This window comes from Bacillus sp. JAS24-2 (assembly GCF_008274905.1).
Lineage (GTDB): Bacteria > Bacillota > Bacilli > Bacillales > Bacillaceae_G > Bacillus_A > Bacillus_A cereus.
Genome location: NZ_CP031068.1, coordinates 90,001 through 146,438 on the forward strand (window position 1 = coordinate 90,001; position 56,438 = coordinate 146,438).

Genomic DNA, 56,438 nt, shown 5'->3' on the forward strand with positions numbered 1-56,438 from the left:
GAGGCGGAGCCGCAGCGAAAGCGAGTCTGAATAGGGCGTTTAGTACGTGGTCGTAGACCCGAAACCAGGTGATCTACCCATGTCCAGGGTGAAGTTCAGGTAACACTGAATGGAGGCCCGAACCCACGCACGTTGAAAAGTGCGGGGATGAGGTGTGGGTAGCGGAGAAATTCCAATCGAACCTGGAGATAGCTGGTTCTCCCCGAAATAGCTTTAGGGCTAGCCTTAAGTGTAAGAGTCTTGGAGGTAGAGCACTGATTGGACTAGGGGTCCTCATCGGATTACCGAATTCAGTCAAACTCCGAATGCCAATGACTTATCCTTAGGAGTCAGACTGCGAGTGATAAGATCCGTAGTCAAAAGGGAAACAGCCCAGACCGCCAGCTAAGGTCCCAAAGTGTGTATTAAGTGGAAAAGGATGTGGAGTTGCTTAGACAACTAGGATGTTGGCTTAGAAGCAGCCACCATTTAAAGAGTGCGTAATAGCTCACTAGTCGAGTGACTCTGCGCCGAAAATGTACCGGGGCTAAATACACCACCGAAGCTGCGGATTGATACCAATGGTATCAGTGGTAGGGGAGCGTTCTAAGGACAGTGAAGTCAGACCGTAAGGACTGGTGGAGTGCTTAGAAGTGAGAATGCCGGTATGAGTAGCGAAAGACGGGTGAGAATCCCGTCCACCGAATGCCTAAGGTTTCCTGAGGAAGGCTCGTCCGCTCAGGGTTAGTCAGGACCTAAGCCGAGGCCGACAGGCGTAGGCGATGGACAACAGGTTGATATTCCTGTACCACCTCTTTATCGTTTGAGCAATGGAGGGACGCAGAAGGATAGAAGAAGCGTGCGATTGGTTGTGCACGTCCAAGCAGTTAGGCTGATAAGTAGGCAAATCCGCTTATCATAAAGGCTGAGCTGTGATGGGGAAGCTCCTTATGGAGCGAAGTCTTTGATTCCCCGCTGCCAAGAAAAGCTTCTAGCGAGATAAAAGGTGCCTGTACCGCAAACCGACACAGGTAGGCGAGGAGAGAATCCTAAGGTGTGCGAGAGAACTCTGGTTAAGGAACTCGGCAAAATGACCCCGTAACTTCGGGAGAAGGGGTGCTTTCTTAACGGAAAGCCGCAGTGAATAGGCCCAAGCGACTGTTTAGCAAAAACACAGCTCTCTGCGAAGCCGTAAGGCGAAGTATAGGGGGTGACACCTGCCCGGTGCTGGAAGGTTAAGGAGAGGGGTTAGCGTAAGCGAAGCTCTGAACTGAAGCCCCAGTAAACGGCGGCCGTAACTATAACGGTCCTAAGGTAGCGAAATTCCTTGTCGGGTAAGTTCCGACCCGCACGAAAGGTGTAACGATTTGGGCACTGTCTCAACCAGAGACTCGGTGAAATTATAGTACCTGTGAAGATGCAGGTTACCCGCGACAGGACGGAAAGACCCCGTGGAGCTTTACTGTAGCCTGATATTGAATTTTGGTACAGTTTGTACAGGATAGGCGGGAGCCATTGAAACCGGAGCGCTAGCTTCGGTGGAGGCGCTGGTGGGATACCGCCCTGACTGTATTGAAATTCTAACCTACGGGTCTTATCGACCCGGGAGACAGTGTCAGGTGGGCAGTTTGACTGGGGCGGTCGCCTCCTAAAGTGTAACGGAGGCGCCCAAAGGTTCCCTCAGAATGGTTGGAAATCATTCGTAGAGTGCAAAGGCATAAGGGAGCTTGACTGCGAGACCTACAAGTCGAGCAGGGACGAAAGTCGGGCTTAGTGATCCGGTGGTTCCGCATGGAAGGGCCATCGCTCAACGGATAAAAGCTACCCCGGGGATAACAGGCTTATCTCCCCCAAGAGTCCACATCGACGGGGAGGTTTGGCACCTCGATGTCGGCTCATCGCATCCTGGGGCTGTAGTCGGTCCCAAGGGTTGGGCTGTTCGCCCATTAAAGCGGTACGCGAGCTGGGTTCAGAACGTCGTGAGACAGTTCGGTCCCTATCCGTCGTGGGCGTAGGAAATTTGAGAGGAGCTGTCCTTAGTACGAGAGGACCGGGATGGACGCACCGCTGGTGTACCAGTTGTTCTGCCAAGGGCATAGCTGGGTAGCTATGTGCGGAAGGGATAAGTGCTGAAAGCATCTAAGCATGAAGCCCCCCTCAAGATGAGATTTCCCATAGCGTAAGCTAGTAAGATCCCTGAAAGATGATCAGGTTGATAGGTTCGAGGTGGAAGCATGGTGACATGTGGAGCTGACGAATACTAATAGATCGAGGACTTAACCATATAATATGTAGCAAATGTTATCTAGTTTTGAAGGAATATGCCTTCATAGTTTGGTGATGATGGCAGAGAGGTCACACCCGTTCCCATACCGAACACGGAAGTTAAGCTCTCTAGCGCCGATGGTAGTTGGGACCTTGTCCCTGTGAGAGTAGGACGTCGCCAAGCAACTAAACACGAGTCAAATGACTCGTGTTTTTTCGTGTTTTCTTTTATAATCCATAGTAATTAAAAAATGTCCTTAAATAATTACTATTTTGATTAAATGCAGGGGAATGTGGCTAGGATAGTGAATAAGCAAAAGAGTTGCAAATTTTATTAATACGTATATAATTAAAGTCAAAGATAGTCAAAGTCAATAAAGGTGGCGGATAAATGAGAAATATATCTGATATCATTGAGCAATATCTAAAGCAAGTTATTGACTTAAGTAATAATAATGTGATTGAAATCAAAAGAAATGAGATTGCGGATCGATTCGAGTGCGTACCATCTCAAATCAATTATGTAATCAATACCCGTTTTACATTAGAAAGAGGATTTGTAGTAGAAAGTAAACGTGGTGGAGGAGGTTACATTCGCATTATAAAAGTCAAACTGCATGATGATATAGACATTATTGATCAAATGCTTCATATGATTGATCATAGCGTTGCACAAGGGAATGCAGAGAGTATGATTATACGTTTATTAGAAGAGGGAATCATAACAGGCCGTGAAGCAAAACTAATGTTAAGTGTACTAGATCGTTCTGTATTATCAATGGATATTCCTTCTCGAGATGAACTTAGGGCTCGAATATTATGCGCAATGTTAAGAACACTGAAATATAAATAAATACAGCTTTTGTAAAAGAATGATAATTAAGATAGGGCAGTTAAATATTGTAGAAGTTTTGAAAAAGAGCATGTACTTTTATCTAAATGGATTAAGGAAAGAGGACAATCTAGTAATGTATGAAAAGTATCATGAGGTAGATCGTTCCTGTTGTAAAGGTGGGGATATTGATGACTTGTCAAAACTGTAATATAAGACCAGCAACTTTACATTATACAAAAGTAATCAACGAGAAGAAGGCGGAAGTTCATCTTTGTGAGCAATGTGCAGAGCAAAGTGGCTATACGTCTTTCTTTCAATCATCACAGTCTAACTTTTCATTTCATGATGTATTTGCTGGTTTATTACACGGTGAATCAACAATGTTTGGAGAAGGAAAAAACGGGTTTTCAAATACAAATACAATAAGATGTCCAGGTTGTAAGATGACATACGAACATTTTACAAAGGTGGGACGCCTTGGTTGTGCTTCTTGTTACGATACATTTAAAGGACACTTAAACCCATTGTTAAAACGACTTCATGGTGGACATACAGAACATTGTGGAAAAATTCCGGAACGAATGGAAGGAAATATCCACTTAAAGAAAGAATTAGATGAACTAAAACTTATTCTGAAACAATATGTACAGAATGAGGAGTTTGAGAAAGCTGCTGAGGTAAGAGATGAAATTCGAGGGCTTGAAACTCAGCTTAGTGAGCATAGAGAGGGGGAGTAGTTCTATGTCACTGGACAAAATTATGAATGAAGCGATTAGTCCATGGATGAAGGGGGATGGCCCTGATTCTGATATTGTTTTAAGTAGTCGAATTCGTTTGGCTCGTAATTTTAAGCAATATCAATTTTCTACTATGCAAAACGAAGAGGAAGCTCAAAAGGTTCAAGAATTATTTAAAAAGAAATTTATAAATAAAGCGGTAGAGCCCTTTGGGAAGTTTGGACTATTAAAAATGAATGAATTAACGCCTCTTCAAAGGAGAGTTTTAGTCGAAAAGCATTTAATTAGTCCAAATCTAGCAGGGACTGAATATGGAGCATGTCTGTTATCAGAAAGCGAACACATTAGTGTGATGCTTAATGAGGAAGACCACATTAGGATTCAGTGCCTATTTCCAGGACTACAGTTATCAAAGGCGCTTCAAAGCGCCAATCAAATAGATAATTGGATTGAGAAAGAGGTTGAATATGCTTTTGATGAATCACTTGGATATATTACGAGTTGTCCTACTAACGTTGGTACAGGATTAAGAGCTTCTGTAATGATTCATTTACCAGGGCTGGTTTTAACAAAAAGAATTAGCCGTATTATACAAGTAATTCAAAAATTAGGTTTAGTAGTAAGAGGAATATACGGTGAAGGTAGCGAAGCGTTAGGTAATATATTTCAAGTATCAAATCAAATGACGCTAGGGAAATCCGAAGAAGATATTATTGCAGATTTAAAGAGTGTCATGCAGCAAATTATACAACAAGAAAAATTGGCCAGAGAATTAATTGTACAAAATTCGAGTATTGAGCTTGAAGATAAGGTTTATCGTTCTTACGGTATACTAGCAAATAGTCGTTTAATTCAATCTGCAGAAGCGGCAACTTGCTTATCGGATGTACGACTTGGTATTGATCTAGGATATATAAAAGGTATATCGAGAAATATTTTGACTGAGCTAATGGTTCTTACGCAACCAGGTATTTTACAACAATACGCAGGAGGACCTTTAGGACCAGAAGAAAGAGATTATCGAAGAGCAACCTTAATCCGTGAGCGATTACGTATTGAAAAAAACTAAGCGCAAGTAGGAGGCGATTTCTATGATGTTTGGAAGATTTACAGAAAGAGCACAGAAAGTATTAGCTTTATCTCAAGAGGAAGCAATTCGCATTGGGCATAATAATATTGGAACAGAACATATTTTACTTGGGCTTGTACGCGAAGGTGAAGGAATTGCAGCAAAAGCGTTAATTGCTCTTGGATTGAGCCCGGAGAAAGTGCAAAAAGAGGTAGAAGCGTTAATTGGACGTGGAACAGAAGCTTCTCAAACTGTACATTATACACCTCGTGCTAAAAAAGTTATTGAATTGTCTATGGATGAAGCGCGTAAGCTAGGACATTCTTACGTTGGAACAGAACATATTTTACTTGGCTTAATCCGTGAAGGTGAAGGTGTAGCGGCACGTGTTTTAAATAATTTAGGCGTCAGCCTTAACAAAGCAAGACAACAAGTGTTACAACTTCTTGGAAGTAACGAAGCAAGTTCAGGTCACCAAGGTGGTTCATCGACAAATGCAAATACACCGACACTAGACAGTTTAGCGCGCGACTTAACAGTTGTTGCACGTGAGAATCGTTTGGATCCTGTTATTGGACGTAGTAAAGAAATTCAACGTGTAATTGAAGTGTTAAGCCGTAGAACAAAAAACAATCCAGTGTTAATTGGAGAGCCTGGTGTAGGTAAAACAGCAATTGCTGAAGGGTTAGCACAGCAAATCGTAAATAATGAAGTTCCTGAAACGTTAAGAGATAAGCGTGTTATGACACTAGATATGGGAACAGTGGTAGCTGGGACGAAATATCGTGGTGAGTTTGAAGATCGTTTAAAGAAAGTAATGGATGAAATACGTCAAGCAGGGAATATTATTCTATTTATTGATGAACTTCATACATTAATCGGTGCAGGTGGAGCAGAAGGTGCAATCGATGCATCAAATATTTTAAAACCATCTTTAGCACGCGGAGAATTACAATGTATTGGTGCGACAACTTTAGATGAGTATCGTAAATATATTGAAAAGGATGCAGCTTTAGAGAGACGTTTCCAGCCAATTCATGTTGATGAGCCGAGTCTAGAAGAATCAACTCAAATCTTGAAAGGTTTACGCGATCGTTATGAGGCCCATCACCGTGTGTCTATTACAGATGATGCAATTGATGCAGCTGTGAAACTTTCCGATCGTTATATTACGGATCGTTTCTTACCAGATAAAGCAATTGATTTAATTGATGAAGCTGCTTCAAAGGTTCGCTTACGTTCTTATACAACACCACCAAACTTAAAAGAGCTTGAAGTGAATCTTGAGGAAATTCGAAAAGAAAAAGATGCGGCTGTACAAAGTCAAGAGTTTGAAAAGGCTGCTTCCTTACGTGATATGGAACAACGCTTACGTGAGAAATTGGAAGATACAAAGCGTCAGTGGAAAGAACAACAAGGAAAAGAAAATTCAGAGGTTACGGTAGAAGATATTGCAAATGTCGTTTCTACATGGACACGTATCCCTGTTTCTAAACTTGCACAAACAGAGACTGATAAATTATTAAACTTAGAATCCATTCTTCATGATCGTGTCATCGGCCAGGATGAAGCGGTAGTGGCTGTAGCGAAAGCTGTTCGTCGTGCAAGAGCAGGACTGAAAGATCCGAAACGTCCAATTGGTTCATTTATTTTCTTAGGACCAACAGGTGTAGGTAAAACAGAATTAGCAAGAGCATTGGCAGAATCTATGTTCGGTGATGAGGATGCAATGATTCGCATTGATATGTCTGAGTATATGGAGAAACATTCAACTTCTCGCTTAGTTGGTTCTCCTCCAGGATATGTTGGGTATGAAGAAGGCGGACAATTAACAGAGAAGGTTCGTCGTAAGCCGTATTCAGTTGTCCTATTAGATGAAGTAGAGAAGGCGCATCCTGATGTATTTAATATTTTACTACAGGTATTGGAAGATGGTCGTTTAACTGATTCTAAAGGACGTACAGTTGACTTCCGTAATACGATTGTTATTATGACGTCTAACGTTGGTGCTGAGGCGTTAAAACGTAACAAACATCTTGGATTTAACGTACAAGATGAAAGCCGTGATTATTCGGATATGAAAGGTAAAGTAATGGATGAGCTGAAAAAGGCATTTCGTCCAGAATTCTTAAACCGTATTGATGAAATTATCGTATTCCATATGCTTGAGAAAAAACATATTCAAGAAATTGTGACTCTTATGGTAAATCAGTTAGTGAATCGCTTAAAAGAACAAGAAATTGAATTGCAATTAACAGAAGGGGCGATTGCAGCTATTGCTGATAAAGGGTTTGATCGTGAATATGGTGCTCGTCCACTACGTAGAGCAATTCAGAAGCATGTAGAAGATAGACTATCGGAAGAACTTTTAAAAGGTGCTATTGAGAAAGGACAAAAAGTTATCTTTGATGTAGAAGGGGAAACATTTGTCATTCATAGTGCTGAAAAGGTAAAATAAGTATAGACAAACTAAGAGGGCTACGAGATAGCCCTCTTTCTTGTACGAGAAGGTCAAATGTTTATAGATGAAAGCGAAGTGAAATATAAAAAGATATGGCTAAAAAGAAAACAAAATTCACATGTCAAGAGTGTGGTTATCAATCACCAAAATATATGGGTAAATGTCCAGGGTGTGGTCAATGGAATTCGCTTGTTGAAGAGATGGAACCCGTTGTATCATCCAGACGCCTAAATTATGCAAATGCAATTCAAACAGAAGTAACAAAACCAAGACGTCTTACAGAAGTAGAAACAAAGTCTGAGGCACGTATTGAAACAAAATTTCAGGAGTTTAACCGTGTACTAGGTGGCGGAATTGTAGATGGATCTTTAGTACTTATTGGTGGGGACCCTGGGATTGGAAAATCAACGTTATTATTACAGATTTCCTCGCAATTAGCAGATGCTTCATATGATGTATTGTATATATCAGGTGAGGAGTCAGCAAAGCAGATTAAACTTCGTGCAGATCGTTTACATGTAAATGGTAGTAATCTATTTGTTGTATCAGAGACAGATTTACAGCGTATTGCAGCACATATTGAAGAGATGAATCCTGCTTTTGTTGTTATTGATTCTATTCAAACGATACATTTACCTGAGGTGACATCAGCTCCTGGTAGCGTGGCGCAAGTACGTGAATGTACAGCAGAATTAATGAAACTTGCAAAAACAAAGGGAATCCCAATTTTCATCGTAGGACATGTGACAAAAGAAGGTGCAATTGCGGGGCCGCGTATGTTAGAACATATGGTCGATGCAGTTCTTTACTTTGAAGGAGATCGACACCATACATATCGTATTTTACGAGCTGTAAAGAATCGTTTTGGTTCTACGAATGAAATGGGTATCTTTGAAATGAAAGAACTTGGCCTTGCAGAAGTCTTAAATCCTTCTGAAATTTTCCTTGAGGAAAGACCAGTTGGAGTTGCAGGTTCAACAGTAGTTGCCTCAATGGAAGGAACAAGACCAGTTTTAGTAGAAATACAGGCATTAATTTCCCCTACTAGTTTTGGAAATCCTCGAAGAATGGCGACAGGAATTGATCATAATCGTGTCTCGCTTATTATGGCGGTACTAGAGAAAAGAACAGGTTTACTATTACAAAATCAAGATGCGTATTTAAAAGTAGCTGGTGGTTTGAAATTAGATGAACCGGCAATTGATTTAGCTGTTGCCTTAAGTATAGCTTCAAGTTTTAGAGATAAATCTACGGCACCAACTGATGCGGTAATAGGAGAAGTTGGATTAACTGGAGAAATAAGAAGAGTATCAAGAATCGAACAACGTGTACAAGAAGCAGCTAAATTAGGATTTCAACGTGCTATCATTCCTAGAAAAAATTTAGGGGGGTGGACAATTCCAGAGGGGATTGAGGTTGTAGGTGTTTCTAATTTAGGAGAAGCGCTTCGTTTGACATTAGGAGGCTAGGCTATGGAAGAAAATAAGCAACGTGTCAAAAGTATAATTAATATTTTACAGCTCGTAGCCCCGGGAACACCACTGCGCGAAGGGATAGATAATGTACTTCGTGCACAAACAGGGGGACTAATTGTTCTTGGGTATAATGAGCAGATTAAAAGCATTGTTGATGGTGGTTTTCATATTAATTGCGCATTCTCTCCTGCTAGTTTATATGAATTAGCAAAAATGGATGGAGCACTTATTTTAAATGAAACTGGAAGTAAAATTTTAATTGCAAACGCACAGTTAGTTCCGGATTCATCTATTGATTCTATTGAAACAGGTATGCGTCACCGAACAGCAGAGCGTGTAGCAAAGCAGACGGGCAGCCTTGTTGTGGCCATTTCACAAAGACGTAATGTAATTACGCTATATCAAGGGAACTTACGTTATACACTAAAAGATATAGGTGTCATTTTAACGAAGGCAAATCAAGCAATTCAAACGCTAGAAAAATATAAGGCTGTATGGAATGACGGCATTACGAATTTGGGTATTCTAGAATTTGAAGAGGTCGTTACAATGTCCGAGGTGGTTCACGTTTTACATAGTGTTGAAATGGTGCTGCGTATAAAAAATGAAATATTGAGCTATATTCATGAGCTAGGAACAGAAGGTAGGTTAATTCGTTTACAGCTTACAGAATTACTAGCTGATTTAGAGGCAGAGGCAGCATTGTTAATTAAAGATTATCACCAGGAGAAAACACAAGACCATCATCAAATCTTGAAAAAGTTACAAGATCTTGCAAATACACAACTTTTAGAGGATAGTGATTTAGTTAAATTACTTGGGTATCCAGGACAAACAAGTTTAGAAGAAAGTGTGACACCTAGAGGGTACCGAATCACAAGCAAGATTTCTCGTGTTCCGCCACTTATTATCGAGAATTTAATTAATCGATTTAAAACATTGCAAGGTGTTTGCCGAGCAACTATTAATGAATTGGATGATGTGGAAGGAATTGGAGAAGTGAGAGCGAAGAAAATACGAGAAGGTCTAAAAAGAATTCAAGAGCATCTCTATATGAGTAGACACAATTAAGAATATTACATTGATTCTATAATATAACGACACTAGAACATTTTTGGTATATGATATGATATATTGGTAAATAAAACTATTTACAAAAAAACACGTCCGCTTTTGCATTCGGCGTTTTGATTAGCGAAACAATGGTTAATAATGAGTAGGAGGTGGTTGGATGTTAAAACGGATTGTACAGCTCTTCTTTTTAGTGATCGGGGGAGCGTTAGGGATTTACTTAATCCCAAAAATTATTAATGTATTAGATATCGGTGCGGTTCCTTTGTTGGAAGGATCGTATGTTCGTGCAATTATTGGTGCAATTATTTTATTTTTAACAACATTTTGGCTTGTAGATTATATTGTTCAACTTATTAAGCATATTGAAGAGGCTCTTGTAAAGGCGCCTGTAGCAGATGTTTTATTTGGTACATTAGGATTAATCTCTGGTCTTATTGTTGCATATTTAATTTTGATACCAATTCGTGAATTTACAATTCCAGTTATTAGTACGGTGTTGCAAGTGTTCTTCACCCTTTTACTTGGATATTTAGGATTCCAAGTAGGGTTTAAAAAGAGGAATGAATTGCTAGGATTATTTACATTACCCCAACGCGGAGGTAAGAAGAAAAACAATAGTGAGAATGAAGAGGTAGAGGTCGAAGCAGAAAAATCTACGACTCATTGGAAAATTCTTGATACGAGTGTAATTATTGACGGACGTATTGCAGATATTTGCCAAACAAAGTTTTTAGAAGGAACAATTGTCATTCCGCAATTCGTATTAGAAGAGCTTCAGCATATTGCCGATTCTTCAGATGCTTTAAAGCGTAATCGTGGCCGCAGAGGGCTAGACATTTTAAATCGTATTCAAAAGGAGATGCCAATTCCGGTAGAAATTTATGAAGGCGATTTCGATGATATCCAAGAAGTAGATAGCAAGCTTGTAAAGTTGGCAAAAATCACTGGTGGAACTGTAGTAACAAACGATTTCAATTTAAACAAAGTTTCTGAATTACAAGGGGTTACGGTGTTAAACATTAATGATTTAGCTAATGCGATTAAACCAGTCGTACTCCCTGGTGAAGAATTAAGTGTTTATGTTGTGAAAGATGGTAAAGAACAGAATCAAGGTGTTGCATACTTAGATGATGGTACGATGATTGTAGTAGAAGATGGTAGAGAGTATGTGGGTTCACAACTTGATGTACTTGTTACTAGCGTATTACAAACATCGGCTGGTCGTATGATTTTCGCAAAACGTAAATTGCTAGAAAAAGCATTATAAGTAGAGGATTATTAATATGTATACATTAATTATTCCGGCAGCGGGCCAAGGGAAACGAATGGGTGCTGGTAAAAATAAGTTATTTTTACTTATAGATGAAGTACCAATTATTGTGCACACATTGCGTGCTTTTGAAAAAGATAAAGCGTGCAAAAGTATTATTATGGCAATTAACGAAGAAGAACGCCCGTATTTTGAAGAGTTGATGCAGAAGTACCAGATTGAAAAGCAGGTACAATTTATTCAGGGTGGAGCCGAAAGACAAGATAGCGTATATAACGCACTTCAGTATGCGAGTGGTGTCGAATATGTTCTTGTTCATGACGGGGCGCGCCCGTTCGTAACGAATAAAGTGATTCGCGATGTATTAACTGCAGCAGAAAAATATGGAGCTTCCATTTGTGCAGTGCCAGTAAAAGATACTGTTAAGAAAGTAGAGCAGGGTGTTGTTGTAGAAACGGTAGAGCGGTCTCAACTTAACGCTGTACAAACACCACAAGGATTCTCTGTTTCTCTTTTGCTAGAAGCTCATAGAAGCGCAAAGCAAAGTTGTTTTCTTGGCACAGATGATGCAAGTCTCGTAGAACGCGTTGGGAAGCAAGTTGGTGTAGTGGAGGGGAGTTACTATAATATTAAAGTGACGACTCCGGAAGATCTACTAATTGCTGAAAGTTTCCTTCGTGTTCAGAAGAAATAACGTTGATGATGTGTTAATAAAGAAAAGCTCGGCAACAGCCGGGCTTTTCTTTATAAGGATAGCGATATAATATAGAGTCATAAAGCTCAGTAGTTTAGCTTAAGGAGGAAGTAAGGATGTTTCGAATTGGACAAGGTTTTGATGTACATGAATTTGCGGAAGGGCGTCCGTTGATTATCGGTGGAATTACAATTCCACACGAGAAAGGATTAATTGGTCATTCAGATGCAGATGTATTGTTACATACGATTGCTGATGCATGTTTAGGTGCGATTGCAGCAGGAGATATCGGAAAGCATTTTCCTGATACAGACCCAGCTTTTAAAGATGCAGATTCAGCTGTATTGTTACAAAAAGTTTGGGAATTTGTGCGTGAACAAGGTTACGAGTTAGGAAATTTAGATTGTACAATTATTGCTCAAAAACCAAAAATGGCACCACATATTGAGAGCATGCGTAAGCGCATTAGTGAACTGTTAGAAACGTCTATCAATAACATTAATGTAAAGGCAACAACAACAGAAAAATTAGGATTTACAGGTAGAGAAGAAGGGATTGCTTCTCAAGCGGTTGTTTTATTACAGAAAAAATAATGGTTTTTAATTCGTAAGATGGATAATCACATTTTTTTGGTGTACAATTATAGAATGTGTTGACATTAAGAATGGAAGGTGTACCAATTATGGAAAAGCAAGTGAGAGTGCGCTACGCGCCAAGTCCAACAGGACACTTACATATCGGAAATGCGCGTACGGCATTATTTAATTATTTATTTGCTCGTCATTTAGATGGCAAATTTATTATTCGTATTGAAGATACTGATGTAAAACGTAACGTGGCTGGTGGAGAAGAAAGCCAATTAAAATACTTGAAATGGCTCGGTATGGACTGGGATGAAGGTGTTGATGTTGGTGGTGAATTTGGACCATATCGCCAAACAGAGCGTTTAGATATTTATAAAAAATTATATGAAGATTTATTAGAGCGTGGTCTAGCTTATAAATGTTATATGACAGAAGAAGAGCTAGAAGCAGAGCGTGAAGGACAAATCGCTCGCGGTGAAACACCTCGTTACGCAGGTAACCACCGTGAATTAACTGAAGAACAAGTGAAAGAATTTGAAGCTGAGGGACGTATTCCAAGTATTCGTTTCCGTGTACCAGCTGATCGTGACTACACATTCAAAGATATTGTAAAAGATGAAGTTGCGTTCCATTCAAATGATTTCGGTGATTTTGTTATTGTGAAAAAAGATGGAATTCCAACTTATAACTTTGCAGTAGCAGTAGATGATCATCTAATGGAAATTACACATGTACTTCGTGGTGATGATCATATTTCAAATACACCGAAACAAATGATGATTTATGAAGCTTTCGGCTGGGATATTCCACAATTCGGTCATATGACTCTAATTGTTAATGAAAGTCGTAAAAAGTTAAGTAAGCGTGATGAATCTATTATTCAATTTATTGAGCAATATAAAGAGCTTGGGTATCTTCCAGAAGCAATCTTTAACTTTATTGCACTACTAGGTTGGTCTCCGGTAGGAGAAGAAGAAATCTTCTCTAAAGATGAGTTTATCAAAATGTTCGATGCAGCTCGTTTATCAAAATCACCTGCATTATTTGATTCTCAAAAACTAAAATGGATGAACAACCAGTATATGAAAAAGCAAGATTTAGATACGGTTGTAGAGTTAAGCTTACCGCATTTAGTGAAAGCTGGACGTGTGGGAGAAACTTTAAGCGAACAAGACCAAGCTTGGATTCGTGATGTAATTGCTTTATACCATGAACAAATGAGTTTTGGAGCTGAAATTGTAGAGCTTTCTGAAATGTTCTTTAAAGATCATGTTGATTATGAAGAAGAAGGACAAGAAGTATTAAATGGTGAACAAGTACCTGAAGTACTTCGTGCATTTGCTGGTCAAATAGAAGCTCTAGAAGCAATGGAGCCAGCAGCAATTAAGGCAGCGATTAAAGCAGTTCAAAAGGAAACAGGACATAAAGGTAAAAATTTATTTATGCCAATCCGTGTTGCAACTACAGGACAAACGCATGGTCCAGAGCTTCCGAATGCTATTGCACTTCTTGGAAAAGAAAAAGTTTTAAATCGTCTTCAAAAAGTAATTGGTTAACATTTTCTAGGTTTAGAAATATAATAAGTATACCTAAAACCTAATAAGGAAAAGCGACGAGAAGGAGAAGTAGAAAATCAGGCTTTTTACAGAGAGAACCACCTTTAGGCTGGGAGTGGTTTATAAGCGGATTTTTGAAATGCCCCTTCGAGTCTTCTGCTGAACAGCGAATTGCTTCGTGGGATGTCTTAGGCCGCAAAGTAAGCAGAAGCGGTGTACACCGTTATCATGGATGAGTTTGAGGCTTTTTTAAGCCTAAACAGAGTGGAACCGCGCTTAAAAGGCGTCTCTGTCAATATGACAGAGACGCCTTTTTTTTTATACCGTGTAAATAGGTATGAATATAGAATTTATCTCCTTATATAAAGAATTAGGGGAGAAGTGATGAGTTAGGGGAGTTAGTTCGTTCGACAAAAAAGCAGCCCATAAAGGGGAGGGAACACCGATGTTTAAGAGGCTTCGGGAAGATATTGAAGTCGTTTTTGAACAGGATCCAGCGGCAAGAGGTTATTTCGAAGTCATTTTAACTTACTCTGGATTACATGCAGTTTGGGCCCATCGAATTGCACATGCTTTTTATAAAAGAAATTTTTTCTTTCTTGCACGTTTTGTTTCACAAGTGAGCCGCTTTTTTACTGGCATTGAGATCCATCCAGGAGCAACTATTGGTCGACGCTTTTTTATAGATCATGGAATGGGAGTTGTAATTGGAGAAACTTGTGAAATTGGTGATAATGTAACGATTTATCAAGGGGTTACATTAGGTGGTACAGGAAAAGAAAAAGGGAAGAGGCACCCAACAATTCAGGATAATGTATTAATTGCGACGGGTGCTAAAGTTCTTGGGTCTATTACTGTGGGAGAGAATTCTAAAATCGGAGCAGGGTCTGTCGTATTAAAAGAAGTTCCTGCACATTCTACAGTTGTAGGTATACCTGGCCGTGTCGTTATTCAAAATGGAGTAAAGATTGGTCAAGAATTAAATCACTCTGACCTTCCAGATCCGATTTTTGATAAATTAAAGGCTATGGAAGTAGAACTTGATAAATTGAAGAAACAATTGGAATTAAAGGTAGAAAGGAAGGATAAAAATGACTATTCACATTTATAATACGTTAACACGTCAAAAAGAAGAGTTTGTTCCATTAGAAGAAAATAAGGTAAAGATGTATGTATGCGGACCTACAGTTTATAACTACATTCATATTGGGAATGCAAGACCTCCTATGGTATTCGATACAGTGCGTCGTTATTTAGAATACAAAGGATACGATGTGCAATATGTATCTAACTTTACGGACGTAGATGATAAATTAATTAAAGCGGCAAATGAATTAGGTGAAGATGTACCAACGATTGCTGATCGTTTTGTTGAAGCGTACTTTGAAGATGTAACAGCACTAGGTTGCAAACACGCAACAGTTCATCCTCGTGTAACAGAAAATATGGATATCATTATTGAATTTATTCAAGAACTTGTGAATAAAGGGTATGCATATGAATCAGAGGGTGATGTGTACTTTAAGACGAAGGAATTCGAAGGTTACGGTAAATTATCACATCAACCAATCGCAGATTTACGTCACGGTGCTCGTATTGAGGTAGGGGAAAAGAAACAAGACCCTCTTGATTTTGCTTTATGGAAAGCTGCGAAAGAAGGAGAAATCTTCTGGGAAAGCCCTTGGGGGCAAGGACGTCCAGGATGGCATATTGAATGCTCAGCAATGGCGCGTAAGTACTTAGGGGATACAATTGACATTCATGCTGGTGGGCAAGACTTGGCGTTCCCGCATCATGAAAATGAAATTGCGCAGTCAGAGGCATTGACTGGAAAAACGTTTGCACGTTACTGGATGCATAATGGATATATTAATATTAACAATGAGAAGATGTCTAAATCGCTGGGTAACTTTATTTTAGTTCACGATATTATTAAGCAATACGACCCGCAGTTAATTAGATTCTTTATGTTATCAGTACACTATCGTCACCCGATTAACTTTAGTGAAGAGTTATTACAAAGTACGAATAATGGACTGGAAAGAATTAAAACAGCTTATGGAAACTTAAAGCATCGTATGGAGAGTAGTACGGATTTAACGGACCATAATGAGAAATGGTTAGCTGAAATAGAGAAATTCCAGACTGCATTTGAAGAGGCAATGAATGATGACTTTAACACTGCAAATGCAATTACCGAATTATACAACGTAGCAAATCATGCAAATCAATATTTACTTGAAGAGCATACATCTAAAGTTGTGATTGAAGCATACGTAAAACAACTGGAAACGTTATTTGATATTTTAGGATTAGAATTATCAAAAGAAGAATTACTGGATGAAGAAATTGAAGAGCTTATCCAAAAGCGCATTGAAGCTCGTAAAAATCGCGATTTCGCATTGTCTGATCAAATTCGTGACGATTTAAAAGAACGTAATATTATTTTAGAAGATACCGCTCAAGGTACAAGATGGAAAAGAGGATAAGGATGATTGATGCAAAGCAATTAAACAGCTTGGCGTTAGCGTATATGGGTGATGCGGTATATGAACAATATATCCGCTATCACCTCCTTCAAAAAGGAAAAGTTCGCCCTAATCAATTACATCGCTTAGGGACGAGCTTTGTTTCAGCAAAAGCACAGGCGAAAGTTGTTTATCATTTATTAGAGACGGCATTTTTGACAGAGGAAGAAGAGGCGGTATTAAGAAGAGGGCGTAATGCAAATTCAGGTACAGTTCCGAAAAATACGGATGTACAAACATATCGACATAGTACAGCCTTTGAAGCACTAATTGGTTATCATCATTTATTAAATAATCGTGAAAGATTAGACGAAATTGTATATAAGGCAATTGCAGTTTTAGAAGAAAAGGAAGGGGGCACATCATCATGACTAGTGAATATATTATCGGACGTAACCCTGTAATTGAAGCGTTAAGATCAGGGAGAGATATTAATAAAATTTGGATCGCAGAAGGTGCTGCCAAAGGACAAGTACAAATTGTACTAGCGTTAGCGAAAGAAAATAAGATTATTTTACAACATGCACCAAAGAAAAAGTTAGATCAATTAGTTGAGGGTAATCATCAAGGTGTAATTGCTCAAGTAGCTGCATATCAGTATGCAGAGTTAGAAGATTTATTCAAAGTGGCAGAAAAACGTAATGAAGATCCGTTCTTCTTGATTTTAGATGAGATTGAAGATCCGCATAACCTAGGTTCTATTATGCGTACTGCTGATGCAACAGGAGCTCATGGAATTATTATTCCGAAGAGAAGAGCTGTGGGACTTACCGCATCAGTTGCGAAAGCATCAACAGGAGCGATTGAATACATTCCTGTTGCGCGCGTAACAAACTTATCTCGTACAATTGATGAATTAAAAGAGCGTGGACTTTGGATTGCTGGTACAGATGCCAAAGGGAAAACGGATTACCGTAATTTAGATGGTACAATGCCGATTGGATTAGTAATTGGTAGTGAAGGAAAAGGTATGAGTCGTATTATTGGTGAAAAGTGTGATTTCTTAATCACTCTACCGATGGTTGGTAAAGTTACATCCTTAAATGCTTCAGTAGCCGCAAGTTTGTTAATGTATGAGGTATATCGTAAACGTCACGAAATTGGTAAATAAAAAATGAACGATATTTTAATCGTTGACGGCTACAACATTATCGGAGCTTGGGGAGATTTGAAGAAACTGCGGGATGTAGATTTACAATCATCAAGAGATGCGCTTATTGATAAGATGGCGGATTATCAAGGTTATACAGGCACAAAAGTGATGATAGTCTTTGATGCCTATACAGTCCATGGTATTGAAAAAAAGATGAAACAATCTCGTGTAGAAGTAATATTCACACGAAAGAATCAAACTGCAGACGAAAAGATAGAGCAACTTGCGATAGAGCTTAGAAATATAAATACACAAATATATGTTGCGACTTCTGATTATACAGAACAATGGGTTATATTTGCGCAAGGTGCCCTTCGAAAATCTGCGCGTGAATTAGAGTTGGAAGTACAAGCAATGGAACAACAAGTAAGAAGGCGTACAAAAGACGCGAAAGAACAGCAGCCCGCCATGCGAAAGATATTTAGTAAGGATATTACAGAAAAATTAGAAAAATTAAGAAGAGGAGAGCGTTGAAGCATTGACGCTCTTTATCTTTTTACTGTATAATATTGCTAAATAAATAGCGGTCGGAGGGATCAAGGTGGAAGCAGGCTTCGTAAGTATAGGCGACGTTACATTTCGTGATTTAGAGGATGAGGCAATCGTTGAGTTAGTTCGAAAAGGTAATACTGACGCTCTAGAATATTTAATTCACAAGTATAAGAACTTTGTTCGTGCGAAATCAAGATCTTACTTTTTAGTGGGTGCCGATCGAGAAGACATTGTTCAAGAAGGTATGATAGGGTTGTTTAAAGCAATTCGTGATTATAAAGAGGACAAGCTGTCTTCATTCAAAGCATTTGCTGAACTATGTATCACTCGACAAATTATTACCGCTATTAAAACGGCAACAAGACAAAAACATATTCCTTTAAATTCGTATGTGTCTTTAGATAAGCCGATTTACGATGAGGAATCTGATCGAACGTTATTGGATGTTATTTCTGAAGCGAAGGTGACTGATCCTGAAGAGATGATCATTAGCCAGGAAGAATATACAGACATAGAATCAAAAATATCTGAATTATTAAGCGATTTAGAAAGAAAAGTGCTTTCTTTATATTTAGATGGTCGTTCTTATCAAGAGATTTCAGAACAGTTAAACAGGCATGTGAAATCTATTGATAACGCTTTACAAAGAGTAAAGAGGAAATTGGAACGATATATGGAAATGAGAGAAAGTACAACTTTAAATTCATAAGAAGTAACAAGTGCTGCAGGTGTAAAATAAATCACCTGTTTTCTTTTGTAGAGAGTACAAAATGCATGTCATTGACATTGTCTTTTATTGTATGATACATTTTTAGGGACATAATGTTACAAGGTTGGTGTAACTAATGAGGAAAAAAGTTGTACTCTCATGTGAAGAGTGTAAAAATCGAAACTACTCTACTATGAAAGATACGAGCTCAATAGAGCGACTTGAAATAAAAAAGTTTTGTAAAACATGCAATCAGCATACAGTTCACAAGGAAACAAAATAAATAATTGAAATAATACACTGGAGGTCCCGCAGATGCGTTTAACGAACTTTTTCGGCGATGTAGGTCGCGAAATGAAAAAAGTAAGTTGGCCTAAAAAAGATGAATTACTCCGCTCAACAGCGACTGTTGTTGCTACAGTTGTGTTCTTTGCGATTTTCTTCGCAGTAGTTGATATGGGCATTTCTTCTTTAATTCGGTTAATTCTTGGTTAATTCTTGAATAAGAAGCACTTATCCATGATATAATGTTATTTATAAGAACTGTGTAAAAGCCCGGTGAACGGGTTTTTTCATTTGCGCAAAAAAATGTACGTCAGGGAGGGAAGGACGCTCGTCCTAAATGAATGGAAAAAAGTTGGTATGTTGTCCATACTTATTCTGGATATGAAAATAAAGTAAAAGCAAACCTAGAGAAACGTGTAGAATCAATGGGTATGCAAGATAAAATTTTCCGTGTTGTTGTCCCGGAAGAAGTAGAAGTAGAAATGAAAAACGGAAAAGAAAAATTAATGAAAAGAAAAGTGTTCCCAGGTTATGTATTAGTAGAATTAATCATGACTGATGACTCTTGGTATGTTGTACGTAACACGCCGGGTGTAACTGGGTTCGTTGGTTCTTCTGGTTCTGGATCTAAACCATCACCTCTATTAGAAGAGGAAGTTGTTACCATTATGAAACATATGGGAATGGACAACGAAGTGGTTGATTTCGACTTTGAACTTCATGAGACAGTACGTGTAAATGAGGGGCCATTCGCAGATTATACAGGTGCTATTGAAGAAATTGATGTGGAGAAGAAAAAGGTTAGCGTGCTTGTGGACATGTTTGGTCGCGAGACTCCAGTTGAACTTGACTTCCATCAAATTGAAAAATTATAAAATGAAACTTGAAATGAATTGTAAAAAGTGATAATATCTTTTAAGTCAGTACGTCTTCGTTATCGGAGACGTTTTTTGAAAGATTTTATCCTTACAGATAAAATATGACGTGGGAGGGCAAATCACTGTCCAATTGACCACATCACGGACTTAAGGAGGTGTGTCTCGTGGCTAAAAAGGTAATTAAAATGGTAAAGCTTCAAATTCCTGCAGGTAAAGCTAACCCAGCTCCACCAGTTGGTCCAGCATTAGGACAAGCAGGTGTTAACATCATGGGCTTCTGTAAAGAGTTTAACGCTCGTACAGCAGATCAAGCTGGTCTTATCATCCCTGTTGAAATTACGGTATTTGAGGACCGTTCATTCACTTTCATTACTAAAACTCCTCCTGCTGCTGTTCTTCTTAAGAAAGTAGCTGGTATTGAGTCTGGTTCTGGTGAACCAAACCGTAATAAAGTGGCAACTGTTAAGCGTGATAAAGTACGCGAAATCGCTGAAACTAAAATGCCTGACCTAAACGCTGCTAGCGTAGAAGCTGCAATGCGTATGGTTGAAGGTACTGCACGCAGTATGGGCATCGTTATCGAAGACTAATTCGATTTGTTTTTAAAAAAGGTTGCGGGTCTGGAATTCCAATTCGCAACCTTTATTATCGTAAATGATTATCGTTTTTAAATAAATGGATGGCGCTCATCCTCAGGTTATACCTGAAAACAGGCGTAAACGTGGGAGGTTATTCCGCTAAAACCACATTCGAGGAGGAAATAAAAATGGCTAAAAGAGGTAAAAAGTACGTAGAAGCTGCAAAGCTTGTTGATCGTGCAGCTGCTTACTCTGCAACAGAAGCAGTAGAATTAGTAAAGAAAACAAACACAGCTAAATTTGATGCAACTGTAGAAGCTGCATTCCGTTTAGGTGTTGACCCTAAGAAAGCTGACCAACAAATCCGTGGTGCAGTTGTTCTTCCACACGGTACTGGTAAAGTACAACGTGTATTAGTATTTGCTAAAGGTGAAAAAGCTAAAGAAGCTGAAGCTGCTGGAGCTGACTTCGTAGGCGATACTGATTACATCGGTAAAATCCAACAAGGTTGGTTCGATTTCGATGTAGTAGTAGCAACTCCTGACATGATGGGTGAAGTTGGTAAACTTGGTCGCGTATTAGGACCTAAAGGTTTAATGCCAAACCCTAAAACTGGAACAGTTACTTTCGATGTAACTAAAGCTGTTAACGAAATCAAAGCTGGTAAAGTTGAATACCGCGTTGATAAAGCTGGTAACATCCACGTTCCAATCGGTAAAGTATCTTTCGAAGATGCTAAATTAGTAGAAAACTTCAAAACAATTGCTGACACTTTACAAAAAGTTAAGCCAGCTGCTGCAAAAGGTACTTACATGAAGAACGTAACAGTTGCTTCTACAATGGGACCTGGCGTACGTGTAGACGTTTCTACATTAGCGTAAATTTTGGAAGTTGACTTCATAAAGAAGTTTTAATATAATCATTTATGTTGTGAATTTAATTAGTGTACCGTAGACAGTAGGTGTCAATAGACTTAATTTCCTACCTAGGTGTTAATATACGAAGCGGAATCTTTTTTCTGTGACTATATGCCTCCATGTCTACAAGTTGGGCATGGAGGTTTTTAGTGCACTTTCGGTACATCTTCTATATAATCTACAGGAGGTGTAATAACATGAGCAAAGTAATCGAAACTAAACAACAAGTTGTAACTGAAATCGCGGACAAACTTCGCGCTAGTAAATCTACAATCGTTGTTGACTACCGTGGTTTAACAGTTTCTGAAGCAACAGAATTACGTAAGCAATTACGTGAAGCTGGCGTTGAGTTCAAAGTTTACAAAAACTCTCTAACTCGTCGTGCTGCAGAATCTGCTGAAATGGCTGAGTTAAATGAATTCTTAACAGGACCAAACGCAATCGCGTTCAGTAACGAGGATGTAGTTGCTCCTGCGAAAGTATTAAACGACTTCGCTAAAGATCATGAAGCTTTAGAAATTAAAGCGGGCGTAATCGAAGGTAAACTTGTAACACTTGATGAGGTTAAAGCAATCGCTACTCTTCCATCACGTGAAGGCTTACTTTCTATGCTTCTTAGCGTTCTTCAAGCTCCAATCCGTAACCTTGCACTTGCTACTAAAGCAGTTGCAGACCAAAAGGAAGAGCAAGGCGCTTAATTTTTTAAAAGATAATTACGTATTATCGATAAAACAATACAAACCTATTTAAGGGAGGATATTTACAATGACTAAAGAACAAATCATTGAAGCAGTTAAATCTATGACTGTATTAGAACTTAACGACTTAGTAAAAGCTATCGAGGAAGAATTCGGCGTAACTGCTGCTGCTCCTGTAGCTGTTGCTGGTGGCGCTGGAGAAGCTGCTGCTGAGAAAACTGAATTTGATGTGGAACTAACTAGCGCTGGTGCACAAAAAATCAAAGTTATCAAAGTTGTTCGTGAAATCACTGGTCTTGGCTTAAAAGAAGCTAAAGAATTAGTTGACAACACTCCAAAAGTAATCAAAGAAGCTGCTGCTAAAGAAGAAGCTGAAGAAATCAAAGCTAAACTTGAAGAAGTTGGCGCTGCTGTAGAAGTTAAGTAATTAACTTTTGATGCTTTAAAAAAAGCTCGCTCTCATGCGAGCTTTTTTTTTAACTGTAAAGAAAAGAGGTGGCCATATGGCAGACCATTATTTTTCTAACGACCCTTCTAGTAAAAGTGATCGTAAGCGATGGGAGTTTGCCCTTCGTGGATCTCGATTCACTTTCTTATCTGACCATGGGGTGTTCTCGAAAAACGAAGTGGACTTTGGTTCCCGTCTTTTAATTGAAGCGTTTCAAATGCCAGATATTAAAGGTGATATATTAGACGTAGGTTGCGGATACGGTCCTATTGGTTTGTCGTTAGCGAAAGAGTTTCAAGGTCGTGAAGTTCACATGGTGGATGTGAACGAGAGGGCACTTGGGCTTGCGAAAGAAAACGCCGCTAATAACAAAATCGAGAATATACGTATTTTTCAAAGTAGCGTCTATGAAAATGTAGATGGTAAGTATGCTGCTATTCTATCTAACCCTCCAATTCGTGCGGGTAAAGATATCGTACATGAGATTTTAGAAAAAGCTGTGGAGTATTTAGTTCCAGATGGAGAGCTTTGGATTGTTATTCAAAAGAAACAAGGTGCACCGTCTGCGCTAAAAAAACTAGAAGAAGTATTTTCTGAAGTTGAGGTTGTAGAAAAGAAAAAAGGATATTATATCATAAAATCAAAAAAACGTTGACGGTTATTTTTGGCTATGTTAACATTATACAATGCCAATATATGATTTTCTGCGTTGAGAAAGATGTATATTTTTGTTTCTCTTGGAAAAGATAGTAAAATCAGCAGATTATGAAACAGAATGATGGTTTTCTTATAGAAGCCATTTTTCTTTTTTGAGCAGGTAGAAAGACTCAACGTATTTATCTTTAAGAGAAAGAGACTACGCTAATAGCAGTAGTTGTATTTATTTGTGATTTTGCACAAATTTTTTTGTGCATTTATAATACTCATGATTTGAGGGGTGAAGCAGTTGACAGGTCAACTAGTTCAATACGGACGCCACCGCCAACGAAGAAGTTATGCCCGTATTAGTGAAGTATTAGAGTTACCAAATCTTATCGAAATTCAAACCTCTTCTTATCAGTGGTTTCTTGATGAGGGTTTGCGAGAAATGTTCCAAGACATTTCTCCGATTGAAGACTTTACGGGAAATCTATCGCTTGAATTTATCGACTACAGCTTAGGTGAACCTAAATACTCTGTAGACGAATGCAAAGAGCGTGATGTGACGTATGCAGCACCACTTCGTGTAAAAGTGCGTCTAATCAACAAGGAAACTGGTGAAGTAAAAGAACAAGATGTGTTCATGGGAGATTTCCCACTCATGACAGAGACTGGAACATTCGTAATTAACGGTGCAGAACGTGTTATCGTTTCCCAGTTAGTTCGCTCTCCAAGCGTATACTATAGTGGCAAAGTGGATAAAAACGGAAAACGTGGTTTTACTGCTACTGTAATTCCAAACCGCGGAGCTTGGTTAGAGTATGAGACAGATGCTAAGGATGTTGTATATGTGCGTATTGACCGTACGCGTAAACTTCCTGTAACTGTTTTGTTACGCGCATTAGGGTTTGGCTCTGATCAAGAAATCACCGAGCTTTTAGGTGATAACGAATACTTAAGCAACACATTAGAAAAAGACAACACAGATAGCACAGAAAAAGCATTGCTTGAAATTTATGAGCGTCTACGTCCTGGTGAACCACCAACAGTAGAAAATGCTAAGAGCTTACTTGTGTCTCGTTTCTTCGATCCAAAGCGCTACGATTTAGCAAATGTAGGTCGCTATAAGATCAACAAGAAGTTACACATTAAAAACAGATTGTTTAATCAACGTTTAGCTGAAACATTAGTGGATCCAGAAACTGGTGAAATTTTAGCGGCAGAAGGAACAATCTTAGATCGTCGTACACTTGATCGCATTTTACCTTACTTAGAGAAAAACATTGGATTCAAAACAGCGAAACCAATGGGTGGAGTGGTAGAAGGCGATGTTGAGCTGCAATCTATTAAGATTTATGCTCCTGAGTCGGAAGGCGAACGCGTAATTAATGTAATTGGTAATGCAAACATTACTCGTGATGTGAAACACATCACACCAGGTGATATCCTTGCTTCTATCAGTTACTTCTTCAACCTACTATACAAAGTAGGGGATACAGATGATATTGACCATTTAGGAAACCGTCGTCTGCGTTCTGTTGGAGAACTATTACAAAATCAATTCCGTATCGGTCTTTCTCGTATGGAACGTGTTGTTCGTGAGAGAATGTCGATCCAAGATACAAATGCGATTACACCACAGGCACTAATTAATATTCGTCCTGTTATTGCATCTATTAAAGAGTTCTTCGGAAGTTCTCAGTTATCTCAGTTTATGGACCAAACAAACCCATTAGCAGAGTTAACTCACAAACGAAGACTATCTGCATTAGGACCTGGTGGTTTAACGCGTGAGCGCGCAGGCTTTGAAGTGCGTGACGTTCATTACTCTCACTACGGTCGTATGTGTCCGATTGAAACACCAGAGGGACCAAACATCGGTTTGATTAACTCATTATCTTCGTTCGCGAAAGTAAATGAGTTTGGTTTCATTGAAACACCATACCGTCGTGTTGACCCAGAAACTGGTCTTGTAACAGGGCATGTTGATTACTTAACAGCAGATGAAGAAGATAATTATGTTGTAGCCCAAGCGAATATGAAATTATCTGACGAAGGTGAATTCCTAAGTGAAGATATCGTAGCTCGTTTCCGTGGTGAAAACATTGTCACAAATAGAGAACGCATCGACTACATGGATGTATCTCCAAAACAAGTAGTGTCGGCAGCGACAGCTTGTATTCCGTTCTTAGAAAACGATGACTCTAACCGCGCACTTATGGGAGCGAACATGCAACGTCAGGCGGTTCCGTTAATGAATCCGGAATCTCCGATTGTAGGTACAGGTATGGAGTACGTATCAGCAAAAGACTCAGGTGCTGCAGTAATCTGTAAACATCCTGGTGTTGTTGAGCGCGTAGAAGCACGTGAAGTTTGGGTACGTCGCTATGTAGAAGTTGACGGTCAAACAGTAAAAGGCGACTTAGATCGCTACAAAATGCAAAAATTCATTCGTTCTAACCAAGGAACTTGTTACAACCAACGTCCAATCGTAAGTGTTGGAAATGAAGTTGTAAAAGGTGAAATCCTTGCGGATGGTCCTTCTATGGAATTAGGTGAACTAGCACTTGGACGTAACGTGCTTGTTGGCTTCATGACTTGGGACGGTTATAACTACGAGGATGCGATCATCATGAGTGAGCGCCTTGTAAAAGATGATGTGTACACTTCTATTCATATTGAAGAATATGAATCAGAAGCTCGTGATACGAAGCTTGGACCAGAAGAAATTACACGTGACATTCCAAACGTTGGGGAAGACGCATTACGTAACCTTGACGAGCGCGGTATCATTCGCGTTGGTGCTGAAGTAAAAGATGGAGATTTACTTGTTGGTAAAGTAACACCTAAAGGTGTAACAGAATTAACAGCTGAAGAACGTCTATTACATGCTATCTTTGGAGAAAAAGCGCGTGAAGTACGTGATACATCACTACGTGTACCACACGGTGGTGGCGGTATTATCTTAGACGTAAAAGTATTCAACCGTGAAGATGGCGATGAATTGCCACCAGGCGTGAATCAACTTGTACGTGCATATATCGTTCAAAAACGTAAAATTTCTGAAGGTGACAAGATGGCCGGACGTCACGGTAACAAAGGTGTTATTTCTCGTATTTTACCAGAAGAAGATATGCCTTACTTACCAGACGGTACGCCAATCGATATCATGTTAAACCCATTAGGGGTACCATCTCGTATGAATATCGGTCAGGTATTAGAGCTTCATCTTGGTATGGCAGCAAGATACCTTGGCATTCACATTGCAACACCAGTATTCGATGGTGCTCGTGAGGAAGATGTTTGGGGCACAATTGAAGAAGCTGGTATGGCAAATGACGCGAAAACAATCCTCTATGACGGACGTACTGGTGAACCATTCGATAACCGCGTATCTGTTGGTGTCATGTATATGATCAAACTTGCGCACATGGTTGACGATAAACTTCATGCTCGTTCTACTGGACCATACTCACTTGTAACGCAGCAACCTCTTGGAGGTAAAGCTCAGTTCGGTGGACAGCGTTTCGGTGAGATGGAGGTTTGGGCACTTGAAGCTTACGGTGCTGCTTATACTCTTCAAGAAATCTTAACAGTGAAGTCTGATGATGTTGTTGGACGTGTTAAGACTTATGAAGCAATTGTTAAAGGCGAAAATGTTCCAGAACCAGGCGTTCCTGAATCATTCAAAGTATTGATTAAAGAGCTGCAAAGTTTAGGTATGGACGTTAAAATGATGTCTAGCGACGATACAGAAATTGAAATGCGTGATACAGAAGATGACGATGATCATCAATCAGCAGATAAATTGAATGTCGAAGTTGAGACAACTAAGGAATAATTGGGATAACCTGTAGACTAAAAGGGAGGTAGGCCCCTTGATAGATGTAAATAACTTTGAATATATGAAGATTGGACTTGCTTCACCTGACAAGATTCGTTCTTGGTCATACGGTGAAGTTAAGAAACCAGAAACTATTAACTATCGTACGTTAAAGCCTGAAAAAGATGGCTTGTTCTGTGAGCGTATTTTCGGACCACAAAAGGACTGGGAATGTCATTGCGGAAAATACAAACGTGTACGTTATAAAGGTGTAGTTTGTGATCGATGTGGCGTTGAAGTAACGCGTGCAAAAGTACGTCGTGAACGTATGGGTCATATCGAATTAGCTGCTCCTGTATCTCATATTTGGTATTTCAAAGGTATCCCGAGCCGCATGGGACTTGTCTTAGACATGTCCCCTCGCGCGCTTGAAGAAGTAATTTATTTCGCTTCTTATGTTGTAACAGAAAGTGGAGATACACCACTTGATAAGAAGCAATTACTTTCTGAAAAAGAATACCGTGCATATCGTGATCGATATGGTAGCACATTCCAAGCTGCTATGGGTGCAGAAGCAATTAAAAAGCTACTACAAGACATCGATTTAGATAAAGAAGTAGACTTCTTAAAAGAAGAATTAAAAACAGCACAAGGACAACGCCGTACTCGTGCTATTAAACGTCTAGAAGTATTAGAAGCATTCCGTAACTCTGGAAATGAACCGTCTTGGATGATCTTAGATGTTCTACCAGTAATTCCACCAGAACTACGCCCAATGGTACAGCTAGACGGTGGACGTTTTGCTACTTCTGACTTAAACGACTTATACCGTCGTGTAATTAACCGTAACAATCGTTTAAAACGTCTATTGGACTTAGGTGCACCAAGCATCATCGTTCAAAACGAAAAACGTATGTTACAAGAAGCTGTAGACGCATTAATCGATAATGGTCGTCGTGGCCGTCCAGTTACTGGACCAGGTAACCGTCCATTAAAATCACTATCTCACATGCTTAAAGGTAAACAAGGACGTTTCCGTCAAAACTTATTAGGTAAACGTGTTGACTACTCTGGTCGTTCTGTAATCGTTGTAGGACCGAACTTAAAGATGTATCAATGTGGATTACCAAAAGAAATGGCGCTTGAACTGTTCAAACCTTTCGTAATGAAAGAGTTAGTTGAAAAAGGATTAGCACATAACATTAAGAGTGCGAAACGTAAAATCGAGCGTGTACAACCTGAAGTTTGGGACGTTTTAGAGTCTGTGATTAAAGAACATCCAGTACTTCTAAACCGCGCACCAACACTTCACCGTCTTGGTATCCAGGCGTTTGAACCTACATTAGTAGAAGGTCGCGCAATCCGTCTTCACCCACTTGTATGTACTGCATACAACGCGGACTTTGACGGTGACCAAATGGCCGTTCACGTACCTTTATCATCAGAAGCTCAAGCTGAAGCTCGTCTTCTTATGTTAGCGGCACAAAACATCTTGAACCCGAAAGACGGTAAACCAGTTGTTACTCCATCTCAGGATATGGTATTAGGTAACTATTACTTAACACTTGAGCGTGAAGGTGCAATCGGTGAAGGTATGGTCTTCAAAGATGCAAACGAAGCATTGCTTGCATATCAAAATGGATATGTTCATCTTCATACACGTGTTGCAGTAGCTGCAAGTGCAGTAAACAACGCAACATTTACTGAAGAGCAAAAGAGTATGCTTCTATTAACAACAGTTGGTAAATTAATATTTAACGAAATCTTACCAGAGTCGTTCCCTTATATTAATGAACCAACAAATTCAAACCTTGAAAAAGAAACACCAGCGAAATATTTCGTTGAAAAAGGTGCGAACATTAAAGAAATTATTGCTAGTCGCGAAGAAGTGGCGCCATTTAGCAAGAAAATCCTTGGTAACATCATTGCGGAAGTATTCAAACGTTTCCAAATTACAGAAACGTCTCGCATGCTTGACCGTATGAAAAACTTAGGATTCAAGTACTCTACAAAAGCTGGTATTACAGTTGGGGTATCTGACATTCTTGTATTAGGCGAAAAAGATGAAATTCTCCACGAAGCACAAGCAAAAGTAGATAATGTAATTAAACAATTCCGTCGCGGTTTAATCACGGAAGAAGAACGTTACGATCGCGTTATCTCTATTTGGAGTAATGCAAAAGATGTTATCCAAGGAAAACTGATGAAATCCTTGAATAAACGCAACCCAATCTTCATGATGAGTGACTCAGGTGCCCGTGGTAACGCATCTAACTTTACTCAGCTTGCTGGTATGCGTGGTCTTATGGCCAATCCATCTGGTCGTATCATCGAACTTCCAATCAAATCGAGTTTCCGTGAAGGTTTAACAGTACTTGAGTACTTCATCTCTACGCACGGTGCGCGTAAAGGTCTTGCTGATACAGCACTTAAAACTGCCGATTCTGGTTACTTAACACGTCGTCTTGTTGACGTTGCACAAGATGTAATCGTTCGTGAAGATGATTGTGGAACAGATCGCGGTTTATTAATCGGTGCGATTAAAGAGGGTAATGAAGTTATCGAGTCATTATATGATCGTCTTGTTGGACGTTTTGCAAGAAAAACTGTAAAACATCCTGAAACAGGTGAAGTATTAGTTGCTGAAAATCAATTAATTACTGAAGATATCGCTCATATCGTTGAAAATTCGGGTGTTGAAACTGTAAACATTCGTTCAGCGTTTACGTGTAACACTCGCCACGGTGTATGTAAGAAGTGTTACGGTCGTAACTTAGCAACTGGAACAGACGTAGAAGTAGGAGAAGCGGTAGGTATTATCGCAGCTCAATCTATCGGTGAGCCAGGTACACAGTTAACGATGCGTACATTCCATACAGGTGGGGTTGCCGGAGATGATATCACTCAAGGTTTACCTCGTATCCAAGAGATCTTCGAAGCTCGTAATCCGAAAGGTCAGGCAGTTATCAGTGAAATCGACGGTGTTATCGCAGCGATCAACGACGTTAAAGATCGCCAAGAAGTAGTTGTACAGGGTGAAGTTGAAGCTCGTACGTATGCTATTCCTTACGGTGCTCGTCTGAAAGTAACTCCAGGACAGCCAATTAGCCACGGTAAAGAGTTAACAGAAGGTTCTATTGATCCGAAAGAATTACTAAAAGTAACGGACATTACGGCGGTTCAAGAATACTTATTACGTGAAGTTCAAAAAGTATACCGTATGCAAGGGGTAGAAATTGGTGACAAACACGTAGAAGTAATGGTACGTCAAATGTTACGTAAAGTTCGTGTAAGTGATGCAGGTGAAACAGATGTATTACCAGGAACATTACTAGATATCCATCAGTTCACTGATGCGAATGCTAAGGTCTTACTGCAAGGTAAGCAACCAGCAACAGCTAGACCTGTTCTACTTGGTATTACAAAAGCTTCACTTGAAACAGATTCATTCTTATCTGCAGCATCGTTCCAAGAAACAACTCGTGTCTTAACTGATGCAGCAATTAAGGGTAAACGCGATGAACTTCTAGGATTAAAAGAAAATGTTATTATCGGTAAACTTGTTCCTGCTGGAACAGGTATGAATCGTTATCGCAAAGTGGATCTTGTAAAAACAACACAAGATGACATGAATGTAGAAAACGATGAGGTTTATGTGGAACAGTAAAATTTTCCGGCATAAATTTTGTATAAAAACAATTAATCTTAGTTGACATTGTATGAGTCAAAATGTTACTATAATCAAGGTTGCTCCTGAACGATGCTTTGGAGGATATTTATATGTCTTATCAAAAAGTATCAACTGCTGAAAATGTAGTCGTTGGTCATAAACGCACATTGGAGGCAATCAAAAATGGTACAGTTAAAGAAGTTGTCATCGCAGAGGATGCTGACATGCGGTTAACCCATGCTATCATTCGTGTTGCAATGCAATATAACGTGCCCATAACAAAAGTTGAATCAGTTCGTAAGCTTGGTAAAGCTTCGGGGATTCAAGTGGGAGCTTCAGCAATAGGAATAATAAGTTAAAACTGTTTTTGTGAGGAGAGAGCATTTGCTCTTCCTTGCAAAAACTTTGTTTTCAACTAATAATGAACCACCTGGATATGTGGTCATACAAACATGCGAAGGGAGGATAATCAAATGCCTACTATTAACCAATTAGTGAGAAATGGTCGTACTGATAAAGTATGGAAATCTAAATCACCTGCGTTAAACAAAGGTTTTAACTCTTTAAAGAAAAAATCAACTGATATCTCTGCACCTCAAAAACGTGGTGTATGTACTCGTGTTGGTACAATGACTCCAAAGAAACCTAACTCAGCGTTACGTAAATACGCTCGTGTACGTTTAACAAACGGTATCGAGGTTACAGCTTACATCCCAGGTATCGGTCATAACCTACAAGAGCATAGCGTAGTATTAATTCGCGGTGGTCGTGTAAAGGATTTACCGGGGGTACGTTACCACATCGTTCGTGGTGCGCTTGACACAGCTGGTGTTGACAAACGTATGCAAGGACGTTCTAAATATGGTACTAAGAGACCAAAACCTGCTAAAAAATAATAACTTTAAAATGAAAGGAGGAACTCAATATGCCTCGTAAAGGACCTGTTGCGAAACGTGACGTGTTACCAGATCCAATGTACAATTCGAAGCTAGTAACACGCCTTATCAACAAAATGATGGTTGACGGTAAAAAAGGTAAATCTCAAACAATTCTTTATAATGCGTTCGATATCGTAAACGAACGTACTGGTAAAGAGCCAATGGAAGTATTCGAGCAAGCTCTTAAGAACATCATGCCTGTTCTTGAAGTACGCGCTCGTCGTGTTGGTGGTGCTAACTACCAAGTTCCAGTTGAGGTTCGTCCAGAACGCCGTACAACTTTAGGTCTTCGTTGGTTAGTAAACTACGCTCGTCTTCGTGGTGAAAAAACTATGGAAGAGCGTCTTGCTAACGAAATCTTAGATGCAGCTAACAACGCTGGTGCATCTGTTAAGAAACGTGAAGACACTCATAAAATGGCAGAAGCTAACAAAGCATTTGCTCATTACCGTTGGTAGGATTCAACGTAAAATAAATGTAAGCATAAACCGCTTTATTTGTCGCTTATGGAAGTGTGGAGAGGGAGAATGCCTCTCCCTTTCATCGGGCGCTCGTTTTACATAATGAGAGTACTGGACATACTGACATGTGTAACAATATAAAGTGGCTTTTTTGCTACTTAAAATAAAAAAATCCAATCCATATATGGAAGGAGCAAGACACCAAATGGCAAGAGAGTTCTCTTTAGAAAACACTCGTAATATTGGTATCATGGCTCACATCGATGCTGGTAAAACAACAGCAACTGAGCGTATTCTGTACTACACAGGACGTATTCATAAAATCGGTGAAACTCACGAAGGTGCATCTCAGATGGACTGGATGGAGCAAGAGCAAGAGCGTGGTATCACAATTACTTCTGCTGCAACTACAGCACAATGGAAAGGTCATCGTGTAAACATCATTGATACTCCAGGACACGTAGATTTCACAGTAGAAGTAGAACGTTCTTTACGCGTACTTGATGGCGCTGTAGCAGTACTTGATGCGCAATCTGGTGTAGAACCACAAACAGAAACTGTTTGGCGTCAGGCTACTACTTACGGCGTACCTCGTATCGTATTCGTTAACAAAATGGATAAGATCGGTGCAGATTTCTTATACTCTGTAGGAACAATCCACGATCGTTTACAAGCAAACGCACATCCAATTCAGTTACCAATCGGTGCTGAAGATGAGTTCAATGGTATCATTGACCTTGTTGAAGAGTGTGCTTACATGTACGGTAACGATTTAGGAACAGACATTCAACGTGTTGAAATTCCTGAAGAGCACAAAGAATTAGCTGAAGAATACCGTGGAAAACTTATTGAAGCGGTAGCTGAGCTTGATGAAGAAATGATGATGAAGTACCTAGAAGGTGAAGAAATCACTGTAGAAGAGCTTAAAGCTGGTATCCGTAAGGCTACAACTTCTGTAGAATTCTTCCCAGTAATCTGTGGTTCTGCATTCAAAAACAAAGGTGTTCAAATTCTGTTAGACGCAGTTATCGACTACCTTCCATCTCCACTAGATGTACCTGCTATTAAAGGTACTCTACCGGATACAGATGAAGAAGTAGAACGTAAGTCTAGCGATGAAGAACCATTCGCAGCTTTAGCATTCAAAATCATGACTGACCCTTATGTTGGTAAGTTAACGTTCTTCCGTGTGTACTCTGGTGTGTTAAACTCTGGATCATACGTGAAAAACTCAACTAAAGGTAAGCGTGAGCGTGTAGGTCGTATCCTACAAATGCACGCTAACAGCCGTGAAGAGATTTCAACAGTTTACGCTGGTGATATCGCTGCTGCTGTAGGTTTAAAAGATACTACTACTGGTGATACTCTTTGTGACGAGAAGAGCCTTGTTATCCTTGAGTCTATGGAATTCCCAGAGCCAGTTATCTCTGTAGCTATCGAACCAAAATCTAAAGCTGACCAAGATAAAATGGGTACAGCATTATCTAAGCTTTCTGAAGAAGATCCAACATTCCGTGCTCACACTGACCAAGAAACTGGCCAAACTATCATCGCTGGTATGGGTGAACTTCACCTTGATATCATCGTTGACCGTATGCGTCGTGAATTCAAAGTGGAAGCAAACGTTGGTGCTCCTCAGGTAGCATACCGTGAGACTTTCCGCGCTGCTGCGAAAGTTGAAGGTAAGTTCGCTCGTCAATCTGGTGGTCGTGGACAATTCGGTCACGTTTGGATTGAGTTTGAACCTAACGAAGAAGGTAAAGGATTCGAATTCGAAAACAAGATCGTCGGTGGTGTAGTTCCTCGTGAATACATCCCAGCTGTTGGAGCAGGTCTTGAAGATGCACTTAAAAATGGTGTACTAGCTGGTTATCCACTAGTTGACATTAAAGCTGCATTAGTTGACGGATCTTACCATGATGTCGATTCATCTGAGATGGCGTTCAAAATCGCTGCATCTATGGCACTTAAAGCTGCGGTTTCTAAATGTAGCCCAGTAATTCTTGAGCCAATGATGAAAGTTGAAGTTGTAATTCCTGAAGAGTACATGGGTGACATTATGGGTGACGTAACATCTCGTCGTGGACGTGTAGAAGGTATGGAAGCTCGCGGTAACGCACAAGTTGTTCGCGCTATGGTTCCACTTTCTGAAATGTTCGGTTATGCAACGTCATTACGTTCTAACACTCAAGGACGCGGAACATTCTCTATGGTGTTTGACCACTATGAAGAAGTACCAAAGTCTGTTTCTGAAGAAATTATCAAAAAAAATAAAGGTGAATAATTGATTTTTATCGATTGTTCAAGTATAACTACTTATGTAAGCTTAGAAAGTGGGACGTAAGTTTCACTTTCTAGTCTAAATATAAAATAACCTATATAAACTAAGGAGGAATTTAGAATGGCTAAAGCTAAATTCGAACGTTCTAAACCCCATGTTAACATCGGTACAATCGGCCACGTTGACCATGGTAAAACTACATTAACTGCTGCGATCACTACAGTTCTTGCAAAAGCTGGTGGTGCTGAAGCACGCGGATACGATCAAATCGATGCTGCTCCAGAAGAAAGAGAGCGCGGTATCACAATCTCAACTGCACACGTTGAGTACGAAACTGAAACTCGTCACTATGCACACGTTGACTGCCCAGGTCACGCTGACTATGTTAAAAACATGATCACTGGTGCTGCTCAAATGGACGGCGGTATCTTAGTAGTATCTGCTGCTGATGGCCCAATGCCTCAAACACGTGAGCACATCCTTCTTTCTCGTCAAGTAGGTGTTCCTTACATCGTTGTATTCTTAAACAAATGCGACATGGTAGATGACGAAGAATTATTAGAATTAGTAGAAATGGAAGTTCGCGACCTATTATCTGAATACGGATTCCCAGGCGACGACATTCCTGTAATCAAAGGTTCTGCTCTTAAAGCTCTTCAAGGAGAAGCTGATTGGGAAGCAAAAATCATTGAATTAATGGCTGAAGTTGATGCTTACATCCCAACTCCAGAACGTGAAACTGACAAACCATTCTTAATGCCTGTAGAGGACGTATTCTCTATCACAGGTCGTGGTACAGTTGCTACTGGTCGTGTTGAGCGCGGTATCGTTAAAGTTGGTGACGTAGTAGAAATCATCGGTCTTGCTGAAGAAAATGCTTCTACAACTGTAACTGGTGTAGAGATGTTCCGTAAACTTCTTGACCAAGCTCAAGCTGGAGACAACATCGGTGCTTTACTTCGTGGGGTTGCTCGTGAAGACATCCAACGTGGACAAGTACTTGCAAAAAGCGGTTCTGTAAAAGCTCACGCTAAATTCAAAGCTGAAGTTTTCGTATTATCTAAAGAAGAAGGTGGACGTCACACTCCATTCTTCGCTAACTACCGTCCTCAGTTCTACTTCCGTACAACTGACGTAACTGGTATCATCCAATTACCAGAAGGTACTGAAATGGTAATGCCTGGTGACAACATCGAAATGACTATCGAACTTATCGCTCCAATCGCTATCGAAGAGGGAACTAAATTCTCTATTCGTGAAGGTGGACGTACAGTAGGTTACGGTGTAGTTGCTACTATCGTTGAGTAATCTTAACTGATATAAAAAAACCTAGGGGATTTTCCCTTAGGTTTTTTGTTTGCGTTTATATAAGGGAGAAGAGAGTGTTTTTTTGTTTTGACGAGTTTCTTCTATAGTAATATAAAAACAACAAAAGATAATCCAGAAACTGTAAAATGAATTCTGTTAGATGAAAACTTGAAATTCTTTAAAGTGCCATGTATAATAGCAAAAGTAGAGAAAAGCAGATGCAAACAAAAAGATGCTTGCATCTAGACGAATAACATTGTATAATAGACAATGTTGGTCTTTGACTGCGATGAAGTGGAAGGTTGCTGACACACCCGGCCGCTTTGCCATGGCATGGTGTGGGGAAATTTCCATGGAGAAGGTCTATTTTAGAAATAGGCGAACGAAGGAGGGAAAATAATGGCAAAAGAAAAAATTCGTATCCGTTTAAAAGCTTACGATCACCGTATTCTTGATCAGTCAGCTGAGAAAATTGTAGAAACAGCTAAGCGTTCTGGGGCAACAGTTTCTGGTCCGATCCCATTACCAACTGAAAAAACTGTTTACACAATTCTTCGTGCTGTTCATAAGTACAAAGATTCTCGTGAGCAATTCGAAATGCGCACGCACAAACGTCTAATCGACATCGTGAGTCCTACTCCACAAACAGTAGATTCATTAATGCGTTTAGATTTACCATCTGGTGTAGATATCGAAATCAAACTATAATTTATATAACTTAAAAATGTAGGAGGTGTAACTCATGACCAAAGGAATCTTAGGAAGAAAGATCGGTATGACTCAAGTATTTGCTGAGAACGGTGAGTTAATCCCAGTAACAGTTATCGCTGCTAATCCAAACGTTGTTCTTCAAAAGAAAACAACTGAAACTGATGGCTACAATGCAATCCAGTTAGGATTTGAAGATAAACGTGAAAAGTTAACTAACAAACCTGAACAAGGCCACACTGCTAAAGCATCTACAACTCCTAAGCGCTTCATTCGCGAAATCCGCGATGCAGACGTGGACGGATTAGAGGTTGGTCAAGAGGTAAAAGTTGACGTATTCGCTACAGGTGAAATCGTTGATGTAACAGGAATTTCTAAAGGTAAAGGTTTCCAAGGTGTTATCAAACGCCACGGACAATCTCGCGGACCTATGTCTCATGGTTCTCGCTATCACCGTCGTCCAGGTTCAATGGGCCCAGTTGCTCCGAACCGTGTATTCAAAGGCAAAAAACTTGCTGGACGTATGGGTGGAGACCAAGTTACTATCCAAAACTTAGAAATCGTTCAAGTTGACACTGAGCGCAACTTATTACTAGTAAAAGGTAACGTTCCAGGTGCTAAGAAATCTCTTGTAGTTGTTCAAGGCGCTGTGAAGGTTAGCAAATAATTCACAATAGGAAGGAGGAATTCCAATGCCAAAAGTTACTGTATATAACCAAACTGGTTCACAGGTTGGTGAAATCGAATTAGCTGAAGCTATTTTCGGTATCGAACCAAATGAAGCTGTACTTTTCGAAGCTGTAATGATGCAACGTGCATCTTTACGTCAAGGTACACACAAAGTAAAAACTCGCTCTGAAGTTCGCGGTGGTGGTCGTAAACCATGGCGTCAAAAAGGAACTGGACGTGCTCGTCAAGGGTCTATCCGCTCTCCTCAATGGCGTGGTGGTGGTACGGTATTCGGACCTACACCAAGAAGCTATGCGTACAAACTTCCTAAGAAAGTTCGTCGTTTAGCAATCAAATCTGCATTAGCTACTAAAGTAGTTGAGAACAACATTGTAGTTCTTGAAGACCTAGTGTTAAATGCACCAAAAACAAAAGATATGCTAGCAGTACTTAAAGGATTAACTGTTGAGAAGAAAGCTCTTATCGTAACTGCTGATGCAAACGAATCTGTAGAGTTATCTGCTCGCAATATCCCTGGAGTAACAGTAATCACTGCTGATGGCGTAAACGTTTTAGACGTGCTTCATCATGATAAGCTAATCATGACAAAAGCGGCAGTGGAAAAAGTAGAGGAGGTGCTTGCATAATGAGAGATCCTCGTGATATCATTAAGCGCCCAGTTATCACTGAACGTTCTATGGAAATGATGGCTGAAAAAAAATACACGTTCGATGTGGACGTTAAATCTAATAAAACAGAAGTTAAAGATGCTCTTGAAGCGATCTTTGGTGTTAAAGTAGAAAAAGTGAACATCATGAACTACAAGCCGAAAGCAAAACGCGTTGGTCGTCACGCTGGTTTTACTAGCCGTCGTCGTAAAGCAATCGTTAAGCTAACTGCTGACAGCAAAGAAATCGAAATCTTCCAAGGCGTTTAATTCTTACTAAAGAAGGAGGGAAATTGAGATGGGAATCAAAAAGTATAATCCAACTACTAACGGTCGTCGTAATATGACTACGAATGATTTCGCTGAAATCACGACTGATAGACCCGAAAAGTCATTACTTGCTCCTTTAAGCAAGAAGGCTGGTCGTAATAACCAAGGTAAAATCACTGTACGTCATCAAGGTGGCGGACATAAGCGTCAATACCGTATCATCGACTTTAAGCGTAACAAAGATGGAATTCCAGGACGCGTTGCTACGATCGAATACGATCCAAACCGCTCTGCGAATATCGCATTAATTAACTACGTTGACGGTGAAAAACGTTACATTCTTGCTCCTAAATCTTTAGAAGTAGGTATGGAAGTTATGTCTGGCCCAGAAGCTGACATTAAAATCGGTAACGCATTACCATTAATCAACATTCCAGTAGGTACTGTTGTTCATAACATCGAGCTTAAGCCTGGTCGTGGCGGACAATTAGTTCGTTCTGCTGGTACATCTGCTCAAGTACTTGGTAAAGAAGGTAAATACGTACTTGTACGTTTAACTTCTGGTGAAGTACGTCTTGTATTATCTGCTTGTCGCGCTTCAATCGGTCAAGTAGGTAACGAACAACACGAACTTATCAAAATCGGTAAAGCAGGTCGCTCTCGCTGGTTAGGTAAACGCCCAACAGTTCGTGGTTCTGTAATGAACCCGGTTGATCACCCACACGGTGGTGGTGAAGGACGTTCTCCAATCGGACGTAAGTCTCCAATGTCTCCATGGGGTAAACCAACTCTTGGATTCAAGACTCGTAAGAAAAACAAAGCGTCTGACAAATTCATCGTTCGTCGTCGTAAAAAATAATGGGATTGTAGTACGGTTCATTTCTAGAACCGTACGCCAATCACGAAGGGAGGCACCAAAATGGCTCGTAGCTTAAAAAAAGGACCATTTGTCGATGATCACTTAATGAGCAAAATGGAAAAATTAGTTGCATCTGAGCAAAAACAAGTTGTTAAAACTTGGTCTCGCCGTTCAACAATCTTCCCTCAGTTCATCGGACACACAATCGCTGTATATGATGGTCGTAAACACGTACCTGTGTACATCACTGAGGATATGGTTGGCCATAAGTTAGGTGAATTCGCACCAACTCGTACGTACAAAGGTCACCTTGCTGACGATAAGAAAACTAGAAGATAATGAGAGGAGGCACTTCAATGCAAGCTAAAGCAGTAGCGAGAACAGTTCGTATTGCTCCTCGTAAAGTTCGTTTAGTAGTAGACTTAATCCGAGGTAAGCAAGTGGGTGAAGCGATTGCTATCCTTAACCACACACCAAAAACTGCTTCTCCAGTTGTAGAAAAAGTTTTAAAATCTGCAATCGCAAATGCAGAGCACAATTATGAGATGGACATTAACAACCTAGTTGTTGAAAAAGTTTTCGTTGACGAAGGTCCAACGTTAAAACGTTTCCGTCCACGTGCAATGGGTCGTGCAAGCCAAATTAACAAACGCACAAGCCACATCACAGTTGTGGTATCAGAAAAGAAGGAGGGATAATCGATGGGTCAAAAGGTTAATCCAATTGGTCTTCGTGTCGGCGTTATCCGTGACTGGGAATCTCGTTGGTTCGCTGAGAAAGATTACGCTACATTATTACATGAAGACATCAAAATCCGTGAGTACATTAATGTACGCTTAAAAGATTCTGCTGTTGCTAAAGTAGAAATCGAACGTGCAGCAAATCGTGTAAATGTTACAATTCACACTGCAAAACCTGGTATGGTAATTGGTAAAGGTGGTACTGAAGTTGAAGCACTTCGTAAAGCTCTTAACCAATTAACAGGCAAGCGTGTACACATCAACATTTTAGAAGTTAAGAGAGCTGATCTTAACGCTAAATTAGTAGGCGAAAACATCGCTCGTCAATTAGAAAACCGTGTATCATTCCGTCGTGCACAAAAGCAAGTTATTCAACGTGCTATGCGTGCAGGTGCTAAAGGTATTAAAACACAGGTTTCTGGTCGTCTTGGCGGAGCTGATATCGCTCGTGCAGAATCTTACAGTGAAGGAACTGTTCCACTTCATACACTTCGCGCTGATATTGACTATGCAGCAGTTGAAGCTGATACAACATACGGTAAATTAGGCGTAAAAGTATGGATCTACCGTGGAGAAGTCCTTCCTACAAAAAAGAAAGCTTCTGAGGAAGGAGGAAAATAATATGTTAATGCCAAAACGCGTAAAATATCGTAGAGAGCATCGTGGTAAAATGCGTGGTCGTGCTAAAGGTGGAACTGAAATTGCTTTCGGTGAATTCGGTTTACAAGCACAAGCTGCTTCATGGATTACAAACCGTCAAATCGAAGCTGCTCGTCGTGCAATGACTCGTTACATGAAACGTGGCGGTAAAGTATGGATTAAAATTTTCCCTTCTAAACCTTACACTGCAAAACCTCTAGAAGTACGTATGGGTTCCGGTAAAGGGGCACCAGAAGGCTGGGTAGCAGTAGTAAAACCTGGGAAAATTATGTTCGAAATCGCGGGTGTATCTGAAGAGGTAGCACGCGAAGCATTACGTCTTGCAGCTCACAAGTTACCTGTGAAATGTAAATTCGTAAAACGTGAAGAAAATGGTGGTGAATCTAATGAAAACTAATGATATTCGTGAATTAACCACTGCCGAAATCGAAACAAAAGTTAAAGCTTTAAAGGAAGAGTTGTTTAATCTTCGCTTCCAACTTGCTACAGGACAATTAGAGAATCCAACTCGCATTCGTGAAGTGCGTAAAGCAATTGCTCGTATGAAAACTGTAGTTCGTGAAAGAGAGATCGGAATTAATCGATAAATTGAGGGGAGGTTTGCATAGTGAGCGAACGTAACCAACGCAAAGTTTATACTGGTCGTGTAGTGTCTGACAAAATGGACAAAACGATTACAGTTTTAGTTGAAACTTACAAAACTCATTCCTTGTACGGAAAACGTGTTAAGTATTCTAAGAAGTACAAAGCCCATGATGAGCAAAACCAAGCGAAACTTGGCGATATCGTTAAAATCATGGAAACTCGCCCGCTTTCTGCTACTAAGCGTTTCCGTTTAGTTGAAATCGTTGAAGAAGCGGTTATTATCTAAATAGACGAATCGGAATTTTTAGTCCGAAGGGAGGTTTCATAACATGATCCAACAAGAATCTCGTTTGAAAGTTGCTGACAACTCTGGTGCACGTGAACTTTTAACAATTAAAGTATTAGGCGGCTCTGGTCGTAAATATGCTAACATTGGTGACATTATCGTTGCTACGGTAAAACAAGCAACACCAGGTGGCGTTGTTAAAAAAGGTGACGTTGTTAAAGCAGTAGTGGTACGTACGAAGAGCGGAGCTCGTCGTCCGGACGGTTCTTACATCAAATTTGATGAAAACGCAGCGGTTATCATTAAAGACGATAAGAGCCCACGTGGTACTCGTATCTTCGGACCAGTAGCTCGTGAATTACGTGATAGCAACTTCATGAAGATCGTTTCTTTAGCTCCAGAAGTTCTATAATTTAAGGTATTGCCTTGCTAAGGAGGTGCAGAATTAAGATGCATGTAAAAAAAGGTGATAAAGTACAGGTAATCACTGGTAAAGACAAAGGAAAACAAGGCGTTATCCTTGTGGCTTTCCCAAAGCAAAACCGTGTTATCGTTGAGGGTGTCAATATCGTTAAGAAGCACTCTAAGCCATCTCAATTAAATCCACAAGGTGGAATTATTACTAAAGAAGCACCTATTCACGTTTCTAACGTTATGATTTTAGATCCGAAAACAGGTGAACCTACTCGTGTAGGCTTCAAAGTAGAAGATGATAAAAAAGTTCGTATTGCAAAAAAATCTGGTGAATTATTAGATAAATAATTTTCTTAAGAAAGGAGGTCACTTCATTGAATCGCCTTAAAGAGAAGTTCCAAAAGGAAATTACTCCTGCTCTAGTGAGCAAGTTTAACTATAAATCTGTAATGCAGGTACCAAAAATCGAAAAGATCGTAATCAACACTGGTGTTGGTGACGCGGTATCTAACTCAAAAGCGTTAGACAACGCAGTAGAAGAATTAACACAAATCACAGGTCAAAAACCTGTTGTAACTCGTGCTAAAAAATCAATCGCTGGTTTCCGTCTTCGTGAAGGTATGCCAATCGGTGCGAAAGTAACTTTACGCGGCGAGCAAATGTATGAGTTCTTCGACAAATTAGTATCAGTTTCTTTACCACGTGTACGTGATTTCCGTGGTGTTTCTAAGAAATCATTCGATGGTCGTGGAAACTATACATTAGGTGTTAAAGAGCAACTTATTTTCCCTGAGATTGATTATGATAAAGTAAGCAAAGTCCGCGGTATGGACATCGTAATCGTTACTACAGCGAAAACTGATGAAGAAGCTCGTGAACTTTTAACACAATTCGGTATGCCATTCCAAAAATAATGGAAGCCAACGCTAAGTAGAGGAGGCGAAAACGTGGCTAAAAAATCTATGATAGCGAAACAAAAGCGTACTCCTAAGTTTAAAGTACAAGAGTATACACGTTGCGAACGCTGCGGTCGTCCGCATTCTGTATACCGCAAATTTAAACTTTGCCGTATTTGTTTCCGTGAACTTGCATATAAAGGTCAAATTCCTGGTGTTAAAAAAGCTAGTTGGTAAAACCCACAAATGGGAAGGAGGTAAAACACATGGTGATGACAGATCCAATTGCAGACATGCTTACTCGCATCCGTAATGCGAACATGGTACGTCATGAGAAATTAGAGGTTCCTGCTTCTAAAATCAAAAAAGAGATCGCTGAACTTTTAAAACGTGAAGGTTTCATTCGTGATGTAGAATACATCGAGGATAACAAACAAGGTATCCTTCGTATTTTCCTGAAATATGGTGCAAACAATGAACGTGTAATCACTGGATTAAAACGTATCAGTAAACCTGGCTTACGCGTTTACGCTAAAGCTGACGAAGTACCACGTGTACTTAACGGATTAGGTATCGCTCTTGTTTCTACATCTAAGGGAGTAATGACAGACAAAGACGCTCGTCAATTACAAACTGGTGGAGAAGTAGTAGCATACGTTTGGTAATATATATTTAAAACGAACGGAGGTGTGACCACATGTCTCGTATTGGTAAAAAGATTCTTGAAATCCCTGCAGGTGTTACTATTACAGTTGCAGAAGACAATACTGTAACAGTAAAAGGCCCTAAAGGTGAATTAACTCGTACTTTCAATGCTGATATGCTTATCAAAATTGAAGAGAATACATTAACAGTTGAGCGTCCATCTGAACAGAAGGAACACCGTGCATTACACGGTACAACTCGTGCTTTAATCGGAAACATGGTTGAAGGTGTAACTGAAGGTTTCGCACGCGGACTTGAATTAGTCGGTGTTGGTTACCGTGCTCAAAAACAAGGTGATAAACTTGTATTAAGCGTAGGTTATTCTCATCCAGTAGAAATGACTCCGGAAGCAGGTCTTGAAGTTGAAGTACCTGCACCAACTAAGATCGTAATTAAAGGTATCGACAAGCAACGTGTTGGCGAATTCGCTGCTAACATCCGTGCTGTACGTGCTCCTGAGCCTTACAAAGGTAAAGGTATTCGTTACGAAGGCGAAGTTGTTCGTCGTAAAGAAGGTAAAACTGCTAAGTAAACCCGTTAGGTGAGAGAAAGGAGTGACAAGAATGATCACTAAAGCTGATAAAAATGCGACTCGTAAGAAAAGACATGCACGTGTACGTGCTAAACTTACTGGTACTGCAGAGCGTCCACGTTTAAACGTGTTCCGTTCTAACCAACATATTTACGCTCAAGTTATTGATGATGTGAATGGTGTAACGTTAGTAAGTGCATCTACTCTTGATAAAGACCTTGCTCTTAACGGTACTAGCAATATTGAAGCTGCTACGAAAGTTGGAGAATCAGTTGCTAAGCGTGCTGTAGAGAAAGGCGTTAAAGAAGTAGTATTTGATCGCGGTGGTTACTTATACCATGGCCGTGTTAAAGCTCTAGCTGAAGCTGCTCGTGAGGCTGGATTACAATTTTAATGGTCAAAGGAGGGAAAATTGATGCATCGCATTGACCCAAGTAAATTAGAACTTGAAGAACGTGTAGTTACGATAAATCGTGTCGCGAAAGTTGTTAAGGGTGGTCGTCGTTTCCGCTTTGCTGCACTAGTTGTAGTTGGCGATAAAAACGGTCATGTTGGATTCGGTACTGGTAAAGCACAAGAGGTACCAGACGCAATCCGTAAAGCTATCGAAGACGCTAAGAAAAACTTAATCGCTGTACCATTAGTTGGTACAACAATTCCACACACAATCAACGGTCATTTTGGCGCTGGTGAAGTATTCTTAAAACCTGCTGCTGAGGGTACTGGTGTTATTGCTGGTGGACCTGTTCGTGCGGTCCTTGAATTAGCTGGTGTACAAGATATTCTTTCGAAATCTCTTGGTTCTAACACACCAATCAACATGATTCGCGCTACTGTGAACGGATTAAGCGAACTTAAGCGCGCTGAAGATGTTGCAAAATTACGCGGTAAATCTGTAGAAGAGCTACTAGGTTAAGGAGGGAAAACAAATGGCGAAAAAGTTAGAAATTACCCTCACTCGTAGTGTAATTGGTCGTCCACAAGATCAACGTGCGACGGTAGAAGCTTTAGGTCTTAAAAAGTTGAATTCAACTGTAGTTAAGGAAGAAACTCCTGCTATTCTTGGTATGATCAACAAAGTTTCTCACCTTGTAACTGTAAAAGAAGCTTAAGGATAACTCATTAATATAAGGAGGTGCCTGGGAATGAAACTTCATGAATTAAAACCTGCAGAAGGTTCTCGTAAAGTACGTAACCGTGTCGGTCGTGGTATCGGTTCTGGTAACGGTAAAACTGCTGGTAAAGGTCATAAAGGACAAAACGCACGTTCTGGCGGCGGTGTTCGTCTTGGCTTCGAAGGTGGTCAAACTCCATTATTCCGTCGTTTACCAAAACGCGGCTTCACAAACATTAACCGTAAAGAGTTTGCTATTGTAAACTTATCAACGTTAAATCGTTTTGAAGATGGTACAGAAGTAACACCTGAATTATTGCTGGAAACTGGCGTTATCAGCAAGTTAAACGACGGTGTTAAAGTTCTTGCAAGCGGAGCAGTAGAGAAAAAACTAACTGTTAAAGCGCACAAGTTCTCTTCAAGTGCTAAAGAAGCAATTGAAGCAGCTGGCGGATCAGTTGAGGTGATCTAATGTTTCGTACAATCTCCAACTTTATGCGCGTTGCTGAGATAAGACGTAAAATATTATTCACTTTAGCGATGTTAATCGTATTCAGGATTGGCACGTTTATCCCCGTGCCATTTACAAATGGAGACGTACTGAAGGCACAAGATCAATTAAATGCTTTAGGTATTCTAAATACATTTGGCGGTGGAGCCTTGAAAAACTTCTCCATCTTTGCGATGGGAATCATGCCGTATATTACAGCATCCATCATCGTGCAATTATTGCAGATGGATGTTGTTCCTAAATTTTCGGAATGGTCGAAGCAAGGTGAAATGGGCCGTCGTAAATTAACGCAATTCACGCGTTACTTTACAATTGTTCTTGCGTTTATTCAGGGGTTTGGTATGTCAATCGGTTTTAACGGTATGGTAGGTGGACAATTAATTTTGAATCCAGGTTGGAGCACTTATTTATACATTGCTACGGTACTGACTGCTGGTACTGCATTTTTAATGTGGTTAGGTGAACAGATTACAGCTAAAGGTGTAGGTAATGGTATTTCCATCCTTATCTTTGGCGGTATTGCCGCAGCGATCCCAAGTGTTATATCTCAAGTGTATCAGCAACAGTTTCAAAATATCGGAGATCAATTGTTCATGAGTATCGTTAAAGTTGCATTGATTTTACTAGCTGTGCTAGCAGTTATTGTGGGTGTTATTTTCATTCAACAGGCTGTTAGAAAGATCCCAATTCAATATGCGAAGCGTGTAACAGGAGGAAATGGTGGTTATGCTGGAGCACAAAACACACATTTACCGCTTAAGGTAAATAGTGCTGGTGTTATTCCAGTAATTTTTGCTGTTTCATTCTTAATTACGCCTCCGACTATTGCACAGTTCTTCCCGAAACATGATGTATCGCAGTGGATTATTGCAAACTTTAACTATTCTCACCCAGTGGGAATGATCATATATGTTGCGCTCATTGTAGCCTTCACATATTTCTATGCATTTGTTCAGGTTAATCCAGAGCAAATGTCAGAGAATCTAAACAAGCAAGGTGGATATGTTCCAGGTATTCGTCCGGGTAAGAATACGGAACAATATCTAACAAAAATCTTGTATCGTTTGACCTTTGTAGGATCAATTTTCCTAGCAGCGATTGCAATCTTACCAGTTATCTTTACGAAATTGGGAAATCTTCCTCCATCTGCACAGATCGGTGGAACGAGTATGTTAATCGTTGTCGGCGTTGCTTTAGAAACAATGAAGCAGCTAGAAAGCCAACTGGTAAAACGCCATTACAAAGGGTTTATCAAGCAGTGAGTAAGTGGGAAGAATTGTCTTCCCTACATGCTCATGTACTCTGAGGGGGAACAAGGATGAACTTAATTTTAATGGGGCTTCCTGGTGCTGGTAAAGGTACACAAGCCGAACAGATTGTTGCCAAGTATAACATCCCTCACATTTCAACAGGAGACATGTTCCGTGCAGCTATGAAGGCTGAAACTGAAATGGGTCTACAAGCAAAATCTTTTATTGATAAAGGTGCACTTGTTCCAGATGAAGTTACAATTGGAATCGTTCGTGAACGTTTAAGTCAAGACGACTGCGTAAGAGGTTTCTTACTAGACGGTTTCCCACGAACTGTTGCACAAGCATCAGCTCTTGAAGAAATTATGAAAGATCTTGGCAAAAAAATCGACTATGTTTTAAACATTAATGTGGATTCAGGGTTGTTATTAAAACGCCTTACAGGCCGTCGCATTTGTAAAGAGTGCGGTGCGACTTACCATTTAGAATTCAATCCACCAGCAAAAGCTGATGTGTGCGATAAATGTGGTGGCGAATTATATCAACGCTCTGATGACAATGAAGAAACTGTAGCAAATCGTTTAGATGTAAATATTAAGCAAACAAAACCTTTGCTTGATTTCTACGAAGAGCTTGGTTACTTACAAAGCATTAATGGTGAGCAAGATATCAATAAAGTATTTGCTGATATCGATGTTCTCATCGGAGGCTTAGCGTAATGATAATCTGCAAAACTCCTCGCGAGATAGAAATCATGCGAGAAGCTGGCAGGATCGTTGCTTTGACTCATCAAGAGTTGAAACAGCACATTACTCCAGGAATTACAACGAAAGAGCTCGATCAAATAGCGGAAAAGACGATTCAAAAATATGGTGCTACGCCATCTTTTAAAGGATACAACGGATTTCCGGGGAGCATATGTGCTTCTGTAAATGAAGAGCTTGTACACGGAATTCCAGGGAAGCGCAAGCTCAAAGAGGGCGATATCATCAGTATCGATATTGGTGCGAAATACAATGGGTACCATGGAGATTCTGCATGGACGTATCCAGTTGGAAACATTTCTGAATCTGTTCAAAAGCTACTTGATGTCACAGAAAAATCGTTGTATCTTGGTCTAGAACAAGTAAAACCAGGCGAGAGATTATCAAATATCTCACATGCGGTTCAAACCCATGCTGAAGAGAATGGATTCTCGATCGTTAGGGAGTATGTTGGTCACGGAATCGGGCAAGACTTACATGAGGACCCTCAAATCCCGCACTATGGTCCACCAAATAGAGGCCCTAGATTAAAGCCGGGAATGGTCATCTGTGTTGAGCCGATGGTGAATCAAGGAAGACGATATGTAAAAACACTATCTGATGACTGGACAGTGGTAACGGTAGATGGTAAATGGTGTGCCCATTTTGAGCACACGATTGCTCTTACAGAAGCAGGATACGAAATCCTTACCACTTTATAAGTAGCTGGCTCTCCGGGATTTCAGAGCAGTGTAAAATGTTACTGATTTGAAGAAGGGAGAACTATTGAATGGCTAAAGATGATGTAATTGAAGTCGAAGGTACCGTTCTTGAAACGTTGCCAAATGCTATGTTCAAAGTAGAATTAGAGAATGGGCATGTCGTATTGGCTCACGTTTCTGGTAAAATCCGTATGAACTTCATTCGTATTTTACCAGGAGACAAAGTTACGGTAGAATTATCTCCGTACGATTTAAATCGTGGTCGTATTACGTACCGTTTTAAATAATATAGCACTCCGTAATCTTTAAGGAGGTTCGAGACATGAAAGTAAGACCGTCAGTTAAACCAATCTGCGAAAAATGTAAAGTTATTCGTAGACGTGGAAAAGTAATGGTTATTTGTGAAAACCCTAAACATAAACAAAAACAAGGTTAATCAGAAGGAGGTGCATTCGTAATGGCACGTATCGCAGGTGTAGATATTCCTCGAGACAAACGCGTTGTTATTTCTTTAACTTACGTATTCGGCATTGGTCGCACAACTGCTGAAAAAATTCTTGCTGAAGCAGGTATTTCTGAAGAAACACGAGTTCGTGATTTAACGGAAGACGAATTAGGACGTATCCGTGATATCATCGATCGTATTAAAGTTGAGGGAGACCTTCGTCGTGAAGTATCTCTTAACATCAAACGTCTAATGGAGATCGGTTCTTACCGTGGTCTTCGTCACCGTCGTGGTTTACCAGTTCGTGGTCAAAACTCTAAAAACAATGCTCGTACACGTAAAGGTCCACGTCGTACAGTAGCAAATAAAAAGAAATAATAAGTAAAGGAGGTTGAACTAACAATGGCACGTAAAACAAACACTCGTAAAAAACGTGTGAAAAAGAATATTGAAGCTGGTATAGCTCATATTCGTTCTACTTTCAACAACACAATCGTAACACTTACAGATACTCACGGTAACGCACTTTCTTGGTCTAGTGCTGGTGCACTTGGTTTCCGTGGATCTCGTAAATCTACTCCATTCGCTGCGCAAATGGCTGCTGAAACTGCTGCTAAAGCTGCAATGGAACACGGTTTAAAAACTTTAGAGGTTACTGTTAAAGGTCCTGGTGCTGGTCGTGAAGCTGCAATTCGTGCTCTTCAAGCTGCAGGTCTAGAAGTAACAGCAATTAGAGATGTTACTCCAGTTCCTCATAATGGATGTCGTCCACCAAAACGTCGTCGTGTGTAATTTTTCTGTATAGAATTTTCCCTTTTGTCTATAATGGATATGATGCATTATCGAGAAATTTCGTACAGAAACATCGCTTGTTGTGCACAATCGGGAACTGCCTAAGGGGGACTTTCGGTTAGACAGGGGTTATACCTTTGTTTAACCGGGGTTTCGACGTTTTGAAGGAGGGTTTAGTTAATGATTGAAATCGAAAAGCCGAAAATCGAAACGGTTGAACTTAACGAAGATGCTAAATATGGTAAATTCGTAATTGAACCGCTTGAGCGTGGATATGGTACTACTTTGGGTAACTCCTTACGTCGTATTCTTTTATCCTCACTCCCTGGTGCCGCTGTTACTGCTATCCAAATCGATGGCGTATTACATGAATTTTCAACAGTTGAGGGCGTAGTAGAAGACGTTACGACGATCATCTTAAACTTGAAAAAGTTAGCTCTTAAAATCTACTCTGAAGAAGAGAAGACGTTGGAAATTGATGTACAGGGCGAAGGTATTGTCACAGCTGCTGATATTACTCACGATAGTGATGTAGAAATCTTAAATCCAGATTTACACATTGCAACGTTAGCAAAAGATGCGCATTTCCGCGTGCGTTTAACTGCAAAGCGTGGCCGTGGGTATACGCCAGCTGATGCAAATAAAAGCGAAGATCAACCAATAGGAGTAATTCCTATTGATTCTATTTATACTCCAGTATCACGTGTGACTTACCAAGTGGAAAAGACACGTGTCGGACAAGTGGCTAATTATGATAAGCTTACGCTTGATGTATGGACGGATGGAAGCATCGGGCCAAAAGAAGCTATCTCTTTAGGTGCCAAAATCTTAACTGAGCATTTAAATATCTTTGTTGGTTTAACTGATGAAGCACAAAATGCTGAGATTATGGTCGAGAAGGAAGAAGATCAAAAAGAGAAAGTTCTTGAGATGACTATCGAAGAACTAGACCTTTCTGTTCGTTCTTATAATTGCCTAAAACGTGCAGGAATTAATACTGTACAAGAGCTTGCGAACAAAACAGAAGAAGATATGATGAAAGTTCGTAACTTAGGACGTAAATCCTTAGAAGAAGTTAAACATAAACTTGAGGAATTAGGTTTAGGTTTACGTAAAGACGACTGAGGATTTAAACCCATCAACAAAGGAGGGAACTACGAATGGCATACAGAAAATTAGGCCGTACAAGTGCGCAACGTAAAGCTATGTTACGTGATTTAGCTACTGATTTAATTATCAACGAGCGCATCCAAACGACAGAAACTCGTGCAAAAGAACTTCGTTCTGTAGTGGAAAAAATGATCACTTTAGGTAAACGCGGAGATCTTCATGCTCGTCGTCAAGCAGCAGCTTTCATTCGCAATGAAGTAGCTAACGCTGAGACTGGTCAAGATGCACTTCAAAAACTATTCGCTGATGTAGCTCCACGCTATGCTGAGCGCCAAGGCGGATACACTCGTATTGCAAAAATTGGTCCACGTCGCGGAGACGCAGCACCAATGGTAATTATCGAGTTAGTATAATGATAATTAAAAGGGCAGGACAGTTCTTTTCAAGAAACTGGTCATGGCCCTTTTTTTTAAATATAAAAATAGGCTAACTGTGCGAAGGAAAGGGTGCCTTCTATTGAAAAAAGAGAAACTTCGGATAGAAAATATATCATTTCAATATCCTGGGGCAGCCACTTATGCATTAAAAGATGTTTCATTTTCCTTATATGAGGGAGAATGGGTATCTATTATTGGACAAAACGGTTCAGGAAAGTCTACACTTGCAAAATTATTGAATGGTTTGTTTTTACCAGAAGCAGGGACTATTACAGTAAATGATACAATGGTTTTATCAGAGGAAACGGTATGGGATGTTCGAAAACAAATTGGAATGGTATTTCAAAATCCAGATAATCAATTTGTTGGAACAACAGTGCAAGATGATGTTGTATTTGGCTTAGAGAATATCGGAATGCCAAGAGAACAAATGATTGAAAGATTAGAACAGGCCTTGCGACTTGTCCGTATGGAAGATTTTCTTAATGATGAGCCTCATTCCTTATCTGGTGGGCAAAAGCAGCGAGTGGCAATAGCAGGCGTTTTAGCACTTCAACCATCTATTTTAATATTAGATGAAGCAACGTCAATGTTAGACCCTCAAGGGAGACGTGAAGTAGTAGAAACGGTTAGACAACTTGTTACTCAAAAAGGTATTACCGTGTTATCGATTACGCACGATTTAGAAGAAGCGGCACAGTCAGATCGTGTCATTATTTTAAATAAGGGAGAAATATTAGAGGAAGGGACTCCAGAAAAAATTTTCAAATCCTCTCATATGCTCCAAGAAATTGGCTTAGATGTACCGTTTTCAGTGAAAATAGCAGAATTATTAAAAAGAAATGAAATTCTCTTGCAAAATACGCATCTTACAATGGAAAGCTTGGTGAACGAACTTTGGAGATTACATTCCAAAAAGTAGAGCATCGTTATCAATATAAAACTCCATTTGAAAGACGCGCACTTTATGATGTAGATGTGTCGTTTCCAAGTGGGGGCTATTATGCCATTATTGGTCATACTGGTTCAGGTAAGTCAACGATGATTCAACATTTAAATGGTTTATTGCAGCCGACAAATGGTACAGTTCAAATTGGTGAACATTTGATTTCGGCAGGAAAGAAAGAAAAAAAGTTAAAGCCACTACGTAAAAAAGTAGGGGTTGTCTTTCAATTCCCAGAACATCAGTTGTTTGAAGAGACTGTGGAGAAAGATATTTGTTTCGGCCCTACTAATTTTGGAGTATCTGTAGACGAAGCAAGGCAAAAGGCTAGAAAGGCAATTGAACTTGTAGGGCTAGAACCGGAACTGTTAACACGTTCTCCGTTCGAATTAAGTGGTGGACAAATGAGACGTGTTGCTATAGCGGGTGTACTGGCGATGGAACCTGAAGTGCTTGTATTAGATGAACCTACAGCAGGACTAGATCCAAAAGGGCAGAACGAACTTATGGAGATGTTTTATAAGCTGCACAAGGAAAAGGGGCTTACAGTTATCCTTGTAACGCATAATATGGAGGATGCTGCTCAGTATGCGGAGCAGATTGTAGTTATGCATAAAGGAACGGTCTTTTTGCAAGGAAGTGCAGAGGAAGTATTTTCACATGCCGATGAACTAGAGAAAATTGGTGTGGATCTTCCTATGTCATTAAAGTATAAACGTGCAATTGAAGAGAAGTTTGGTATTTCAATTCCAAAGGCTACCTTATCTTTAGAGGATCTTACTCATGAAGTTGTGCAGGTGTTACGAAAAGGTGGTCATGAATCATGCAGCAGTTGATTATTGGGAGATATATCCCGGGGAATTCACTTATTCATCAACTTGATCCACGTACGAAGCTGCTGATTGTCTTTTTATATGTATTTGTTGTTTTCTTAGCAAATAATGCGATTTCATATGGATTTTTATTTTTATATGCACTCATTGCTTTATTTTTTGCAAAAGTGCCGATTCGTTATGTACTTTCGGGCTTAAAACCAATTTTATGGATTTTTCTTTTTACATTTTTCCTGCATATTTTTACAAATAAGGAGGGGGATGTACTATTCCAGCTTGGTTGGTTTTCGATATATGAAAAAGGATTAGAGCAAGGGATATACATTTCTGTACGATTCTTCGTTATTATTTTAATGACGACATTATTAACGTTAACGACGACACCTATTGAAATTACAGATGGTTTGGAGACGTTATTAAAGCCATTGAAGCGTATAAAGGTTCCTGTTCATGAAATCGCATTAATGATGTCAATTTCTCTTCGTTTTATCCCGACATTAATGGATGAAACGAGTAAAATAATGAAAGCACAAGCGTCACGTGGTATTGATTTTGCCGGGGGACCGATAAAAGATAGAATGAAAGCTATTATTTCACTGCTCGTTCCTCTGTTTATCAGTGCTTTTAAGCGTGCAGAGGACTTAGCCATTGCGATGGAAGCTCGTGGATATCAAAGTGGTGAAGGACGTACTAAATTTAGGCAACTACGCTGGAAAACAAGCGATACAGTAACGATTGTCAGCTTATTTTGTTTAGCTTGTATTTTGGCATGGGTGCGATCGTAATGGAGAATAGAGAAATGGATAGAATAAAATGTACGGTTGCATATGATGGCATGCATTTTTGTGGTTATCAAATTCAGCCGAACCATCGTACTGTTCAACAGGAGATAGAAAAAGCATTGCAGAAATTGCATAAGGGAGAACTTGTTCGTGTTCAGGCATCTGGTAGAACAGATTCTACAGTTCATGCAAAAGGACAAGTAATACACTTTGATACTCCTTTGTCTCTTGAAGAGTGGCAATGGATTAATGCTTTAAACACAATGTTGCCAGATGATATTGTTATTAGGCAAGTAGAGAAAAAAACAGAAGAATTTCATGCACGTTACGGTGTTGAGAAAAAAGAATATCGTTATCGTGTATTATTATCAAAGACTGCGGATGTATTCCGTAGAAATTACGTATATCAATATCCATACCCGCTCGAAATCAACTCTATAAGAAAAGCAATTCCTTATTTTATTGGAACACATGATTTCACTTCTTTTTGTTCGGCAAAAACTGACAAAAAAGATAAAGTGCGAACAATTTATGAAATCGAGTTAATTGAACAAAATGATGAAATAATTTTTCGTTTTGTAGGTAATGGATTTTTATATAATATGGTCAGAATTATTGTTGGTACGTTACTTAGCGTAGGGCAAGGAAAGCTTGATCCTGATAGCATTCCAGAGATTTTAGCGAAACAAAATCGTCAGTTTGCTGGAAAGATGGCTCCAGGTCATGGGCTTTACTTATGGGAGGTAAACTATAACAACTAATCCTGGTGTAACATTTGCTTGACATTAGAAACTCAAAAGTATATCATAACATATGGTATTGTTTCTAAAACCACGATTAGCCCCGGAAGGAAATCGTGTTTAAGATAAACAATAGATTTTTTCTATGGAAAAGATAACGAGGAGGGAAACACATGCGTACGACTTTTATGGCAAAAGCTAACGAAGTTGAGCGTAAATGGTATGTGGTTGATGCTGAAGGTCAAACTTTAGGTCGCCTTGCTAGTGAAGTAGCATCCATTTTACGTGGTAAAAACAAACCTACATTTACACCACACGTTGACACGGGTGATCATGTAATTATTATTAACGCTGAGAAAATTCATTTAACAGGTAATAAATTAAACGATAAAATTTACTACCGTCACACTAACCACCCAGGTGGACTTAAGCAAAGAACAGCTCTTGAAATGCGTACAAACTACCCTGTACAAATGTTAGAGCTTGCAATTAAAGGCATGCTTCCAAAAGGACGCTTAGGCCGTCAAGTTTCTAAGAAACTTAACGTGTATGCTGGAGCAGAGCATCCACACCAAGCACAAAAACCAGAAGTTTACGAACTTCGCGGATAATTAATTAAAGGAGGGCTTACTTTGGCACAGGTTCAATACTATGGCACTGGACGTCGTAAGAGTTCAGTAGCGCGCGTACGCCTAGTTCCAGGCGAAGGACGCGTTATCATTAACGGTCGTGATTTTGAAAACTATATCCCATTTGCTGCATTACGTGAAGTAGTGAAACAACCTCTAGTTGCAACAGAAACTTTAGGTAACTACGATGTACTTGTAAACGTAAATGGTGGTGGATACACTGGTCAAGCTGGTGCTATTCGTCACGGTATTTCTCGCGCTTTATTAAAAGCTGATCCAGAATACCGTCTAACACTAAAACGTGCAGGTCTATTAACTCGTGACGCACGTATGAAAGAGCGTAAAAAATACGGTCTTAAAGGCGCACGTCGTGCACCTCAGTTCTCAAAACGTTAATTTTTGCGAACTACAAACCCCAACCATTTTGGTTGGGGTTTTTTATGTTTCATTCCTCTTTTGCAATTTTTATAGCTTGGAATATTTTAGTGCTACCGCCACGCGTATGCTTCTTCTTTAGAAGTTTAGACTAATACGTATTAGGGAGGTTTATAAGTACTATGAATGTCATTGTCAGCTTACAAGAAAAACAAAAAGAAAAGCAGTTAAAATACGAGCGGAAGATGTTGCGGGAATTATCATTAAAAACATTGCGTTCAAATATTCGTGATGCCTTTCAAATGCAAGAGCTTCATCGTCAGTATGAAGATTACTGTATTGAATTAGGGATAGAATCTTATTTATTAGGAGCGAGATACAGTAAATTTGGTTATTATGGTGAATCGTTTTTTGATGTGAAATATAGAGCTTTAGAAGAAGAACAACAATTAACTGAAACGCTATTTCAATTTTTAACGAGTATGACTATGCGAGAAATAAAGTTGAAAGATGAGGAATTACTTTTTGAATCTTGTCAGCAGTTTATAGGATTGTGGTGGCAAGAAGGGTATGAAAAAGGTGAAAGAAGATATCGATTAAAGCTTCATTAAGACAAGCATAAACTTTCCTCTTGTCCCATATAAGTAATTAGAGGGACTAGCTGGAGGAGGAAAGGTATGAAGAGAATTCGAATTATCTCTTTTGCACTCGCTGCGGTTGTATTGTTTTTTTTAGTTAAACAAGAATTTCAAATTACAAAATCGTGGCGAGCTTGGAATTTACCCTTATCAGGGAAAGTAATTGTATTAGATGCTGGGCATGGTGGACCAGATGGAGGGGCTGTTGGTGGAAAGGATATTATAGAAAAGGATATTACGCTTGAAATTACAAAAAAGGTACAAGACTATTTACAAGAACAAGGTGCACTAGTTATTTTAACGCGTGAGGGAGATTATGATTTAGCTAACAAAGATACAAAGTCATATAGTAGACGTAAAGCAGAGGATTTAAAAAAACGTGTAGAAATCATCAATAAACCTGATATAGACTTTTTTGCAAGTATTCATTTAAATGCTTTAACTAGTAGTGGATCGAAAGGCGCACAAACGTTCTATTACCGCTCTTCGATTGAAAATGAACGTGCTGCAAAATTTATACAGGCTGAATTGAGAACAAGTTTAGAAAACACGAATCGTTCTGCTAAGACAATTTCGCA

At 39.7% G+C, this 56,438-nt stretch carries 69 protein-coding genes, 2 rRNA genes and 2 other annotated features (2 of these 73 only partly in view); all 71 genes read left to right on the forward strand.

What is annotated here, in order from left to right:
- Nucleotides 1-2,263: ribosomal RNA gene (locus DN407_RS00505) — 23S ribosomal RNA — on the forward strand; it begins 659 nt to the left of the window's first position.
- Nucleotides 2,264-2,312: 49 nt separating this feature from the next.
- Nucleotides 2,313-2,428, forward strand: a 5S ribosomal RNA gene (gene rrf, locus DN407_RS00510).
- Between the two features lie 207 nt (nucleotides 2,429-2,635).
- Complete coding sequence (ctsR, locus tag DN407_RS00515; protein ID WP_001244565.1) at nucleotides 2,636-3,097, forward strand: transcriptional regulator CtsR; 462 nt, start codon at nucleotides 2,636-2,638, stop codon at nucleotides 3,095-3,097.
- A 170-nt stretch (nucleotides 3,098-3,267) separates the two neighbouring features.
- Nucleotides 3,268-3,816 carry a protein-arginine kinase activator protein McsA gene (gene mcsA, locus DN407_RS00520; protein WP_000128398.1) on the forward strand — a complete coding sequence of 183 codons (549 nt, stop codon included), beginning with the start codon at nucleotides 3,268-3,270 and terminating at the stop codon, nucleotides 3,814-3,816.
- Nucleotides 3,817-3,820: 4 nt separating this feature from the next.
- Nucleotides 3,821-4,885 carry a protein-arginine kinase McsB gene (gene mcsB / locus DN407_RS00525; protein WP_000050842.1) on the forward strand — a complete coding sequence of 355 codons (1,065 nt, stop codon included), beginning with the start codon at nucleotides 3,821-3,823 and terminating at the stop codon, nucleotides 4,883-4,885.
- Nucleotides 4,886-4,907: 22 nt separating this feature from the next.
- Nucleotides 4,908-7,343, forward strand: coding sequence for an ATP-dependent protease ATP-binding subunit ClpC (gene clpC / locus DN407_RS00530; protein ID WP_000971187.1), 2,436 nt, complete (start codon nucleotides 4,908-4,910; stop codon nucleotides 7,341-7,343).
- A gap of 95 nt (nucleotides 7,344-7,438) precedes the next feature.
- On the forward strand, nucleotides 7,439-8,815 hold the full coding sequence (gene radA, locus DN407_RS00535; RefSeq protein WP_001085202.1) for a DNA repair protein RadA: 1,377 nt from the start codon (nucleotides 7,439-7,441) through the stop codon (nucleotides 8,813-8,815).
- Between the two features lie 3 nt (nucleotides 8,816-8,818).
- A complete protein-coding gene (gene disA, locus DN407_RS00540; protein WP_000392158.1) occupies nucleotides 8,819-9,892 on the forward strand; it encodes a DNA integrity scanning diadenylate cyclase DisA in 1,074 nt (357 codons plus the stop codon).
- 160 nt (nucleotides 9,893-10,052) lie between these two features.
- Nucleotides 10,053-11,162 carry a PIN/TRAM domain-containing protein gene (locus tag DN407_RS00545; RefSeq protein WP_000919677.1) on the forward strand — a complete coding sequence of 370 codons (1,110 nt, stop codon included), beginning with the start codon at nucleotides 10,053-10,055 and terminating at the stop codon, nucleotides 11,160-11,162.
- A gap of 16 nt (nucleotides 11,163-11,178) precedes the next feature.
- The gene (gene ispD, locus DN407_RS00550; protein ID WP_000288286.1) at nucleotides 11,179-11,859 is read left to right on the forward strand and encodes a 2-C-methyl-D-erythritol 4-phosphate cytidylyltransferase; all 681 of its coding nucleotides are present in this window, start codon (nucleotides 11,179-11,181) and stop codon (nucleotides 11,857-11,859) included.
- Between the two features lie 116 nt (nucleotides 11,860-11,975).
- Complete coding sequence (ispF, locus tag DN407_RS00555; RefSeq protein WP_000488388.1) at nucleotides 11,976-12,452, forward strand: 2-C-methyl-D-erythritol 2,4-cyclodiphosphate synthase; 477 nt, start codon at nucleotides 11,976-11,978, stop codon at nucleotides 12,450-12,452.
- 89 nt (nucleotides 12,453-12,541) lie between these two features.
- Nucleotides 12,542-13,999, forward strand: coding sequence for a glutamate--tRNA ligase (gltX, locus tag DN407_RS00560; protein ID WP_000415143.1), 1,458 nt, complete (start codon nucleotides 12,542-12,544; stop codon nucleotides 13,997-13,999).
- A 47-nt stretch (nucleotides 14,000-14,046) separates the two neighbouring features.
- Nucleotides 14,047-14,293 (forward strand) — a binding site (T-box leader).
- Nucleotides 14,294-14,444: 151 nt separating this feature from the next.
- Nucleotides 14,445-15,110, forward strand: a complete 666-nt coding sequence (gene cysE, locus DN407_RS00565; RefSeq protein WP_000476497.1) for a serine O-acetyltransferase — start codon at nucleotides 14,445-14,447, stop codon at nucleotides 15,108-15,110.
- A complete protein-coding gene (gene cysS / locus DN407_RS00570) occupies nucleotides 15,091-16,488 on the forward strand; it encodes a cysteine--tRNA ligase (RefSeq protein WP_000152276.1) in 1,398 nt (465 codons plus the stop codon). Before cysE ends, cysS begins: the two co-directional genes overlap by 20 nt.
- A 2-nt stretch (nucleotides 16,489-16,490) precedes the next feature.
- A complete protein-coding gene (locus tag DN407_RS00575; RefSeq protein ID WP_000564261.1) occupies nucleotides 16,491-16,898 on the forward strand; it encodes a Mini-ribonuclease 3 in 408 nt (135 codons plus the stop codon).
- Nucleotides 16,895-17,638: a 23S rRNA (guanosine(2251)-2'-O)-methyltransferase RlmB gene (gene rlmB, locus DN407_RS00580; RefSeq protein ID WP_000200237.1), complete on the forward strand. Its 744-nt coding sequence runs from the start codon at nucleotides 16,895-16,897 to the stop codon at nucleotides 17,636-17,638. The genes DN407_RS00575 and rlmB overlap by 4 nt, the downstream gene beginning before the upstream one ends.
- A gap of 3 nt (nucleotides 17,639-17,641) precedes the next feature.
- On the forward strand, nucleotides 17,642-18,154 hold the full coding sequence (locus DN407_RS00585) for an NYN domain-containing protein (RefSeq protein WP_000997880.1): 513 nt from the start codon (nucleotides 17,642-17,644) through the stop codon (nucleotides 18,152-18,154).
- Between the two features lie 67 nt (nucleotides 18,155-18,221).
- Nucleotides 18,222-18,881: an RNA polymerase factor sigma-70 gene (locus DN407_RS00590; RefSeq protein WP_000387193.1), complete on the forward strand. Its 660-nt coding sequence runs from the start codon at nucleotides 18,222-18,224 to the stop codon at nucleotides 18,879-18,881.
- Nucleotides 18,882-19,017: 136 nt separating this feature from the next.
- Nucleotides 19,018-19,164 carry a 50S ribosomal protein L33 gene (rpmG, locus tag DN407_RS00595; RefSeq protein WP_014481927.1) on the forward strand — a complete coding sequence of 49 codons (147 nt, stop codon included), beginning with the start codon at nucleotides 19,018-19,020 and terminating at the stop codon, nucleotides 19,162-19,164.
- A gap of 32 nt (nucleotides 19,165-19,196) precedes the next feature.
- A complete protein-coding gene (gene secE, locus DN407_RS00600; protein WP_001241323.1) occupies nucleotides 19,197-19,376 on the forward strand; it encodes a preprotein translocase subunit SecE in 180 nt (59 codons plus the stop codon).
- Between the two features lie 131 nt (nucleotides 19,377-19,507).
- The gene (gene nusG, locus DN407_RS00605; protein ID WP_000415794.1) at nucleotides 19,508-20,041 is read left to right on the forward strand and encodes a transcription termination/antitermination protein NusG; all 534 of its coding nucleotides are present in this window, start codon (nucleotides 19,508-19,510) and stop codon (nucleotides 20,039-20,041) included.
- A gap of 167 nt (nucleotides 20,042-20,208) precedes the next feature.
- Entirely contained in the window at nucleotides 20,209-20,634 is a 426-nt protein-coding gene (gene rplK / locus DN407_RS00610; protein WP_001085872.1) for a 50S ribosomal protein L11, read from the forward strand.
- Nucleotides 20,635-20,810: 176 nt separating this feature from the next.
- The gene (gene rplA / locus DN407_RS00615; RefSeq protein WP_001987630.1) at nucleotides 20,811-21,503 is read left to right on the forward strand and encodes a 50S ribosomal protein L1; all 693 of its coding nucleotides are present in this window, start codon (nucleotides 20,811-20,813) and stop codon (nucleotides 21,501-21,503) included.
- A 49-nt stretch (nucleotides 21,504-21,552) separates the two neighbouring features.
- Nucleotides 21,553-21,697 (forward strand) — a sequence feature (ribosomal protein L10 leader region).
- Nucleotides 21,698-21,736: 39 nt separating this feature from the next.
- Nucleotides 21,737-22,237 (forward strand): 50S ribosomal protein L10, encoded by a 501-nt coding sequence (gene rplJ / locus DN407_RS00620; RefSeq protein WP_000048716.1) that lies wholly within the window; start codon nucleotides 21,737-21,739, stop codon nucleotides 22,235-22,237.
- 67 nt (nucleotides 22,238-22,304) lie between these two features.
- Nucleotides 22,305-22,664, forward strand: coding sequence for a 50S ribosomal protein L7/L12 (rplL, locus tag DN407_RS00625; RefSeq protein ID WP_000159736.1), 360 nt, complete (start codon nucleotides 22,305-22,307; stop codon nucleotides 22,662-22,664).
- A 76-nt stretch (nucleotides 22,665-22,740) separates the two neighbouring features.
- A complete protein-coding gene (locus tag DN407_RS00630) occupies nucleotides 22,741-23,340 on the forward strand; it encodes a class I SAM-dependent methyltransferase (RefSeq protein WP_000763262.1) in 600 nt (199 codons plus the stop codon).
- A gap of 291 nt (nucleotides 23,341-23,631) precedes the next feature.
- Nucleotides 23,632-27,165 (forward strand): DNA-directed RNA polymerase subunit beta, encoded by a 3,534-nt coding sequence (rpoB, locus tag DN407_RS00635; protein WP_000147553.1) that lies wholly within the window; start codon nucleotides 23,632-23,634, stop codon nucleotides 27,163-27,165.
- A gap of 37 nt (nucleotides 27,166-27,202) precedes the next feature.
- Nucleotides 27,203-30,814 carry a DNA-directed RNA polymerase subunit beta' gene (gene rpoC, locus DN407_RS00640; protein ID WP_000567939.1) on the forward strand — a complete coding sequence of 1,204 codons (3,612 nt, stop codon included), beginning with the start codon at nucleotides 27,203-27,205 and terminating at the stop codon, nucleotides 30,812-30,814.
- A gap of 113 nt (nucleotides 30,815-30,927) precedes the next feature.
- Nucleotides 30,928-31,176: a 50S ribosomal protein L7ae-like protein gene (locus DN407_RS00645; RefSeq protein WP_000121837.1), complete on the forward strand. Its 249-nt coding sequence runs from the start codon at nucleotides 30,928-30,930 to the stop codon at nucleotides 31,174-31,176.
- 114 nt (nucleotides 31,177-31,290) lie between these two features.
- Nucleotides 31,291-31,713, forward strand: coding sequence for a 30S ribosomal protein S12 (rpsL, locus tag DN407_RS00650; protein ID WP_001142341.1), 423 nt, complete (start codon nucleotides 31,291-31,293; stop codon nucleotides 31,711-31,713).
- A gap of 29 nt (nucleotides 31,714-31,742) precedes the next feature.
- Nucleotides 31,743-32,213, forward strand: a complete 471-nt coding sequence (gene rpsG / locus DN407_RS00655; protein WP_001137491.1) for a 30S ribosomal protein S7 — start codon at nucleotides 31,743-31,745, stop codon at nucleotides 32,211-32,213.
- 208 nt (nucleotides 32,214-32,421) lie between these two features.
- Nucleotides 32,422-34,500 carry an elongation factor G gene (fusA, locus tag DN407_RS00660; protein ID WP_000090370.1) on the forward strand — a complete coding sequence of 693 codons (2,079 nt, stop codon included), beginning with the start codon at nucleotides 32,422-32,424 and terminating at the stop codon, nucleotides 34,498-34,500.
- 117 nt (nucleotides 34,501-34,617) lie between these two features.
- Nucleotides 34,618-35,805 carry an elongation factor Tu gene (gene tuf / locus DN407_RS00665; protein WP_001029614.1) on the forward strand — a complete coding sequence of 396 codons (1,188 nt, stop codon included), beginning with the start codon at nucleotides 34,618-34,620 and terminating at the stop codon, nucleotides 35,803-35,805.
- Nucleotides 35,806-36,204: 399 nt separating this feature from the next.
- The gene (rpsJ, locus tag DN407_RS00675) at nucleotides 36,205-36,513 is read left to right on the forward strand and encodes a 30S ribosomal protein S10 (RefSeq protein WP_001040596.1); all 309 of its coding nucleotides are present in this window, start codon (nucleotides 36,205-36,207) and stop codon (nucleotides 36,511-36,513) included.
- Nucleotides 36,514-36,547: 34 nt separating this feature from the next.
- The gene (rplC, locus tag DN407_RS00680) at nucleotides 36,548-37,180 is read left to right on the forward strand and encodes a 50S ribosomal protein L3 (RefSeq protein ID WP_000160207.1); all 633 of its coding nucleotides are present in this window, start codon (nucleotides 36,548-36,550) and stop codon (nucleotides 37,178-37,180) included.
- A gap of 25 nt (nucleotides 37,181-37,205) precedes the next feature.
- Nucleotides 37,206-37,829: a 50S ribosomal protein L4 gene (gene rplD, locus DN407_RS00685; RefSeq protein ID WP_001127258.1), complete on the forward strand. Its 624-nt coding sequence runs from the start codon at nucleotides 37,206-37,208 to the stop codon at nucleotides 37,827-37,829.
- Nucleotides 37,829-38,119, forward strand: coding sequence for a 50S ribosomal protein L23 (rplW, locus tag DN407_RS00690; RefSeq protein ID WP_001205558.1), 291 nt, complete (start codon nucleotides 37,829-37,831; stop codon nucleotides 38,117-38,119). The genes rplD and rplW overlap by 1 nt, the downstream gene beginning before the upstream one ends.
- Nucleotides 38,120-38,147: 28 nt before the next feature.
- The gene (rplB, locus tag DN407_RS00695) at nucleotides 38,148-38,978 is read left to right on the forward strand and encodes a 50S ribosomal protein L2 (RefSeq protein WP_000511583.1); all 831 of its coding nucleotides are present in this window, start codon (nucleotides 38,148-38,150) and stop codon (nucleotides 38,976-38,978) included.
- 60 nt (nucleotides 38,979-39,038) lie between these two features.
- The gene (rpsS, locus tag DN407_RS00700; protein ID WP_000124454.1) at nucleotides 39,039-39,317 is read left to right on the forward strand and encodes a 30S ribosomal protein S19; all 279 of its coding nucleotides are present in this window, start codon (nucleotides 39,039-39,041) and stop codon (nucleotides 39,315-39,317) included.
- 17 nt (nucleotides 39,318-39,334) lie between these two features.
- Nucleotides 39,335-39,676 (forward strand): 50S ribosomal protein L22, encoded by a 342-nt coding sequence (gene rplV / locus DN407_RS00705; protein WP_001148024.1) that lies wholly within the window; start codon nucleotides 39,335-39,337, stop codon nucleotides 39,674-39,676.
- Nucleotides 39,677-39,679: 3 nt separating this feature from the next.
- Complete coding sequence (gene rpsC, locus DN407_RS00710) at nucleotides 39,680-40,339, forward strand: 30S ribosomal protein S3 (protein ID WP_000529956.1); 660 nt, start codon at nucleotides 39,680-39,682, stop codon at nucleotides 40,337-40,339.
- Between the two features lies 1 nt (nucleotide 40,340).
- Complete coding sequence (rplP, locus tag DN407_RS00715) at nucleotides 40,341-40,775, forward strand: 50S ribosomal protein L16 (RefSeq protein WP_000928969.1); 435 nt, start codon at nucleotides 40,341-40,343, stop codon at nucleotides 40,773-40,775.
- Nucleotides 40,765-40,965, forward strand: coding sequence for a 50S ribosomal protein L29 (rpmC, locus tag DN407_RS00720; RefSeq protein WP_000855718.1), 201 nt, complete (start codon nucleotides 40,765-40,767; stop codon nucleotides 40,963-40,965). Before rplP ends, rpmC begins: the two co-directional genes overlap by 11 nt.
- A gap of 20 nt (nucleotides 40,966-40,985) precedes the next feature.
- A complete protein-coding gene (gene rpsQ / locus DN407_RS00725; protein ID WP_000004106.1) occupies nucleotides 40,986-41,249 on the forward strand; it encodes a 30S ribosomal protein S17 in 264 nt (87 codons plus the stop codon).
- Nucleotides 41,250-41,292: 43 nt separating this feature from the next.
- Nucleotides 41,293-41,661 (forward strand): 50S ribosomal protein L14, encoded by a 369-nt coding sequence (gene rplN, locus DN407_RS00730; RefSeq protein WP_000615912.1) that lies wholly within the window; start codon nucleotides 41,293-41,295, stop codon nucleotides 41,659-41,661.
- A gap of 38 nt (nucleotides 41,662-41,699) precedes the next feature.
- The gene (gene rplX / locus DN407_RS00735) at nucleotides 41,700-42,011 is read left to right on the forward strand and encodes a 50S ribosomal protein L24 (RefSeq protein ID WP_149215929.1); all 312 of its coding nucleotides are present in this window, start codon (nucleotides 41,700-41,702) and stop codon (nucleotides 42,009-42,011) included.
- Between the two features lie 26 nt (nucleotides 42,012-42,037).
- Entirely contained in the window at nucleotides 42,038-42,577 is a 540-nt protein-coding gene (rplE, locus tag DN407_RS00740; RefSeq protein ID WP_001080831.1) for a 50S ribosomal protein L5, read from the forward strand.
- A 33-nt stretch (nucleotides 42,578-42,610) separates the two neighbouring features.
- Nucleotides 42,611-42,796, forward strand: a complete 186-nt coding sequence (rpsN, locus tag DN407_RS00745) for a 30S ribosomal protein S14 (protein ID WP_001085700.1) — start codon at nucleotides 42,611-42,613, stop codon at nucleotides 42,794-42,796.
- Nucleotides 42,797-42,825: 29 nt separating this feature from the next.
- Entirely contained in the window at nucleotides 42,826-43,224 is a 399-nt protein-coding gene (gene rpsH / locus DN407_RS00750; protein ID WP_000245511.1) for a 30S ribosomal protein S8, read from the forward strand.
- 32 nt (nucleotides 43,225-43,256) lie between these two features.
- Nucleotides 43,257-43,796, forward strand: a complete 540-nt coding sequence (gene rplF / locus DN407_RS00755) for a 50S ribosomal protein L6 (RefSeq protein WP_000086558.1) — start codon at nucleotides 43,257-43,259, stop codon at nucleotides 43,794-43,796.
- 31 nt (nucleotides 43,797-43,827) lie between these two features.
- On the forward strand, nucleotides 43,828-44,190 hold the full coding sequence (gene rplR / locus DN407_RS00760) for a 50S ribosomal protein L18 (protein ID WP_000628816.1): 363 nt from the start codon (nucleotides 43,828-43,830) through the stop codon (nucleotides 44,188-44,190).
- 21 nt (nucleotides 44,191-44,211) lie between these two features.
- A complete protein-coding gene (gene rpsE, locus DN407_RS00765) occupies nucleotides 44,212-44,712 on the forward strand; it encodes a 30S ribosomal protein S5 (protein WP_000554646.1) in 501 nt (166 codons plus the stop codon).
- Between the two features lie 13 nt (nucleotides 44,713-44,725).
- The gene (rpmD, locus tag DN407_RS00770) at nucleotides 44,726-44,908 is read left to right on the forward strand and encodes a 50S ribosomal protein L30 (protein ID WP_001085234.1); all 183 of its coding nucleotides are present in this window, start codon (nucleotides 44,726-44,728) and stop codon (nucleotides 44,906-44,908) included.
- 33 nt (nucleotides 44,909-44,941) lie between these two features.
- Nucleotides 44,942-45,382 (forward strand): 50S ribosomal protein L15, encoded by a 441-nt coding sequence (gene rplO, locus DN407_RS00775; protein WP_000766081.1) that lies wholly within the window; start codon nucleotides 44,942-44,944, stop codon nucleotides 45,380-45,382.
- Entirely contained in the window at nucleotides 45,382-46,683 is a 1,302-nt protein-coding gene (secY, locus tag DN407_RS00780) for a preprotein translocase subunit SecY (protein WP_000490117.1), read from the forward strand. The genes rplO and secY overlap by 1 nt, the downstream gene beginning before the upstream one ends.
- Nucleotides 46,684-46,739: 56 nt before the next feature.
- On the forward strand, nucleotides 46,740-47,390 hold the full coding sequence (locus tag DN407_RS00785) for an adenylate kinase (protein ID WP_001048989.1): 651 nt from the start codon (nucleotides 46,740-46,742) through the stop codon (nucleotides 47,388-47,390).
- Entirely contained in the window at nucleotides 47,390-48,136 is a 747-nt protein-coding gene (map, locus tag DN407_RS00790; RefSeq protein WP_000582539.1) for a type I methionyl aminopeptidase, read from the forward strand. The genes DN407_RS00785 and map overlap by 1 nt, the downstream gene beginning before the upstream one ends.
- Nucleotides 48,137-48,204: 68 nt before the next feature.
- A complete protein-coding gene (infA, locus tag DN407_RS00795) occupies nucleotides 48,205-48,423 on the forward strand; it encodes a translation initiation factor IF-1 (RefSeq protein ID WP_001029884.1) in 219 nt (72 codons plus the stop codon).
- 35 nt (nucleotides 48,424-48,458) lie between these two features.
- A complete protein-coding gene (rpmJ, locus tag DN407_RS00800) occupies nucleotides 48,459-48,572 on the forward strand; it encodes a 50S ribosomal protein L36 (RefSeq protein WP_000868344.1) in 114 nt (37 codons plus the stop codon).
- 21 nt (nucleotides 48,573-48,593) lie between these two features.
- The gene (gene rpsM, locus DN407_RS00805; protein ID WP_000090788.1) at nucleotides 48,594-48,959 is read left to right on the forward strand and encodes a 30S ribosomal protein S13; all 366 of its coding nucleotides are present in this window, start codon (nucleotides 48,594-48,596) and stop codon (nucleotides 48,957-48,959) included.
- A gap of 24 nt (nucleotides 48,960-48,983) precedes the next feature.
- Nucleotides 48,984-49,373, forward strand: coding sequence for a 30S ribosomal protein S11 (gene rpsK / locus DN407_RS00810; protein ID WP_000101798.1), 390 nt, complete (start codon nucleotides 48,984-48,986; stop codon nucleotides 49,371-49,373).
- Between the two features lie 180 nt (nucleotides 49,374-49,553).
- Nucleotides 49,554-50,498, forward strand: a complete 945-nt coding sequence (locus DN407_RS00815) for a DNA-directed RNA polymerase subunit alpha (RefSeq protein ID WP_000569643.1) — start codon at nucleotides 49,554-49,556, stop codon at nucleotides 50,496-50,498.
- Nucleotides 50,499-50,533: 35 nt separating this feature from the next.
- Nucleotides 50,534-50,896: a 50S ribosomal protein L17 gene (gene rplQ, locus DN407_RS00820; protein WP_000331490.1), complete on the forward strand. Its 363-nt coding sequence runs from the start codon at nucleotides 50,534-50,536 to the stop codon at nucleotides 50,894-50,896.
- 103 nt (nucleotides 50,897-50,999) lie between these two features.
- A complete protein-coding gene (locus tag DN407_RS00825; RefSeq protein ID WP_000711759.1) occupies nucleotides 51,000-51,842 on the forward strand; it encodes an energy-coupling factor ABC transporter ATP-binding protein in 843 nt (280 codons plus the stop codon).
- Nucleotides 51,818-52,699, forward strand: a complete 882-nt coding sequence (locus DN407_RS00830) for an energy-coupling factor ABC transporter ATP-binding protein (protein ID WP_000406535.1) — start codon at nucleotides 51,818-51,820, stop codon at nucleotides 52,697-52,699. Before DN407_RS00825 ends, DN407_RS00830 begins: the two co-directional genes overlap by 25 nt.
- On the forward strand, nucleotides 52,687-53,481 hold the full coding sequence (locus DN407_RS00835) for an energy-coupling factor transporter transmembrane component T family protein (RefSeq protein WP_001186526.1): 795 nt from the start codon (nucleotides 52,687-52,689) through the stop codon (nucleotides 53,479-53,481). Before DN407_RS00830 ends, DN407_RS00835 begins: the two co-directional genes overlap by 13 nt.
- A 14-nt stretch (nucleotides 53,482-53,495) precedes the next feature.
- A complete protein-coding gene (gene truA / locus DN407_RS00840) occupies nucleotides 53,496-54,239 on the forward strand; it encodes a tRNA pseudouridine(38-40) synthase TruA (protein ID WP_002098927.1) in 744 nt (247 codons plus the stop codon).
- 152 nt (nucleotides 54,240-54,391) lie between these two features.
- Nucleotides 54,392-54,829, forward strand: coding sequence for a 50S ribosomal protein L13 (gene rplM / locus DN407_RS00845; RefSeq protein ID WP_001260793.1), 438 nt, complete (start codon nucleotides 54,392-54,394; stop codon nucleotides 54,827-54,829).
- Nucleotides 54,830-54,850: 21 nt separating this feature from the next.
- Nucleotides 54,851-55,243 (forward strand): 30S ribosomal protein S9, encoded by a 393-nt coding sequence (gene rpsI, locus DN407_RS00850; RefSeq protein ID WP_000079986.1) that lies wholly within the window; start codon nucleotides 54,851-54,853, stop codon nucleotides 55,241-55,243.
- Nucleotides 55,244-55,404: 161 nt separating this feature from the next.
- Nucleotides 55,405-55,833, forward strand: coding sequence for a DUF2521 family protein (locus DN407_RS00855; protein ID WP_001101005.1), 429 nt, complete (start codon nucleotides 55,405-55,407; stop codon nucleotides 55,831-55,833).
- Between the two features lie 66 nt (nucleotides 55,834-55,899).
- Nucleotides 55,900-56,438, forward strand: partial view of an N-acetylmuramoyl-L-alanine amidase CwlD gene (gene cwlD, locus DN407_RS00860; protein ID WP_070757062.1) — the 5' portion only. The gene runs 175 nt beyond the window's last position; 539 of the gene's 714 nt are visible here — the first part of the coding sequence; the start codon lies at nucleotides 55,900-55,902; its stop codon lies off the right edge, out of view.

Coding starts and splice junctions, on each gene's coding strand:
- rplN (WP_000615912.1), top strand. CDS start 41,293: ATGATCCAACAAGAATCTCGTTTGAAAGTTGCTGACAACTCTGGTGCA.
- rlmB (WP_000200237.1), top strand. CDS start 16,895: ATGACTAGTGAATATATTATCGGACGTAACCCTGTAATTGAAGCGTTA.
- ispD (WP_000288286.1), top strand. CDS start 11,179: ATGTATACATTAATTATTCCGGCAGCGGGCCAAGGGAAACGAATGGGT.
- rplD (WP_001127258.1), top strand. CDS start 37,206: ATGCCAAAAGTTACTGTATATAACCAAACTGGTTCACAGGTTGGTGAA.
- DN407_RS00855 (WP_001101005.1), top strand. CDS start 55,405: ATGAATGTCATTGTCAGCTTACAAGAAAAACAAAAAGAAAAGCAGTTA.
- DN407_RS00815 (WP_000569643.1), top strand. CDS start 49,554: ATGATTGAAATCGAAAAGCCGAAAATCGAAACGGTTGAACTTAACGAA.
- cysS (WP_000152276.1), top strand. CDS start 15,091: ATGACTATTCACATTTATAATACGTTAACACGTCAAAAAGAAGAGTTT.
- rpsE (WP_000554646.1), top strand. CDS start 44,212: ATGCATCGCATTGACCCAAGTAAATTAGAACTTGAAGAACGTGTAGTT.
- fusA (WP_000090370.1), top strand. CDS start 32,422: ATGGCAAGAGAGTTCTCTTTAGAAAACACTCGTAATATTGGTATCATG.
- truA (WP_002098927.1), top strand. CDS start 53,496: ATGGATAGAATAAAATGTACGGTTGCATATGATGGCATGCATTTTTGT.
- rplP (WP_000928969.1), top strand. CDS start 40,341: ATGTTAATGCCAAAACGCGTAAAATATCGTAGAGAGCATCGTGGTAAA.
- mcsB (WP_000050842.1), top strand. CDS start 3,821: ATGTCACTGGACAAAATTATGAATGAAGCGATTAGTCCATGGATGAAG.
- rplJ (WP_000048716.1), top strand. CDS start 21,737: ATGAGCAAAGTAATCGAAACTAAACAACAAGTTGTAACTGAAATCGCG.
- nusG (WP_000415794.1), top strand. CDS start 19,508: ATGGAAAAAAGTTGGTATGTTGTCCATACTTATTCTGGATATGAAAAT.
- infA (WP_001029884.1), top strand. CDS start 48,205: ATGGCTAAAGATGATGTAATTGAAGTCGAAGGTACCGTTCTTGAAACG.
- rplO (WP_000766081.1), top strand. CDS start 44,942: ATGAAACTTCATGAATTAAAACCTGCAGAAGGTTCTCGTAAAGTACGT.
- rpsC (WP_000529956.1), top strand. CDS start 39,680: ATGGGTCAAAAGGTTAATCCAATTGGTCTTCGTGTCGGCGTTATCCGT.
- rplR (WP_000628816.1), top strand. CDS start 43,828: ATGATCACTAAAGCTGATAAAAATGCGACTCGTAAGAAAAGACATGCA.
- DN407_RS00545 (WP_000919677.1), top strand. CDS start 10,053: ATGTTAAAACGGATTGTACAGCTCTTCTTTTTAGTGATCGGGGGAGCG.
- rplA (WP_001987630.1), top strand. CDS start 20,811: ATGGCTAAAAGAGGTAAAAAGTACGTAGAAGCTGCAAAGCTTGTTGAT.
- DN407_RS00785 (WP_001048989.1), top strand. CDS start 46,740: ATGAACTTAATTTTAATGGGGCTTCCTGGTGCTGGTAAAGGTACACAA.
- rplM (WP_001260793.1), top strand. CDS start 54,392: ATGCGTACGACTTTTATGGCAAAAGCTAACGAAGTTGAGCGTAAATGG.
- rplL (WP_000159736.1), top strand. CDS start 22,305: ATGACTAAAGAACAAATCATTGAAGCAGTTAAATCTATGACTGTATTA.
- cysE (WP_000476497.1), top strand. CDS start 14,445: ATGTTTAAGAGGCTTCGGGAAGATATTGAAGTCGTTTTTGAACAGGAT.
- rpmJ (WP_000868344.1), top strand. CDS start 48,459: ATGAAAGTAAGACCGTCAGTTAAACCAATCTGCGAAAAATGTAAAGTT.
- gltX (WP_000415143.1), top strand. CDS start 12,542: ATGGAAAAGCAAGTGAGAGTGCGCTACGCGCCAAGTCCAACAGGACAC.
- rplQ (WP_000331490.1), top strand. CDS start 50,534: ATGGCATACAGAAAATTAGGCCGTACAAGTGCGCAACGTAAAGCTATG.
- rpsJ (WP_001040596.1), top strand. CDS start 36,205: ATGGCAAAAGAAAAAATTCGTATCCGTTTAAAAGCTTACGATCACCGT.
- rplX (WP_149215929.1), top strand. CDS start 41,700: ATGCATGTAAAAAAAGGTGATAAAGTACAGGTAATCACTGGTAAAGAC.
- rpsH (WP_000245511.1), top strand. CDS start 42,826: ATGGTGATGACAGATCCAATTGCAGACATGCTTACTCGCATCCGTAAT.
- DN407_RS00585 (WP_000997880.1), top strand. CDS start 17,642: ATGAACGATATTTTAATCGTTGACGGCTACAACATTATCGGAGCTTGG.
- map (WP_000582539.1), top strand. CDS start 47,390: ATGATAATCTGCAAAACTCCTCGCGAGATAGAAATCATGCGAGAAGCT.
- rplF (WP_000086558.1), top strand. CDS start 43,257: ATGTCTCGTATTGGTAAAAAGATTCTTGAAATCCCTGCAGGTGTTACT.
- DN407_RS00645 (WP_000121837.1), top strand. CDS start 30,928: ATGTCTTATCAAAAAGTATCAACTGCTGAAAATGTAGTCGTTGGTCAT.
- rplV (WP_001148024.1), top strand. CDS start 39,335: ATGCAAGCTAAAGCAGTAGCGAGAACAGTTCGTATTGCTCCTCGTAAA.
- rpsL (WP_001142341.1), top strand. CDS start 31,291: ATGCCTACTATTAACCAATTAGTGAGAAATGGTCGTACTGATAAAGTA.
- ctsR (WP_001244565.1), top strand. CDS start 2,636: ATGAGAAATATATCTGATATCATTGAGCAATATCTAAAGCAAGTTATT.
- DN407_RS00630 (WP_000763262.1), top strand. CDS start 22,741: ATGGCAGACCATTATTTTTCTAACGACCCTTCTAGTAAAAGTGATCGT.
- secY (WP_000490117.1), top strand. CDS start 45,382: ATGTTTCGTACAATCTCCAACTTTATGCGCGTTGCTGAGATAAGACGT.
- rpmG (WP_014481927.1), top strand. CDS start 19,018: ATGAGGAAAAAAGTTGTACTCTCATGTGAAGAGTGTAAAAATCGAAAC.
- rpsM (WP_000090788.1), top strand. CDS start 48,594: ATGGCACGTATCGCAGGTGTAGATATTCCTCGAGACAAACGCGTTGTT.
- mcsA (WP_000128398.1), top strand. CDS start 3,268: ATGACTTGTCAAAACTGTAATATAAGACCAGCAACTTTACATTATACA.
- rpsK (WP_000101798.1), top strand. CDS start 48,984: ATGGCACGTAAAACAAACACTCGTAAAAAACGTGTGAAAAAGAATATT.
- rplB (WP_000511583.1), top strand. CDS start 38,148: ATGGGAATCAAAAAGTATAATCCAACTACTAACGGTCGTCGTAATATG.
- rpmC (WP_000855718.1), top strand. CDS start 40,765: ATGAAAACTAATGATATTCGTGAATTAACCACTGCCGAAATCGAAACA.
- DN407_RS00835 (WP_001186526.1), top strand. CDS start 52,687: ATGCAGCAGTTGATTATTGGGAGATATATCCCGGGGAATTCACTTATT.
- radA (WP_001085202.1), top strand. CDS start 7,439: ATGGCTAAAAAGAAAACAAAATTCACATGTCAAGAGTGTGGTTATCAA.
- disA (WP_000392158.1), top strand. CDS start 8,819: ATGGAAGAAAATAAGCAACGTGTCAAAAGTATAATTAATATTTTACAG.
- rplC (WP_000160207.1), top strand. CDS start 36,548: ATGACCAAAGGAATCTTAGGAAGAAAGATCGGTATGACTCAAGTATTT.
- ispF (WP_000488388.1), top strand. CDS start 11,976: ATGTTTCGAATTGGACAAGGTTTTGATGTACATGAATTTGCGGAAGGG.
- secE (WP_001241323.1), top strand. CDS start 19,197: ATGCGTTTAACGAACTTTTTCGGCGATGTAGGTCGCGAAATGAAAAAA.
- rplW (WP_001205558.1), top strand. CDS start 37,829: ATGAGAGATCCTCGTGATATCATTAAGCGCCCAGTTATCACTGAACGT.
- rpsG (WP_001137491.1), top strand. CDS start 31,743: ATGCCTCGTAAAGGACCTGTTGCGAAACGTGACGTGTTACCAGATCCA.
- rpsS (WP_000124454.1), top strand. CDS start 39,039: ATGGCTCGTAGCTTAAAAAAAGGACCATTTGTCGATGATCACTTAATG.
- rpmD (WP_001085234.1), top strand. CDS start 44,726: ATGGCGAAAAAGTTAGAAATTACCCTCACTCGTAGTGTAATTGGTCGT.
- clpC (WP_000971187.1), top strand. CDS start 4,908: ATGATGTTTGGAAGATTTACAGAAAGAGCACAGAAAGTATTAGCTTTA.
- DN407_RS00575 (WP_000564261.1), top strand. CDS start 16,491: ATGATTGATGCAAAGCAATTAAACAGCTTGGCGTTAGCGTATATGGGT.
- tuf (WP_001029614.1), top strand. CDS start 34,618: ATGGCTAAAGCTAAATTCGAACGTTCTAAACCCCATGTTAACATCGGT.